Consider the following 57,671-nt stretch of genomic DNA (forward strand, 5'->3'; position numbering starts at 1 on the left):
ATGATATTTACAATCCCAGCGCATATGGCTCAAACTTTGGTACTCCTTCATCTTTGACTCCTCGTTTCGTGGTTGGGACGAGAACGTTACGACGACTGCCGTAACGTCAAACCTTCGGGAGTCCCCCAGCTGAGCCCGGGGGTTACCTGTTATTAATTATAATGCTGACTTCGAAAGAGATAGAAGAGCGATATGACATTGAGTTTGAGCAGATAGATTGCGACAAAGACCACGTACATATACTTCGTACTGCACATCCAAAGATTGCACCGGGTCAGATTGTTAGGGTGTTCAAAAGCATAACAGTACGGAAATTGTTTAAGAGGAAGCCGGATTTGAAACGAGATCTGTGGGACGGTGAGTTTTGGATGAATGGCTATTATGTTGCAACTGTAGAGGAAAGAGCTGTTTGGGGTGTAGTTGAGCGGTATGTAAAGAACCAAGGCAAGCTAAAAGAAGAACTGCATCAACTTAAGCTTTTCTAATACCCCGTAGTCTTGCCACGGGGTTGTTTATTTAACGCTTCTATATTCTCTACTGGCTAATTTCTAAGCAATTTTTATTATTTCATACGAAGTCTTTGTCACCAGCAACATACAATAAGTAAGACAAACTTTTAGATGATCAAAACTGAGATACCCGAATCATTCAATTTCACTGTTATCTTTCCATTTCCAGCGTAACCATACTCGCAGCTGCCTGAATTCTTCCGCATCAATGCCATCGGGCAGTATCACTACACTGCGCACAAAGAATTTCCCCACAGGCTTCAGATTCAATACTATTAGGTAAGGCGCAACAAAGGTATTGCCTAATAGATGGCAGATGATTGACTCGCCCGAGCGAGTGGTGAGTGTACAGTGCATTTCATTGGAGAGTACAAAAGCGATCACCGCATTGTTTGCACTGAGCAAGGCATCTTGCCGCATATAGTGAACCAGGCTGATGGCCAGCGCGACCATGATCATCGCCTTAATGCCCCAAGGCAGCGCCAACGGCCATAATAAACCGGCTGCAGCACTATGTGCCAGACTGAGTAACGCCGCAAGTCGCAATGAAAGTGTGCGCTGAATGGATAAAACGGCCATATCAAAATGGGGAGTAAGGGATATATGGTCAAGCAAACAATTTCGACCACACTATTTAAATAAGGTGATAGAGTTTCTAGATTAACATAACCAGTTAGGTCAAGTTTGACGAATATTTATTGTAATGAAATTGATTTAAAAAAGGCCACTTAAACTAAGCAGCCTCTGAAAAAACGCAAAAAATGATAAGGGTAAATTTAATATCTATTTTTAAATAGAGGAGTAATTGTAACGCTGAGTAGAACCACGTTGAGAAGTGTAAAATCTACACGATTACATCCAATGAGGGAAGAAATCCAGACTCACCAACCATTTGAATTTGGAGATCTGAACCACTTATAACATCAGCAGTAAATATTCCAGTGCTTGAGTTATAAAACATTTGACTAGAAGCAAAAGCTTGATTCTCTGCTAGAGAAAGATTTGCATCAATAGTTGATAAACCATTTTATCTAGCTATATGGACCATCGAGAAGAAGTAGACTATTGTTTTACTAATACTTGCGTTAATTTACACTATTCTCCTGTTTAAAGACGAATGTGTTTATCCGAAGTTTTATTATTGCTCTTAAAAATCAAGGAGGTAATTATGTTTGATGATTATCCAACATTAGCGCATTTGGTTATGATCTCAATACTGAAAAGGCTGCGACTCGCTTATATTTTAGTGTTACTACTAGGTGGTTTAGGCGCTCAAGGTAATGCAATTGCCGAAGCTGGGCCAGGTGGTATCGTTCAAGGCGTGATTGATCTCGTCGATACACACTATGAACCAGGAATTTCCGATGTCGAAGTTTACGTTGTCAATAATTCGACTTTCCGCGAGTCAGTTCGGGTTTTCACGGATAGCAAAGGCGCCTTTGTGATACCGAATCAGCCAGCAGGCCAATATATTCTGTGCTGGTCTGATAGCTACCCAGGTATCGTGGCAGGCTGCAATTCTACAAACCCTTTTGAGATTATTGATCGAGTTTCAGTACGCTATATAGCGGCTCAACCTACACTTGATCCGACGTTCGCGTTGATAACGGGTCGTGTTAATTCACAGTCTGTACTACCAAACGATAGCGCAGAGGTATCTTGTTTACATAGTGATCCTTTTTTCGATATTGACAAAACTGCAATCATAGAGATTGTAGATGCTAATAATCTATTAGTGGCAAAGACGCGAGCAAACACTGACGGAAAATTTCTGATTGGTGTTCAAAATCCCCTACCAGGTGGGGGTTATAAGCTGCGTGCTAGCTGCAGCCTAAGAAAAACTGAGATACCACTCAATTTAGGTCCAGTGGGTTCTGTGGCAGCACAGAATCTGGAGTTGCCGGTCAATCATAAACCAGTGATTACGGGAATGGTTGCGCGATTAGCAGGGCAAGCTGTGGCTGGAGTCCCGTTGGGAACAACAGTTAATGTACGTGTTACTGCCAGCGATAAGGATGGTGATGTTTTCTTTTATCGCTGGCGATCGACAGCGGGTACGGTTCAAAATACTAATACACCCAACGTGTCGTGGACCCTTCCTTCTACAGGTAAAGGCTTACACTTTCTCTATGTTGACGTATCAGATCAAAAAGGAGGGCATGCCTCACGGCGGGTCGCAATCTCGACCGATGGTGGGATAGTTGCAGCTACTCCTATAGCGACACCACAACTGTTAGCATCAGATGTGTTTCCAGAGGCTGATCGGTTTTTGACTTATCGCGGTTTAGATACTCGTAAAAGTGCGTGCCAGTACTACTTAGCTCTGAAGGCCGTGACAGGTTGCGACGCAAGCGGCAATCCAATCGGATCAAAACTAACATTTGCACAATGGCGTGCACGCAACAGCATCGGTGGGCCTAAGGGACCAGCGCAACCAGGCGAAATTCAAGCTTCGTTTCGTAACGTTGCCGATCTCGACTTAGTGCGTAATCATCACGCCCGCAAAGTGAATGCATCACGTATCTCATACTACGTTTGTAACCATGGTAAAGCGACTGGTGCTGTGCCTGATATTAATCTTGTCGCGTGTGTGGCCATGGAGTATTCGATCATTCCTGGCGTGAACAACAATAAACCATTTGTTCAGTTCTATACCTTTGGTCCGACTGGTGAACTTTATTTGTCTGTAAATCTTGATGGCCGTGGTGAAAAATTCATACCTGGCAATTGTGTTGTATGTCATGGTGGAGACGGATATTTCCATCATTTTCCTGAAAGCGGTGTTACTGCACGTGATGCTAATATCGGTGCATATATGTTGCCCTTTGACCTTGATAACTATGAATATGATAAGGCACCAAATCGTACTCGAGCTGCACAGGAAGATGCTGTGCGGCGATTAAACTTGCTGATCAAAGAGACTTCACCAACGCCAGTTGCACGGCAACTTATCAATGGTTGGTATCCTGGTGGAGTTGGTAAACAACGTAGTAATTTCGTACCACCAGGTTGGGATGAAACTTTAGATAGAACATTGCCTGCGAAAAGCCGCGGCGATGCTTTTGATGCCAGCGAACTATATCTTAAGGTGGTAAAACACAGTTGCCGGTTATGTCATGTTGCCATGGGTACCAAACTTGGACTTGACTTTAATCGTTATTCTCAACTAGTGAAGCGTGACGGCGCAGGAAATCCAATACTTGATCCGATCACTGGTGAGCCGGTACCGCTTGATGATCCAACGACAGCTCCTGATGATCGAGCAGGTGATTTTGTAGCTGGCCACTCGGGTGACATTTTTGGTGAGTTTAATCAGATTGGACAAAACAATGCTCTACATACATATAGCACTGTATGTGATAAGGATGGTAACGGACCGCCAACTTGGAATATATTCGACAATATTAACGAGTCAGGCAAGACGATGCCAAATGCTTTACAAACATTCAATCGTTTTTGGCAGGATCCAGAGCAGACTGCATTAATACAATTATTTCTGGAACGAGAGGAAGGAATTACAAGTGGTAGTGATCCCAATAATGACTGTGATCCAATATTTCGCCCGCCATGGGCAGCGCAACCTTGATGATTAATAGTGCGCATTGAGATTGCTATGTAAAGCGGTTAGTTTGATTTCATCGCCGCAATATTTTTTTATTTAGATAGTGTAGTCATGAGATATTTGTCCAGAGAGCAATGCATCTGACTTGTACGTCAGCGAGGAAAGAGGCGGTGTTTCTGGCGTATCTTGTGACGATACCACACCATCTCTTGAGATGAAGGAAAGCATTCTAGACATGTAGATGAACTACTGTCCCCGGTTCATTGAGTACGCTAGCATAGAGATCTGTTTTTTCTGATATTCGTGTAGTTTGAGAAGGAGTTGTTGAACCATCTTTTGCCTTGTTGAAACGCGGGGCGAGGAGATCATCGTAATTAGTTGTTACGCAAGAGCATCCAATATCATTATTTAGTTCGGTCAAAGGCTACTTGATAAGAAACACTAGCTTCCACGGAAGTGTGGTCAAAATTGTTCGATCAATGGTTTATCGATCATTAACATTTCAGAAGATGAAGGCCAATTTCTTGAGATTGGTTCTTGATTTTACCCAGACGGGATATCGTATAATCACGCTTACTCATTATTCTCTTTCTATGCATGAATCCAGTCTGGCAAACCTATCTGCGTAACTGTCACGCCATTATTGAAAACAATTGCGTGATGCATTTTGGTGATAGCGCAGCAGAACGTACCAATGCGCACACCGAAACCATTATGGCCGATCTTTCCCATTATGGCTTGATCCGTTTCTCCGGCAATGATGCGCAAACTTTTTTACAAAACCAGCTCAGTTGCGATGTCCGGGAAGTCAATCTGCAACAGGCACAATATGGCAGTTATTGCACACCCAAAGGCCGGGTACTGGCCAACTTTTTACTATGGCAACAAGGCGATGACTATTTAATGCAATTGCCCGCCAGTTTAATTGCTTCGATGCAAAAGCGTTTAGCGCTCTATGTATTGCGTGCCAAAGTACAATTAACCGACGCAAGCAACGATCTAGTTCGAATCGGCATTGCAGGTCCGAATGCCGCTCTGTTGATTAAAGAAATTACACGATCATCACACGGTTCGAATCAATCTCTGCAAGTCACGCATCACGAAAAAATCAGTATTCTTTACCTTTCACAACAGCGTATGGAATTGATTACACCGATCGAGAATGCCCCCATGCTCTGGGAGCACCTCAATCAGAACGCCACGCCTGTTGGTGCCGATTGCTGGGACTGGCTGACTATTCAAGCCGCGATTCCTACCATTCTGCCTGAGACTCAGGAAGCATTTCTGCCCCAAATGATCAATCTGGATGCAATTGGCGGCATCAGCTTTAAAAAAGGCTGCTATCCCGGTCAGGAAATTGTGGCACGCACCCAGTATCTTGGCAAACTCAAACGGCGCATGTTTCTGGCTCATATCGCCACAACCGAAACAATCAGCACCGGTGATGCCTTATTCAGCATGGATATGGATGATCAATCCAGCGGCAACATCGTCAATGCTGCACTGTCCCCCCATGGCGGCTTTGATGTTTTGGCGGTCATCCAGCAAAGCAGCGTTGATACCTGCGATATCCATTGGCAATCATTGCAAGGTCCAGTACTGAAAATTAAGCCACTTCCCTATTTGCTATCTGCATAAAAATGCAATGATGCAACACTTGATTCCGATGCTTATTGTTTCTCAGGTGCCTGCTCCTGCTGTTTCTGTTTGTTAGTGAAATTCAAACTTTCGGGTGCATTGGTACCGCCCGTCACAACAAACGTCATGGCTTCTTCGGTGGTCCAATCCGTTAGAATGACATTCTCTATTGGCAGGATTTCGATATAACCGGATGTAGGATTGGGCGAGGTCGGCACGTAGACAGCAGCTAATTCTCTCCCACTATCCTTGTCTTGTATGATTTTTGTGATAAAACCGACAGCCTTCATTTCCGACGATGGAAAACTGATCAAAACGACGCGCTGTCCGGCAACAGGCGGCTGACTGATAGTATGCAGAAAGCGTTTAGTGGCACCATAAATTGTCTGTACTAGTGGCAATCTGGCCAGTATATTTTCATAAAGACTAATCACCTTTTTTCCAATGACAAAAGATGCCAACAATCCAATGCCGTACAGACTGGCTATGGTCAACAATGCAGCAACCGCATGCTGAAAATTCGAATCCAGCAACCAACTGGCTGTCGTATCTGAAAACGGGCGTACTGCACGCGCCATTCCTTTTAATAAAGGATCTCCGATACGCGCCAATAAATTTAATAAAAAATCAAATACCAACCAGGTAACCCACAACGGTGCCACTGTGAGACAACCAATGAGTATATAGCGACCTACGTGAACGAAATGCGTTGTGTGTTGCTCATGATTATTTTCTATCGTCATCTCTAAAATTGTCTCCAACAAAATGGCCTATTTATCTTAACTTTTTTTATGATTGTGCAATCAACATTGCACTGCTTCAAATTACAGATCACAATCACCCGATGTGCAACAGGGATAGTGCTACTATTTTACGCAAATACCGCATGAATATTAGAAATATCATTTACTAGCAAGGTAGCATGGTTCTTGGTAGAATTCCCGGGCTGGTTTCTTTAATTTTTAACATAAATAGTACAGGGCTGAATGTGTTATACCAAACAATGACGCGATACCTGTTTCTTTTGATTCAAAAAAGTTTTGGTGAATACACCTTCCTTTTTTATAAAGAGGCCAAATAACTTTTTGAAAAACAGCATCAATTCATGCAAGCAGCGTTAACAAACAAACCAAAAATATCACCCGTACAGTATCTTGTTCAGGGTGCACTTTTATGAGAATGAAAAGGAACTGTTATGTCACATAGTTCAACACAAATCAATAAGTATCTGAAAAATCTACAGAAACATCTTACCGACGAGCACCCCGATAATCCGACTCTGGCCAATGCGGTAAAAAGTTTTAGAAAAATGGATTATGTAGGTCATAGCATGGGACTAATTAATAAGGATGAATCCTATGCGACTTGTGTAACGTGGTGGCCCATGATCGCCGTATTGGGTACTTTTTCTGCTGGCAAATCAACCTATATTAACTCTTACTTGGACTTACCACTTCAACGTACAGGCAACCAGGCCGTCGATGACAAATTCACAGTGATTTGCTACAGCCACCATAATGAAGCAAAGACGCTGCCAGGCATTGCACTGGATGCAGATCCACGTTTTCCATTTTTTCAGATAAGCCGCAGTATTGAAGAAATTTCCGAAGCCGGACAAGAACGTATTGATGCTTACTTGCAACTAAAAACATGTCCATCTGAAAACGTACGCGGAAAAATTCTAATAGACTCTCCCGGCTTTGATGCCGATAACCAACGTGCATCGACATTACGCTTGACTCAACACATCATTAATTTATCTGACCTTGTATTAGTGTTCTTTGATGCGCGCCATCCTGAACCTAAAGCTATGCAAGACACATTGGCGTATTTAGTATCAGCCAGCGTGAATCGCGCCGATGCTAATAAATTTCTTTATATCCTGAATCAAATTGATGTCACGGCGCAAGAAGACAATCCTGAGGAAGTCGTCTCAGCTTGGCAACGCTCATTGGCTGAAGTTGGCTTGGTTACGGGGCGATTCTATCGGATTTATAACCCAAGTGCCGCCGTCCCGATTGCGAATCCTCACATTAAAGAGCGTTTTGAAAAAAAACGTGAAGAGGATATGGCCGATATCAATGCACGCATGCGCCAAATCGAAGTAGAGCGTTCCTATCGCATCGTTGGCAAGCTGGAACAAACAGCAAAAGGCATTAAGAATCAAGTTGTCAACAAACTCTCTGATATGTTGAAGAAATGGAAAAGCAAAGTTATGCTGTTTGATGGTTTGGTTTTTAGTACATTAGCGATATTAGCGGGTATTGCACTTACCCTGAGCGAATCTTGGAGCCTTGTCAAAACGCTCCCGGCTGAATTTATGCAAGGCGAAACATCCGCGCTGGCCATAGCCTTAGTGCTGGTAACCGGCGTTATTTATATTCATTTTTCTATCCGTCGTGCGGTTGCCAATAGGTTGCTGAAAAAATTGGCGGATGAAATCAAGGATCATGAAACATACAAGCAGTACATGCAGGCATTCAATAAAAGCACTGCTGCTCATCGTCCAATGTTCCTGCAAGGTCCGGCTGGTTGGAATGAAGTAACGCAGCAAACCATTGATGAAATCATTAACGAAGCCAATGATTACATTCAAGCATTGAATGATCAGTTTACCAACCCATCAGGGCATGGCGGCGAAAACTCACAAGTTTAACTCTGTTGATAGCAAACCTATACTATAACTTGGATAACAAAAAGAATTACTGATGCACAACCACTCACGGTATTGATTCTTTTGCTATCCAAGTTTATTTAGCCATTCCGAAATTCGCTCCTCAGTACATACAGTTCCAACGTACGACTTACAAAAATCTAAAAAACTTATCAATACATATCATCAAAGCAATCCTTATTTTCTAACCCCGATCATTTTTAATCATTCCACACACCGATCTGATTTGGACAAGAACAATATTAAAGAGTAAAATTCCGGCTTTTCTTTACACTGGTAATTAATTGGAGAAATCATTTATGTCAGTCACAATCGACCAAAAAGCACAGGTAGTGCGCGACTATCAAAGAGCCGACGGAGATACTGGCTCTCCAGAAGTTCAAGTTGCTCTTTTGACAACTCGGATCAACGATCTGATCGGGCATTTCAAAACACATGTCAAGGATCATCATTCGCGCAGAGGTCTGCTACGTATGGTAAGTCGCCGTCGTAAGCTATTGGACTATCTTAAACATCGTAATGCTGATACGTATCGAACACTGATTGAACGCCTTGGTTTACGCAAATAAATGCTCTCCACAAACCCTGTCAACGGCAAATTAAGTAGATCATTTTCCGCTACAATTGCCTTACAACCAGTAACCTGGTTTGATGGCAATTTAAAATTTTGGAAAATTCATCAGAATCAAGAAAGGATTGTTAATTGAAACCTATCAAGAAGAGTATTACCTATGGACGTCATCAGCTTACGCTGGAAACGGGAGAGATAGCAAGACAAGCACATGGCGCTGTAGTGGTTACAATGGACGATACAGTTGTACTTGTTACCGTAGTTGGTGCAAAAAATATAAAACCTGGTCAGGATTTCTTTCCACTCACCGTGGATTATCAGGAAAAATTTTATGCTGCAGGCAGGATACCTGGTAGTTTCTTTAAACGGGAAGGTCGCCCATCAGAAAAAGAAACTCTCACTTCCAGACTCATTGACCGCCCTATTCGCCCACTATTTCCTGAAGGTTTCTATAATGAAGTGCAAATCGTCGCCACTGTTATGTCATCTGACAGTGAAGTGGATGCAGATATTCCTTCTATCATCGGGACCTCAGCAGCACTCGTCCTTTCCGGCATACCATTTGATGGCCCTCTTGGCGCAGCTCGCGTCGGCTACATCAATAATGAATATGTACTCAATCCAACCATTTCAGAACTTAAGGATACTCAACTGAATTTAGTGGTTGCAGGGACGCAACAAGCCGTTCTGATGGTCGAATCCGAAGCGATGGAATTACCTGAAGAAGTGATGCTTGGCGCTGTTGTGTATGGTCACGAGCAAATGCAAGCAGTTATCAATGCAATCAATGAGTTTGCTGATGAAGCAGGTGTAACTGCCTGGGATTGGACACCACCTGCAAAAGATACTGCATTTGAAGAAAAAATCGCCGGGATGGCAGAAACCGACTTGCGACAAGCCTTTAAGATAAAACAGAAACAAGCGCGCTCTGAAGCTATTGAAGCAATCAGTCAACGCATATCCACAGAAATAGGCGTTGATACCGAAGGTGGTCCCGATTTGCAAACCTTCAAGGAAGCTTTTTTTACACTGGAATCCAAAATCGTACGCAATCAAATCTTAGATGGAGAACCTCGCATTGATGGCCGTGGTACACGCACCGTCAGAGCCATCACCATTCGGAACGGCGTATTGCCCCGCACACATGGATCAGCGCTATTCACACGTGGCGAAACTCAAGCATTAGCGGTAGCAACACTGGGTACAGCACGCGATGAGCAAAAGATCGACTCACTTCAGGGCGATTACAGCGATCGTTTCATGTTGCATTACAACATGCCCCCCTACGCCACAGGGGAAATAGGCCGTGTTGGCACTCCCAAACGCCGAGAAATTGGTCACGGACGCCTTGCAAAGCGTGCCTTAGTGGCCGTTTTACCTTCTCCAGAAGAATTTGGTTATTCGTTACGCGTCGTATCTGAAATTACCGAATCCAATGGCTCCAGTTCAATGGCATCGGTTTGTGGTGGTTGCCTTGCGCTCATGGATGCAGGTGTGCCACTCAAAGCTCATGTTGCCGGCATTGCCATGGGACTGATTAAAGAAGGAAATCGCTTCGCTGTGCTCACTGATATTCTTGGCGATGAAGATCATCTGGGCGATATGGATTTTAAAGTAGCGGGTACTGAAAAAGGCATTACTGCACTGCAGATGGATATCAAGATTCAAGGTATTACCAAAGAAATCATGCATGCCGCACTAATACAAGCGCATGAAGGACGCATGCACATCCTGCAAATCATGAAGCAAGCGCTGCCTTCGACTCGCGAGGATATCTCAGTTCACGCACCGCGCATCATCAAACTCAAAATCAATCCAGAAAAGATTCGTGATGTGATTGGCAAGGGCGGCGCCGTTATACGTGCACTTACGGAGGAAACCGGTACTACAATTGACATTACCGATGATGGTCAAGTAACGATCGCCTGTGTTAACGCTGAAGGCGGTGAACTGGCTAAAAAACGTATTGAAGATATTACCGCTGAAGTTGAGGATGGAAAAATTTATGACGGTGTAGTTTTAAAATTACTTGATTTTGGCGCTATTGTCAGCGTTCTACCTGGAAAAGACGGTCTATTACATATCTCACAAATTGCCAACGAACGTGTTAACAATGTTTCTGATCACCTGAATGAGGGCCAGCAAGTGCGCGTCAAGGTTCTTGAAGCCGATGATAAAGGAAGATTACGATTAAGCATGAAAGCCGCGTCTGTTGATGAAAATAATTCCGACTCTGCCACAGAAGAAGAATCCTAAAATAAGATTCTGCTGTCTTTACTTATTAAATATAAAAAAACCCTGTGATATCCACAGGGTTTTTTATTATTACTCCTCTTCATACACCTATTTAGCTATTTGCTTCTCACGCATTTCATCCAATGTTTTGCAATCAATGCAAAGTGTTGCAGTCGGTCGAGCTTCAAGCCGCTTTAGTCCAATCTCTATTCCACAGCTCTCACAATAACCATAATCCTCAGAGTCTATTTTTCCAATTATCTCATCGATCTTCTTGATAAGTTTACGTTCACGATCACGGTTGCGTAATTCAAGTGTCATATCAGATTCCTGGCTAGCACGATCGTTAGGGTCGGCAAACACTGTAGCATCATCTTGCATGGTATGAACCGCACGATCAATATCCTGACCCAATTCAATTTTCATACTTTCCAATATCTTGCGAAAATGTGTGAGCTGGGCAGGACTCATATAATCCTCACCTGCTTTTGGTTCATAGGGCGTTACTTGTTTACTCTGTAGCTCTTTTGGCATCTCTTTAAGGTTCCTTAATTCCGGTAGCGTACAAAAACCGTATACTATTATCAGAAAACACATTAGATCACAAGTTATTTATCCAGCTCATTACTATTTCACTTAAAAATAGTATAAAAATTCAGAGCTCATCTGTGACATTATTCGTACAATACAAACATTTCTAAATTCCTATACTTGCATTGGAAGATAGAATTCTTATCTTCGCATACGAAGAAATTGACGTTTCCAACCTAAGAAGGTATAGTGACGCCTTTTCCGGGGTGTAGCGTAGCCTGGTAGCGCGCCTGGTTTGGGACCAGGATGTCGGGAGTTCAAATCTCTCCACCCCGACCAATTTTAGCCCTAATATTTAGAGCAGCCCGATTTGGTGCCCGTAGCTCAATCGGATAGAGCACCAGCCTTCTAAGCTGGGGGTTACAGGTTCGATTCCTGTCGGGCACGCCATGAATATTCTTCAGCATGTAGACTGAATTGCTCAACTCAGTTTGTGCAAATAAACTACATTGCTTTTTCTTATGGTGGCTGTAGCTCAGCTGGTAGAGTCCCGGATTGTGATTCCGGTTGTCGTGGGTTCGAGTCCCATCAGCCACCCCATATCATTAGCTAAATAGCATATACCTGCATTTTTATAAGACAACATTGAATAAGGCCACAAGTGTTTGATATTATTGAAATTATTTTTTATTCAATCATCGCATTGGTTGTTGGATTTGTTGCCGCTCAAATAATCACTAATAAGTTTTTTAAATAAAACACCTTTACAGGAATCTCGGGACAGGAAATTAAACCCGAAAAAGATCAGCATCGATTTAAATCATCAAAATTGGCCAGTGATTCTATGTCCAGCTTCACGTCGTAGTTGAGAGTTTTTCTATTCACCTCGCCACCTACGATAATGGCATTACAAGTGGTTATCTGATTCGAGAGTTTTCTCTCATCCAATCTGCGGCGGAAGCTGCGGGCTTCTTCTCGGTTTAAGTAACCTACAGTTCGGTTGTTGATATCCACTCGCACAGCACCGCTGTCGTAGGGATTGTCATTATCCGGTATCAGGTGGGTTTGCAAAATATATGCTTTAGAACCTGAACCTGCCTTAGAGTTAGTGACATTCTCCTGTATTAATTGCTTGATTACCTCCTGATACTGTTCTCCTGCGACGGTAAAAGCAAATTGCCCCAGCTCTGGCCAAGCATAATAATCTTTTGCCGTACTGAGATCTTGCTGTGCGCCATCCGACTGAGTCACATTTTCACCAGCAGCAATTTTGTTTCTATTGAGTAGGAGAACAACAGCAGAAACAAACGCTATTGGCAAAATATGCGATTTATCGACCCCAGCGCCAGCAATTAGTCCTAGGAATAAGGAAAGTATCAGGATTGATAGAACGCTTATTTTCGACTCTTGCTTGTGAGTCTGGCCTGGAGACGAATATGGTTGTTTTTTCATCAATTTATTGCTGCAGAGCCTGTTCAATGGCTGTCGTCACAGTCGGATCAAGGGGTTTTGTGTGTGGACTGAATTGCGCAATGAACTTGCCGTCACGACCGATCAGGTATTTATGGAAATTCCACGTTGGGTAGGTGCCGGATAGCTCGGCCAATTGTGCATAGAGGGGATGAGCATGTTCTTTTTTCACGAGTGTTTTCTCAAACATGGGAAACTTAACATCATAGGTAAGGCGGCAGAAATCCTGAATTTCTGCTTCGGTTCCCGGTTCCTGACCCATAAAATCATTCGATGGAAAACCCAGTACAACCAGCCCCTGCTGCTCATATGTTTCGTGCAATTTTTCCAGGCCTTCATACTGTGGCGTATAGCCACACTTACTCGCAGTGTTGACGATAAGCAGCACTTTGCCAGAGTAGGTCTCACATAAATTCACCGTTTCCGGTGCTGCAAGTTTGCGAAAATTCTGATCCAGCAGCGTACTGTTACAACCGAAAACAGGGCTAGCCAGAAAAGTCATGATCAAAACAAAAAAAGTGCGCATGCTCACCTCCTCAATTAAATGCTGATATCTCAAGAAAGTTGTTTCGAGTTCATTCTAACTCACTTTCTTACAACTGAATTTCGCTTGAAGCAGTTTTCCAAATTGCCAATCTATGAGAATTCTTGTCCCGATACAAGTGCAAGTGGGATTGCTCACCAATGACGTAATGCTCCGGAAGTGCATTACCCCTTTTGTATAATCCTTATCGCATCATTTGCAACTCCGGATAAAACTTATGCTTGATCCGGTTTACATAGTTGATCAGATTATCTTTGGATAAGCCATATTCCTTCAACGGTGACTCAATCGGGCAGCCGATGATATTGATCAGCAGACCAAACGCCGAAGTATCCAGCGTGGTAGGCCGATCACCTAAAAAATATTGCTGATCACCAAGGCTTGCGGATAATGCTTCAATATCCTGTTTACCCAGCGCGAAAATTTCTTCCGCTTGATGCCTGCCAGTGCCGTGACCGTGGATCTGCCGCTTAATTTTTTGACGCCAGCGGCTCGCGACAATATCCCGAATAATGGGAGGTAGCCCTCCAAAAATGGCTTGCTTGTTGGTTTTCCAGTTTTCGTCGGTATATTGCCAGCGTGAATATAGCGCAGCCCAAAACAAATGCTCCTCAAGCAAACGCTGCATAGCCAACGATATTGCCAACTCTGTATCATTTAACCCTTGATCCAGATCTTTATAGGCCGACTTAAGATGAGCGATGATAAAGCGCGAATCACCCAATGCTTTGCCGCCATCCTCAATATAAGGCAATTTGCCTTTCGGCGCGTTCAACGGAAGTGTTGATTTAATTTCATAACCGATATCCGCCATGCGCAAGTACGTTTCGATTTTACAGCAGAAAGGACTTAAATTCGGAATGCCCCAGGTGCGTTCAAATTGATACAGTTTCAACATATCAGTAATCCTCATTGTTATTCATACAATCTTAATACCGGCTTGTATAATGCAAGTAACTTTATCCCACAAACTTGTTAATTGCAAGTAAATGTATTACAGTGCTACTGTAATCGTTTATCCGCTGAATAAGGTGCATGAGTTGATGAATAATAATCTGGATAAGCCCACTTTTGAGCGCTCATGCTGTCCGATTGCCTGCGCATTGGATCAGCTTGGCGACAAATGGACATTGCTGATTATTCGCGACCTATTATTGGGAAAAAAGCGCTATCAGGAATTGATTACATCGCCCGAACGCATTGCCACAAACATTCTGGCTGATCGGCTGAAAAAACTGGAAACTTCCGGGATTGTCGCTCAACAAGCCTACCAGCAAAAACCGTTACGCTATGAATACCGTCTAACAAGAAAGGGAGAAGACTTGCGCCCCATACTGGAGGCGCTAGTCGAATGGGGAAAAATCTATTATCCGGGCAGTGTCGTTTTTAAGTCGCATGAGCACCGCTCATCCGACGAAAGTTAAATCTAAGACTGCACAATGATGAATCAGCAAGTAGTTCCATTGTATCTTTACGCCAGCGTCATTTCTTGTACACTATGTCTCCGCAGAATTTCCAGTTTATCGAAGATACTTGCATTCATAGAAAGGAACCATTCATGATTTTCTGGCGCGTAAAATCACTAGATGCCATTCTGGCCACAGCAGAAAAGAAAAGTTTGCAGCGCACCTTAGGGGCGTGGCAATTAACGCTCTTGGGCGTCGGTGCGATCATCGGCACCGGTATTTTTGTATTGACGGCGGAAGCTGCGCAGAAAGCTGGCCCTGGCATGATGCTCTCTTTCGTCATTGCCAGTTTTGTCTGTATCGTAGCAGCCTTGTGTTATTCTGAATTGTCTTCCATGGTGCCTGTCTCCGGCTCCGCGTATACCTATTCCTATGCCGTGCTGGGTGAGTTGGTGGCCTGGTTGGTGGGATGGGCATTGATGCTCGAATATTCCGTTGCAGCGAGCGCGGTCGCGGTCGGATGGTCAGGCTATTTCGTCGGTCTTCTTTATAATACCTTGGGAATCGAAATACCCTTTGCATTGGCGAATGGTCCTTTCGCCGGTGGTATTATTAATTTACCAGCGGTTTTTGTCTGCATACTGGTCGTCTGGCTGCTGGTTATTGGCACAAGAGAAAGCGCCCAATTTAATGCGGTGCTTGTTGCGATCAAAATTGCTGCTTTAACACTTTTTATTGCGCTCACGATACCTGTCGCTGATATTGAGAATTTCCAGCCTTTTTTGCCGTTGGGTGAAGTGGGCGTGGTCGCGGCGGCATCTTCTATTTTCTTTGCTTATGTGGGATTCGATGCGGTTTCGACCGCTGCAGAGGAAACCAAGAATCCACAACGCAATGTACCGATCGGACTCATCAGCTCGCTGGGGATCTGTACCGTCTTTTACCTGCTGATTTCGATGGGCGCGATTGGAGCCATCGGTGCTCAGCCGGTGTTGGATGCAGCTGGCAAAGGCTTGGCACCCGGTTCATTGGCATTAGCCGAGCAATGTCAATCGCTTGTCGCCGCCGGACAACAGCCGTTAGTTTGTTCGCGTGAAGCACTGGCGCTGGTTCTGCGGGAAATCGGGTGGGAGAAAATCGGCAATCTGCTCGGGCTGACCGCTTTTCTGGCACTGCCATCGGTGGTGCTGATGATGTTATTTGGTCAGACGCGCATCTTTTTCGTCATGTCACGCGATGGCCTACTGCCGGAAGTATTGAGTCGCATCCATCCACGTTTCAAAACGCCGCATATTGTTACGTATGTAACAGGTCTCGGTGTGACCATCGCTGCGGCCTTTTTTCCGGTCGGCAAGCTGGCGGACATTTCCAATTCCGGTACGCTGTTTGCATTCATGGTCGTGGCATTTGCGGTGATGATACTGCGCATCAAGGATAAAAATCGCGTGCGGCCTTTTAGAGCACCTGGAATCTGGCTGGTGGGACCGCTTGCCGTGATGGGTTGTATCACGCTTTTTATGTTCCTGCCAACCGATGCCAAATTGGTGTTTCCGATCTGGTCCGGAATTGGATTAATTTTCTATTTTCTGTATGGTTACCACAAGAGCCATGTTGCCCGGGGCATCGACATCACAGCCGGCGACGAAGACACCATCGGTCAGGTTCGACCACCGGTGGATCGCCATCATGACAACAGTCCGCCAAAAAATAAGGATTAAGCGTTAGCAGGCCTTTGAAAAACGTTTTCGAGGCAACTGATGTAAGGCAAAAACAAGCGAAAAAGCGCAGTTTATGCGTGATAAATAAGCATTTTAAGCCTGTTTTTAACACCATAGCAGCAACGCAACTAGTTTTTCAACGGCTTTGCTAGACCTGTTTGCCTGAAACACGCTAAAATGACCCATTTTAAGGTTTCCCGGCCATGCACACTTGGCGACGGTCATATCAATGCGCTAAGACACCGGTTGCACTCACCATTGGTAATTTCGATGGCGTTCATTTAGGCCATCAAGCCATGCTGGCGCGCCTGAAAGACACTGCCAATAAACTTGGGCTTCCTGCTTGTGTGATGATTTTCGAACCGCATCCGCGCGAATTCTTCGCTCCGGATCAGGCGCCTGCCCGCTTGACCAGTCTACGGGAAAAACTGAAATTATTAGTTCAGGCAGAAATCGATTGCATTCATATCTGCCGCTTCGATGATGACTTTGCCGGAATCAACCCGGAAGCATTTATCACACGCATTCTGAACCAAGCGCTTTCTGTCCGCTGGCTGCTGGTGGGAGATGATTTCCGTTTCGGAGCACGACGTGCCGGTGATTCTGCTATGCTGCAGGCCCTCTCAACGGCAAATGGCTTTGCGGTGGAAATCATGCCCAGTGTGATCATGAATGGCCAGCGTGTTTCCAGTACCGCTATCCGGCAAGCGCTCGCTCATGGCGACCTGAATGTAGCGCAACAACTACTGGGAAGACCGTACAGCATCAGCGGGCGGGTGATTGACGGTGATAAACTAGGCAGGCAGATCGGATTTCCAACTGCGAATATCCAGTTGAAACATAATCGTCCAGCGCTGTCAGGTATCTTTGTTGTCGCGGTGCATGGTGCCATTCGATCGTCACCTGCTACACCACTACCCGGTGTCGCCAGCCTGGGTGTACGGCCGACAGTGCATGAAAATGGCAAACCGGTACTGGAAGTGCATTTGTTCGACTTTAACCGGGAAATATATGGACAGCATTTGCAGGTTGATTTTCTGCACAAACTACGCGATGAAGAAAAATATGCGGATATCGACACGCTCATCCGGCAAATTGAAAAAGATGTCACGCAGGCAAAAGACTTTTTCATAGCAACTCCAATCCATGCAAGTAGCTTATGCAACACCCTTTAACCCATTCATTTTTAGTTCTTTAGTTCATGACTGATTATAAGAAAACCCTTAATTTACTCGACACACCATTTCCGATGCGTGGCAATCTCGCCAGCCGCGAACCCGGCATGCTGAAAGCCTGGCAAGAAAAAAATCTATATCAGAAAATCCGCTCTGCCAGCAAAGGACGCCCCAAATTCATCTTGCATGACGGCCCACCTTATGCCAATGGCGACATCCATATCGGTCACGCGGTCAACAAAATTCTCAAAGATATCATCATCAAAAGCAAAACACTTGCGGGTTTCGATGCACCATATGTCCCGGGCTGGGATTGCCATGGTTTACCCATCGAGCATCAGATCGAGAAAAAACACGGCAAACATTTACCTGCCGATAAAGTGCGCGAGCTTTGCCGAGCTTTTGCCAAAGAGCAGGTAGAACGCCAGAAAGCTGATTTTATTCGCCTGGGTGTGCTGGGCGACTGGGATAATTCTTATCTCACGATGGATTTCAAAACAGAAGCCGGCATTATCCGTGCTCTGGGAAAAATTTATCAGAATGGCTATCTGTATCAGGGTCAGAAGCCGGTCAACTGGTGTATTGACTGCGGCTCAGCACTGGCTGAAGCGGAAGTGGAATATGAAGACAAAACTTCGCCCGCCATTGATGTCGGTTTTACCGTGCAATCGTCCGAATACCAATCGCTCAGCGATGCCTTTGGTGTCGTCATCCCTGCAAATATTCCAACCTATGCGATTATTTGGACTACTACGCCATGGACCTTGCCCGCCAACCAAGCAGTCAGCGTTCATCCGGATTTTGATTATGAACTGATAAAAACAACACGCGGCTGGCTGATCCTCGCCGCCGAACTGAAACAAGCCTGTTTGGAACGCTACGACTTAACGGGTGAAACACTGGCGACATGCAAAGGCCAAGCGTTGGAACACTTGCTGTTGCAGCATCCATTTGAACCACGCACGGTCAAAATCATCTGCGGCAAACATGTCACGCTGGAAGCCGGTACAGGTCTTGTGCATACGGCGCCAGCGCATGGTCTGGATGACTATTTTGTCGGGCAGCAGTATGGTTTGCCGAGCGAAAGCCCGGTGGATGGCAATGGTAAATTTACTGCCAATACGCCTTTGGTTGGCGGGCTTTCCGTGTGGAAAGCCAACGATGTGGTCATTGACACACTCAAAACCGGCGGACATCTGTTTTGTCTAAAAAAAATCGATCATAGCTACCCGCATTGCTGGCGGCACAAAACACCGATTATTTTTCGCGCCACGCCGCAGTGGTTCATCGGCATGAATCTACATAACACAACTGCAACAACGACACAGAAAAAGAACCTGCGCGACTTAGCCATGCAAGCTGTCGAATCCACCGCATTTTACCCGGCATGGGGTAGAGCCCGCCTGGAAGCGATGATCAACAATCGCCCGGATTGGTGCGTTTCACGCCAACGCAACTGGGGTGTGCCGATGGCGCTTTTTGTGCATAAAGAAACCCATGCACCGCATCCACGATCGCTTGAATTGCTCGAGCAAGTCGCGCAAAAAGTAGAGCAGCAAGGCATCGAAGCTTGGTTTGCACTGGATGCCGCAGAAATGCTCGGCGCAGAAGCCAGCGATTATAAAAAGCTGACCGATACGCTGGATGTCTGGTTTGACTCCGGCACCACGCACGACACCGTGGTCAAAGCGGATGCGCAGCTCAAATTCCCGGCCGATCTGTATCTGGAAGGTTCCGATCAGCATCGCGGCTGGTTCCAATCTTCACTGCTAACCGGTTGCGCCATCGATGGTCGCGCACCCTACGATGCACTGCTTACACATGGATTTGTCGTCGATGGTACCGGCCATAAAATGAGTAAATCCAAGGGCAACGTCATCGCGCCGCAAAAAGTGATGGATACCTCCGGCGCCGATATTTTGCGTTTGTGGGTCGCTTCAACCGATTATTCCGGCGAACTCTCCATTTCCGAAGAAATCCTTAAGCGCGTGGTCGAAAGTTATCGCCGCATCCGCAATACGCTGCGTTTCTTACTGGCCAATCTGATGGATTTTAATCCGCAAACAGACCTGGTTAACGTCACCGACCTGCTAGAAATCGATCGCTACATGCTGGCATTTACTGCAACATTCCAGCAAGATTTAATCCAAAGCTATCAGCGTTATGAGTTCCATCAAGTAGTGCATCAATTGCATAATTACTGCTCTGAAGATTTAGGCGGCTTCTATCTGGACATTCTCAAAGATCGTCTGTACACAGCGGCAGCCAAAGGTTTACCGCGTCGCTCGGCACAAACTGTGCTATATCATATTGCGCACAGTCTGGTGCGCCTGTTTGCGCCGATCTTGAGCTTTACTTCGGAAGAAGTCTGGGAGCATCTGACTGGTGATACCGAAAGTAGCGTATTACTCCATCAATGGCATACCTTCCCATCGCAACCGAATACCGGGTTATTGCAACAACGCTGGGCAAAAATACGTACGTTGCGCTCACACGTGCTGAAAAAACTGGAAGAATCCCGAGCGCAGGGGGAAATCGGCTCATCACTGGCGGCAGCGGTCGAAATACGCACCAATAGCGATGACTTTACCCTGCTCAATGCGCTGGGTGATGATTTACGTTTTGTGCTGATTGTCTCTGCAGTCACGCTGATTCAAGTCAGCGATCCGCAGCAGGAAGGTATTTCCGTGACATCCAGCACACACGCAAAATGCGAACGCTGCTGGCATTACCGCCAAGATGTTGGGCATCATGCGGAACACGCCACGTTGTGTGAACGCTGCGTCACCAATCTTTATGGTCGTGGTGAAGTGCGACACTATGCGTAACACTCGACTATCATTTACCGGAAACTTTTCACTATGAAGCTTTACATCAGCCTGAGCATTGCTTTGATTGTTCTGACATTAGACCTTGCCAGCAAGTACTGGGTGGAATCCGCATTGGAATTCGGCCAAAAAATCCCGTTGACCGGTTTCTTTAACCTCGTGCTGACTTACAATCCCGGCGCCGCGTTTAGTTTTCTGAGTGAGGAATCCGGTTGGCAGCGCTGGTTCCTGAGCGGCATTGCAGGCAGTGCCGCTGTGCTGATTATCTATCTGCTCAATAAATACCGACATGAAAAACTATTCTGTTTCTCATTAAGTTTCATTTTGGGCGGTGCGTTGGGCAATTTATACGACCGCATCACACTGGGTCATGTGGTCGATTTTCTGGACTTCTACATCGGCGATAGTCATTGGCCAGCGTTCAATATTGCCGATTCCGCCATTTTTATCGGCGCTGCACTGATGATTTACGACAGTTTCCAGCGCAAGGAAGAACCACAGCATTCCGGGAAAAAAAACAAATAATTTGCAATTACAGTCAAACCAGGATGCTTACTTGCTTGATTTCTTTTTATCTGCTTCCTTAGTGATCGGATTTTGTAGCGTATAGCCTTCTTTTTTCATTTGATATCCACCATAAGCACCCGCCCCGGCAGCCGCCAGCATCCAACAACCGGACAGCGAGGGCAGTATCGTCAGCAAAGTAACCGCACCCGCTATCTGTTTTCTCCTCATAGTCGATCCCTGTACAAAATAATCGTTAAATACTTTGTGCGCGTTTGCGGCGTGCGACAAAACCCAGCAATCCCAGTCCGACTAACAGCATCGCGTAGCTCTCAGGTTCGGGGACGGCGGCGGTGAAGGTGAAGTGGTCATAGGCAAATCCAGATGCGGTCGAAGAATCATCCAAGTAGATACTCGTCACATGCGAAAATGCGGTCAGATCAACCAGACCATTGGCAGAATTACCAACCGTACCCAGTAACACAGCACCGTTATACACATTGACGTCAAAGTGATCACCGTCATCCCGACCGGATGCCACAAACTGGAGGCCATTGACTGCAGTGGTAAAATCAACTTTCATGTCTGCTTGACAAGTGAATCCGCCGGACAACGCACAAATCTCATGGTCGATATTCGCGGCACCTACGAAGATGTCGGCACCAAAGGATGTTATCGTCGCTTGCGGTAGTACCAGAACAGTATTGTTTTGGGTTCCCGGTGAAAGTACGCTGAAGTCAAGCGTGTCTGCTGATGCGCTTGCTGATGCCAGTACCAAGCCGACCGCTGCGATCGTTGTGGATTTATTTTCTAATGCGCTACATATCATTTTTCTCATCTTATTCTATGCTCCCAAAAATATTCATATCTTCGCGTTATCAATCAATAACGATCCATCGTAATTGGATACTAATCGACAATACGGTGCTTTTTTAAATCATACCAACACAAATACAGCTATATAATCAATTATTTGCTACTGCCAAATAAAGTCAGAGACTTTTCCAAACATTTACTCAAATCCCATCAATAACCAATGATTGTACGGTACACCGCATAGTAAGAAAATAATATAGGAGAATTCTCTTTATCATGAGAAATATCTACCAGTACATTCATCCTTGTTGTCAATAGCCATTGCCACAACCGTCAGCAATGCGGTTACTAAAGCGCATGGGTTAGAAACAAAGCACCCACCGAGAAGTTTCTGTCATACCTCTAGCAGCCGTTGAAAAACTATCTGCTAAGAGTACACGCCGGCGTATAGTATTTTCCGAGCGTTCTTTCTCAATGAGCAGCTTCAAGCACGCCCGCATAGTGCGGCATACCATTTTCATCTAATTTTGCACGATGAATCTTCCAGGTAATTTGCATATCCGCAGAAAAAACCAATTCCAAGACCCATCCCGCCGTTGCATCACCTTCTTCAAAACCATTAAAAATAAAATTACCCAAGCTATAAAATATAGGCTTACCTTTGTACCATTCGATGTTCTGCGTCACGTGCGGATGACCTCCCACAATGGCATCTGCGCCGGCATCGATCATCCGACGAGCCAATTTGCTTTGACGCGAAGATGCCATTTTTTCATACTCCCAGCCCCAATGTGGGTAAACAATGACAATATCGGCCTTGTATTTAGTCCTGGCACGCTGAATATCATACGACACGTAATCATCATCACTCCATGCAATCCCGGCGCGATCATCCAATGCTTCAAAACTTCTAGGAAAAATTTCGCTATAACCGAGAATTGCAATTCTCCTGCCTTTGATTTCGATCAGCAGCGGCTCATGGGCTGATCGGATATCGCGACCACCGCCGAAATAAGCAACGCCACCACGATCCAACAAATCCAGCATATCCGAGAAAGCCAGCGGCCCGTAGTCGCCGCTGTGATTATTGGCCAGTGACACCGCACTAAAATATTTTCTCAGCAACGGGATCACTCTGGGGTGTGCTCTGAATGTGTATGACTTTGCCTCCGGTACGCCTTGCTCGCTGATCACACACTCGAGATTGCCAATTTTAATATCTGCGCTTTCAAATAGCTCATCAAATGCAGCCAACGGATCATGTCCTTTCCTGATCATCTCTCCCGGCATTTCACCCAGCATCACATCACCGACAAAAAGCATTCGAATCGCTCGTTCTTCCGAATGAGCAGGACTGCTAAACAGTACTAGCAATAAACAAATATACAATGTTCTTATCAACATAAGTCCCCTTTCAGCGACAAACTGATCGACATTGGTACAAGAGCTCGCGCTCCACTTTGGCAGAATAAACTTTATTTAACCCAAATCCTTGCTCATATTGACCACACGTGGTCTTATCCACACGATATTCTGCTGCGTGTAATAAAACATATCGATCTTTGGCGTAATGATAAACAAAAGTTTTCAATTTATTTGCGCCCAGTAAATAATGCGCTGAGAACCTGAAATTTCCCGGCAAATCAATCTTGGCTGTCTCATAGGGATCAAAACTGGCGGCTGGTTTCAGCGATGTGACTGCACTTGCATATTCAACTTCGCAAATCAGATCAATCGCATAAACCACCGTGGGAAAAACACATAAAAGTACCGCAACGATGATATTCATCATGAGAATTCGTTATCCTAGTGTTGTACTAGCAAGCTAAGTTGAAAAACACAATTAACAGCCGTGTATTACTAATATACACCGCATATCATCCGCGCTTCAGGCACTTTTTCCAGTGCTACAATTATGCTATAACCATGACAGGAGATGCTCATATGAATCGTAACCCCGTTGGATGGTTTGAAATTTACGTGCAAGACATAGATCGGGCCAAGCGTTTTTATGAATCGGTTTTCCAGGTTAAGCTCGAACGCCTAAACAGCCCCACAGAAATGAACATAGAATTGTGGAGTTTTCCGATGATCAAGGATCAAATGGGCGCATCTGGCGCATTGGTCAAGATGGCGGATGGCCCATCCGGCGGAAATGCTGTATTGGTGTACTTTACCTGTGCAGATTGCGCTGTCGAGGCAGCTCGCGCCACGGCTTCCGGCGGGCAGATAGTGCGGACAAAATGTCCATTGGACAATATGGCTTTATCGCTTTGCTCCGAGATACTGAAGACAATATGGTTGGTCTGCACTCCATGCGATAGTACGAAGTCGTATAAAAGCAACCCCCGCTGCACGTAAATGAGATATTAAGTTTATTATAACCTGCTGATTTGTTAAAAACCCTGCCACGGCTGCATTCAGGCACTTTAGCAATTGCTTTGGTATCCATTTGATCCACATCGGCAAACGCAGCCTGCCCTCCAATGATGCGAATAAACTTCGTGATGTGTAAAAAACCTACGGCGTTGATTCTTAAGATCCCTCATCATATTCGAAATGACAAATGAGGTTATTCAGAGACTTCATTGGGTATCGGACACATCCTGTAAAGAAAAAATCATCCCCGCCAGCGGCGGCAGCGTAATCGTCATCGAATCGGCAAACCCCATCCAGGGTATGTGCACGCTGGTAATATTGCCTAAATTGCCGACATTACTGCCACCGTAGTAGGTTGAATCACTGTTGAACAGCTCATGATAAGTCCCCGCAACTGGAACGCCGATGCGGTAACCAATGCGCGGCACCGGGGTGAAGTTGAGAACCGCCAGCACAAAAGAACCATCTTTGGCGCGCCGCACGTAGCTGATCACCGAATGATCGACATCCTGACAGTCGATCCAGTGAAATCCTTCCGATACAAAGTCGAGTTGATGCAAGGCCGGGATATGCTTGTAGTAATGATTCAAATCACGGTGTGCAGCCTCGATCCCGGAATGCTGTTTTTGTCCGAGCAAGTACCAGTCCAGCTCGTGGTTGATGCGCCACTCCCGCTGCTGGGCAAATTCATTGCCCATGAAGTTGAGCTTCTTGCCCGGCCACGTCATCTGATATACCAGCAGCAGGCGCACATTGGCAAATTTCTGCCACGCATCGCCGGGCATTTTGTTCCAAAGCGAGCCTTTACCATGCACCACTTCGTCATGTGAAAACGGCAGCACAAAGTTTTCGCTATACGCATAGAGCTGGCTGAATGTCAGTTGATCCTGGTGATAACGCCGATGCACGGGGTCTTGCCGCATATAGGTCAGGGTGTCGTGCATCCAACCCATGTTCCATTTCATCGAAAATCCCAGACCGCCGACATAGGTCGGGCGCGATACGCCCGGCCAGGCGGTGGATTCTTCGGCCAGTGTCAGTGCGCCGGGAAATTCGGCGTGCGCCATGATATTCAGCTCACGCAAGAATTCGATCGCTTCCAGATTCTCGCGTCCCCCATACTTATTGGGCAACCACTCCCCTTCCTTGCGCGAATAATCCAGATACAGCATGGAAGCCACCGCATCAACGCGCAATCCGTCCAGGTGAAACTCGGACAGCCAGTAATGCGCACTGGACAGCAGAAATGATTTCACTTCGTTGCGGCCGTAATTGAAGATGTATGTGCCCCAGTCCTGGTGAAATCCAAGACGCGGATCTTCATGTTCATACAATGCCGTGCCGTCAAAACGCGCCAAAGCAAACGTATCCTGCGGAAAATGCGCGGGCACCCAATCCAGAATCACGCCAATTCCCGCCTGATGGCAGCTATCCACAAAGAAGCGGAAATCATCGGATGAGCCGTAACGGCGGGTGACGGCAAAATAGCCGGTGGTCTGATAACCCCAGGATTCGTCCAGCGGGTGTTCCGAAATGGGCATCAATTCGATATGCGTATAGCCCATTTCCAGCACATAGGATAGCAGATGATCAGCGAGTTCCCGGTATGTGTAAAAACGCCCGTCCGGATGCCGCTTCCACGATCCGGCGTGAACTTCAAGTACATTCAACGGTGCGTGCAACCAATCCCAGTTAGCGCGACTCATCATCCACGTTGCATCGTGCCAATTATAGCGGCCACCCGCAGGCGTCAGCGCCGCCGTGTTGGGACGCAGTTCGTAGTGATTGGCATAGGGATCCGTTTTAAGCAGAATTTCCCCGCTGTTGCGGTTGCGGATTTCATATTTATACAGTGTATCCGGCGGCAATTCCGGAATGAACAGTTCCCACACGCCGCTGGCGTGGTGCACTTTCATCGGATACACTCTTCCATCCCAATGATTGAAATCACCGACGACACTGACACGCCCGGCATTTGGCGCCCATACCGAAAAACGCATGCCGTCGACACCGGCATTGTTGGCAGGTTGCGCACCCAGCATGCGATAGGCTTGCCACAACTTACCTTCATTGAACAGGTGCAAATCATGGCCAGAAATTTGCGGCGCAAAAGCATACGGGTCATACGTTTCATAGACAGTATGTCGCGTGCCTTGCTGTTCGATCCGCAATCGGTATGGCATGTCGGGCGGAGATTCTCCGCGCCATTCGAATACTCCATGCGGATGGATGCGCTGCATCGGTTCAAAACCGACAGTCGTTCTGATCCATACATGTGCATCATCGGGACGAAATACCCGCACCAAGGTTTGCCCCTGTTCCTGGTGCAAACCCAAATACGAAAATGGATCATGTAGTCGCGCATGCAGCAAAGCTTCTTGCAATGGATTGATTGTACGGATAGTAATCACATCGAATCTTGGAAATTAAAACGGTTTAAGTGGAATCGTCCGGATAACGCAACGTAGAAAGCGTAGAGATTATCACGTGAATGGTAAAAACGAAAATAAGCTCCCCAAATACTCACCCAGTTTTGCCGGATATTCGCTATCAATACACATGAAAAAACCATTAGCAAGCGTAATTAAACGTAAAGCGATCTGTAAGAAAATGCCATAATGCGATAACATGCTCACATGAATCGTGAAAGGTACAATCACTATGGATAGCAATAAAGAACCTATATATGCCAGTGAATCTGAAGCGGAACACGAAACCTGCACACGCTTTCACAGCAATATCACGCACAATACACTCGCACTGATACTGGCGGGAGGACGTGGCAGCCGTTTGCATCAATTGACGGATTGGCGCGCAAAACCGGCAGTGCCGTTTGGTGGAAAATTCCGCATTATTGATTTTCCGCTCTCCAATTGCGTCAACTCGGGTATGCGGCGTATTGGCGTTGTGACGCAATACAAGGCACAGAGTTTGATTCGTCATATCCAGCGTGGCTGGAGTTTTCTCGATGGACGTTTCAAAGAATTTGTCGAACTGCTACCCGCGCAGCAACGAACCGCCGATGAAACATGGTATCAAGGTACCGCTGATGCGGTATTCCAGAATATCGACATATTGCAGCGCCACGACGCCGAATATGTATTGATTCTGGGTGGCGATCATATTTACAAAATGGATTACAGCAAGCTGCTGGCCGAACATGTCGAGAAAGCAGCTGACATGACGGTAGCATGCCTGGAAGTTGCGGTAGAGGAAGCCGGCGCTTTTGGCGTCATGGGCGTCAATGATGCTTGGCAAATCACCAGCTTTGCCGAAAAACCGGATAACCCGATACCGATACCCGGTCAGCCGGGAAAAGCGTTAGTCAGCATGGGAATCTATGTGTTTAATGCCAAATTTCTCTATGAGCAACTCCTTCGCGACCATCTAGTCAATGATTCGTCACATGATTTTGGCAAAGATTTGATTCCTTACTTGGTACCCCACTATCGCGTATTTGCGCATCGATTCATGAATAGTTGCGTCAATATGGCTTCAGGAATACCGTATTGGCGCGATGTAGGAACCGTGGATGCCTATTGGGAAGCCAATTTAGACTTGATCAACGTGACACCGCAGCTCAATCTGTACGATGAAAATTGGCCGATCTGGACACATCAGGAGCAATTACCTCCGGCTAAATTCATTTTCGATGATGTGGATCGTCGTGGTCAGGCGCTGGATTCGTCCGTATCCGGAGGTTGCATTATCAGTGGCGCCACCGTGCGTGGTTCGCTGCTGTTTTCCAATGTAAAAGTCAACAGCTATAGCACTGTGGACGATTCGGTCATATTGCCCAATGTCGTGATTGGCAGGCGTGCGCGCCTACGACGCGTGGTGGTGGAAAAACAATGCGTGATCCCTGAGGGATTGGTAGTGGGCTATGATGCAGCAGCGGATCGCAAACGATTCTATGTAACTGAAAAAGGCATCACATTGATTACACCGGAAATGTTAGGGCATAGCATTCACCGTGTTGCGCGTTAACAATAAAAATTTTTATAAGTAGTATCATTTTGAAATGAAGCAATTAAATCTTATTTTACTGTGGCATATGCATCAACCGGATTACCGCGATTATGTCACGAAGGAATTTGTACTGCCGTGGGTGTATCTGCACGCCATCAAAGACTATACTGACATGGCTTACCACCTGGAAATGCATCCGCAGACCAAGACAGTTGTCAATTTTGTACCGATACTGCTTGATCAATTGGAAGATTTCACTGAGCAATTTTCTAGCGGACAGATACGCAACCCTTTGCTGCGTTTGTTAGCCACGCCCGATCTCGAGCACATCTCCATGCAGGATCGTACATACGTGTTCGACAGCTGCTTTCTCAGCAATCATGAAACGATGCTGCAACCGTATCCAGCCTACAAACGCCTGTATGAATTTTACCAAATCTTCAACAAACGCAGCGAATGTGAATTAGCCTACGTTTCCGGACAATATCTGGCCGATTTGCTGGTATGGTACCACTTGGCGTGGATGGGTGAGAGCGTGCGTCGAAACAACGAGTTCATCATGAGGCTGATGGCGCAGAGTCAGGGATTCAGCTACGAAGATCGGTTGCAACTATTCAATTTGATTGGGGATTTGATCAAACAATTAATTCCACGCTACCGCAAACTGGCTGAGTCAGGTCAGATTGAATTATCCACTACGCCCCACTACCATCCGCTCGCACCGCTACTGATCGATTTCTCTTCCGCCCGGGATAGTCAACCCGATATCACCTTACCGGAACACCATCTTTATCCCGGTGGACGCAGTCGTGTTGCGTTTCATCTCTCCTCTGCGGTCACCCATCACACGCAATATTTTAATGAAAAGCCCTGCGGTGTCTGGCCGGCTGAAGGTGCTCTGTCGACAGCATTATTAAAAATCCTAGCAGGGCAGAACTGTCAGTGGAGTGCAAGTGGTGAGGGTGTTCTGATCAATAGTTTGCGCGCCTCCCATCCTGATGCCTCATTACCGGATCGCAATCACTATTTATATCGTCCCTACAAGGTAAGCGGAGAAGCCGAGCAAGTCATATGTTTTTTTCGTGATGATCAGCTATCCGATTTGATCGGTTTTGAATATGCCCGATGGTTTGGACGCGATGCCGCAGAAAATTTCATACAATCGCTGGAACATATCTACCACAACACACCCGCTGAGGAGAGTCCAGTTGTCAGCGTCATTCTGGATGGAGAAAATGCTTGGGAATCATATCCGTATAACGGCTATTACTTTCTTGAAGATCTTTACAGCTTACTCGACAATCATCCGTTTATTCGCACCACGACGTATCGTGACTATATCGCCGATACTGAAAATACGAATAATGTCGCAACATTACCTACGCTGGCAGCCGGTAGCTGGGTATATGGCACTTTCTCCACATGGATCGGTGATAAGGAAAAAAATTGTGCCTGGGATATGCTATGTGTAGCCAAACAGAGCTTTGATCTGGTCATGCAAAGCGACCGCTTGACCGATGAACAAAAAATTGAGGCCAGCCGGCAATTGGCATCGTGCGAGAGTTCCGACTGGTTCTGGTGGTTTGGCGATTACAATCCGGCGCATTCGGTGGCAAGTTTTGACCAGTTGTTCAGGCAAAATCTGATGAATCTGTATCATTTGCTTAAATTGCCAATACCGCCGTCAGTACTTGAACCCATCAGCAAAGGTAATGAACAAACTGAAGCGAGCGGCGCTATGCGGCGATCTTCATAATACCTAATTGATTTCAAACCGCTCATCCGTGTTTGAAATCGGGTTCTCGGTTACCCACGTTCTTAACAATTACCGGAGTCATTGAATGTCACAACGTGTTTCGCTACTTTTCGGTGTCCATGCGCATCAACCTGTCGGTAATTTTCCCGACGTACTGACGGATGCACATTTGCGTTGTTACAAACCGTTTTTGCAAGTATTGCATCGCTACCCGGATTTTCGCTTCGCCGTCCATTTCTCAGGCTGGCTGCTTGATTATCTGCTGCAACATTTCCCTGAAGACATGGTACTGCTGCGTGAGATGGTTGAGCGCAATCAAGTAGAGTTATTTGGTGCGGGTGATACCGAGCCGGTTTTGGCAGTGATTCCCAATCGGGATCGTATCGGACAGATCGAAACTTTTTCCAGAAAACTGGCAGCAAAGCTAGGACAACGCCCGCAAGGCGCATGGCTGACCGAGCGTGTATGGGAATCAACGGTCGTTCCGGCACTTGCGGATTGCGGCATCCGTTATGTCATTGTGGATGATTACCATTTTCTATGCGCCGGCAAGACACCAACAGAATTAGACGGTTATTTCACGACCGAAGAAGATAGCCACAAACTCGACTTGTTTCCGATTTCGGAATCGCTACGCTATAAAATTCCGTTCTCCCCGGTTGAGGAAACCATCGCTTATCTGGAATCATTGGCAGATCAGCACCCGTCACATACCCATACGGCAGCAGTTTATTTTGATGATATCGAAAAATTCGGTATCTGGCCGGAAACTTATCAGTGGGTGTATGAAAAAGGCTGGCTTGAGAATTTTATCCAAAGCGTGCTGGCTTCAACCAAAATTTGTACCCAACACTACAGAGAATATCACGCCAGTGAAAAAACGCGCGGCGTTGTCTACTTGCCCACGGTATCCTATATCGAGATGAATGAGTGGACGTTGCCCGCTCAATCCGCCAGTATCTACACAGATTTGGTGCAGCAAGCCAAGACGAACGACTGGTATGAACACAGGAAAGCATTCCTACGTGGCGGCATCTGGAAAAATTTCTTTTCACGTTATCCTGAATCGAATTGGATGCATAAACGCATGCTAGGACTTTCCGCACGGCTGAATTCACTCCCGAAGAAGCAGCGCACCGCCCTGATGCAGCAGAAACTCTACGAATCCCAAGCGAATGATGCCTATTGGCACGGCATGTTTGGTGGCTTGTATCTTCCCCATCTGCGGCGTGCAATCTACAACGCTCTCGTTGAATTGGAAGCACTGCTCGATGCTTGCATACCTCGAGCAACACACTTCACCCAAGACACCGACTTGGACGGCGTGGAAGAAGCGTATCTGCAAAATGGTATGCTGCAAGCAGTCGTTAAGCTAGACAGCTTTTCCGGTATTTGCGAGCTGGACGCCTATCGGTTGCATCATAACTTTGGTGACACTTTGCGCTGCCAGGTCGAGAATTATTATAAAAAAATTCAACCAGATCAAGAACACACATCAAGCCATACAGTCAGCGGCATTGCTTCAGCGCATGACCGCGTCAGTTATAAACATAAGATCGCTGGGGAGGATATCGTTGCTGACGATCACCCTCGCAGTTTATTTGTCGATTCTCTGGATGATACCTATATTGCTTATCAATCTAAAACAGCAGCGCTTGAAAACAATCATTTTGAATCCCAAAACACCGAATACCCGATCCATAAGCAATTCATACTCGACAATAACCGACTACAAGTAGTGTATCGTTTTGCCACTAAAATGCCGCAACTGTTCAGTACCGAAATTAACCTGGCTATGCCAAGCTGCGACGGCGTCGGCGGGCGTTACATCTATCAGGGAAAAATTCCTGGTGGCTTTGGTCAATTGCTTGAGTTGACGGATTTGACTGAAATAATATTGGACGATGATACGTTGGGCGGCAATGTTGTGATAAGAACTTCTTCCCCAGTCACATTGATTGGGCAACCGCACTTCTCAGTATCACAATCCGAGAGTGGATTTGAAAAAATTATGCAGGCACTAACACTGCGATTAAAATGGCCGATCACCATGCGGGAATTGATGATCACACTGGAAATCAATCAACACGGCTCTTAATATTCAGCAATAATACAAACAATATGTCATTACTCACCGAATCACCGGCTTGGCTTGCCTTACAGGCACATCAATCTGTTATGGCGCAACAGCATTTGCGTGACTTATTCCAAAAAGATCCGCAGCGCTTTGAGAAACTCTCGCTGCGGTTCAATGATATTCTGGTCGATTTTTCGAAACAACTAATCAATCATGAAACGATCGATCAATTGCTGGCACTAGCGCATCAACAAAAACTGCACGATTGGATTCCTCGCATGTTCTCTGGAGAAAAAATCAATTCCACCGAACAACGCGCCGCACTGCATATTGCGTTACGCAGCGAGCATGCCACTTATGTGGATGGCGTGGATGTCATGCCGGAAGTCAACCGCGTGTTGAAACAGATGGAGCGCTTTTCAGTTGCGATACAAAGTGGTGCACGCAAAGGATATACGGGAAAAATTTTTACTGATATCGTCAATATCGGTATCGGCGGCTCCGATCTGGGGCCGGTGATGGTCACCGAAGCGCTCAAACCTTATGGTCTACCCGCGATTACGCCACACTTTGTTTCCAACATTGATGGCGCACAATTATTTGAAACATTGCAACACCTTGACCCGGCTACGACTTTATTTATCATTGCGTCAAAAACCTTCACCACACAGGAAACGCTGACTAACGCGCACTCTGCACGGCAATGGTTTCTGTCGCACGGTGGCGAGGAAAAAGATATCGCGCATCATTTTGTCGCCGTTTCCACCAATCGCGCTGCGGTAGAAAAATTCGGCATTGATCCTGACAACATGTTTGAATTCTGGGATTGGGTGGGTGGACGCTATTCATTATGGTCAGCAATCGGTCTGCCCATCGCCTTAACCGTCGGCATGGATAATTTTTATGCCCTGCTCGCAGGCGCGCGAGACATGGACCAGCATTTCGCCACAGCGCCATTCGAAAAGAATTTGCCGGTTATGCTGGGTTTGATGGGTATTTGGCACATCAATTTTTTCAATACCTCGTCGCACGCCGTACTGCCATACGATCAATCCATGCATCGTTTCCCCGCCTATCTACAACAACTGGAAATGGAGAGCAACGGCAAACGTACCACCCGCGACGGTAAAACAGTGGATTATGCCACCGGAACGGTTGTCTGGGGAGAGTCTGGAACCAACGGCCAGCATGCTTTCTACCAATTATTACATCAAGGAACGCCAATCGTCTCAGCAGATTTCCTGGCACCTTGTCAAAGCCATTATCCGGTTGGCGATCATCATCGCATGTTATTAGCCAATTTCTTTGCCCAGACTGAAGCGTTAATGGCCGGCAAGAATGCACAGGAAGTACGTACGGAACTCAATTCACAGGACATGAACGCGGCGTCTGTGGAACAACTGTTACCGCACAAAATTTTCCCCGGAAATCGCCCCACCACTTCCATTCTGTTTAAGAAACTGGACCCCAGAACGCTGGGTTCGCTCATTGCGCTATACGAGCATAAAGTTTTTGTGCAGGGCGTAATCTGGAATATCAATTCGTTTGATCAATGGGGTGTAGAGTTAGGCAAACAGCTTGCCGGAAAAATCCTGGCCGAACTGAAACAGGATGCTCCCGTAACATCTCACGATGCATCCACCAACGGATTGATCAATTATTTCAAGGCCAACCAGTAAAAATACATCCATGGCATCATCTCAAGGGTTACGCATTCTATTTATTACCTCTGAAGTATATCCGTTATGCAAAACCGGTGGCTTGGGAGATGTCAGCGCTGCACTGCCTGCTGCGCTACGCGCACTGCAAACTGATGTACGGCTCCTGCTGCCGGGCTATCCACAGGTTCTGGCAGGTGTTAAATACAAATCCAAAGTGACCGAGTTCAACGAATTACCGCAATTTCCTCCCACCACCCTATTGTCCGGAAGACTATCGCTCAGTAAGACTGAACATATACCGGTCTTTGTGATCGACTGTCCGGGACTATATCGCCGTGAAGGCGGTCCCTACATGGATACGCTTGGACGCGACTGGCCGGATAATGCGCTACGATTTGGTTTGCTGTCAAAAATTGGCGCCATTCTAGCCAGTGATGCCAGTCCGGTTGCCTGGCGTCCGCACATTGCACATTGCAACGACTGGCAAAGCGGCCTCACCCCCGCCTACCTGCATTTTCATCCAGGCAAAAAAGCCGCGACTGTGATGACGATCCATAACCTTGCATTCCAGGGTGTTTTTTCCCCTGGTAGTGTCATTCAGTTGGGATTGCCCCCGGATAGTTTTGATGTCAATGGTGTTGAATATTACGGCAATCTGTCATTCCTCAAAGCAGGGCTTTATTATGCTGACCACATCACCACAGTCAGTCCTAGTTATGCAGAGGAAATTCAAATAGAGCCGCTGGGCTTTGGTTTGCAAGGGCTACTGGCCACACGCCGCGACCATCTCACCGGCATTATTAACGGTATAGCCACGAGCGAATGGGATCCCGCAATTGATCCCCACCTGGTAAAAAACTATACGAGTAAAAAACTATCCGATAAAGCAGTCAATAAAAGCGCGCTACAGCAGCAAATGGGATTAACCGTTGACGCCGATATCCCGTTATTCGGTGTGGTCAGCCGCCTGAATCATCAGAAAGGCACGGATCTGTTGATACAAGTGGCACCGCAACTGGTAAAAATACCCGCTCAATTGATAGTGCTCGGTAGTAATCATACGGATCTGGAGCACCAGCTCTCAACACTGGCCCAAACTTACCCCGATGCAATCGCAGTACGTATCGGCTTTAATGAAGCGCTGTCTCACTTGATCGAAGCAGGCGCAGATTGCTTCCTGATGCCTTCGCGATTTGAACCGTGCGGTTTAAATCAAATGTATAGTCAGCGCTATGGTACACCACCCGTAGTACACGCCACTGGTGGCCTGCTTGACACTGTGGTCGATTGTACGCCAACAACACTTGCAGAAGGAAGCGCCAGCGGTTTCTTGTTCTACCCAATGACCGCCGACAACTTGCTCAATACGATAAAGCGTGCAGCACAAGCCTATCATGATAAGAAAAACTGGCAACGCTTGCAGAGGAACGGCATGGCCAAAGATTTCAGCTGGCATGCAAGTGCAATAGCCTACCAGAAAATCTACGAGGCGCTGTTAGCCTGATTGTTCCAAACATGAAATATCAAACTTTTTTCTTTAAAGGAAGAAAACGGCTTACTGAGTAACATCGCCTCGTGCAGAATTCCACACGAGGGTACTTTGTAAGCTTCTATTATTTAACCTAAGCGATCTAACCAAGGTGTATGACCTTAGCCAATGAAGGCGTTCCTGCCGCATTCCAGACGAAAAGCAGATAAAAACCTGGAGGAGCACTGTTAACTGATGCCGGTGACTTTACCGTCACACTGTTACCGCTTTGTGAAATCGGCGGTAGATCAAAGAAACGCTGCTCATTATTAAATGCATGTGTAACTGCTCCGGCACGCACCAGCGTGATTCTCGCGATATTCTCAGTCGCCTCGATTGAAAACACCTGATTCCAACCAATCATGGCCGCTGGCGCATCAACGATTTCCGGCCGAGGCGCAAACTCACCGGTTCCATCCTTCTTGAATAGATAAGGTGGATAGTATACCTCGCCATTCATTTGCCGTAATGGACCAGGAACACCTCCTCCCCCGGTAAGTACCGTTCCATCTGCAAGCAATATTGCAGCCGAGTGATATAGGCGCACTGTTGAAGCACTCGCTGTTGTCGTCCATGTGTTAGTCACAGGATTCCACAATTCAGAATCTAACGCTGCACCCACTAGGTCATTACCAGTCGATGAACCGCCATTAACCCACACCCGGCCATCAGCAAGCACCGTAGCGTTGCCATATTGCCGATCCCTTGACAAACTTCCGCCTGAGGACGATGTAGGCTCACCGGTACCATTGATATCAACGACAATTGCTGTACGATTATTGCGAACAAGGAGGATGCGACCGGGAGAGAACATTGCACTGGGCAGAAGATTTCTGCCAGCGGGTATCCGTTTCTTATACAGCGTAAGTGTACCAGCACCTGCGGTGTTTAGCTTATACAGCGCGCCACCTGGGTTCACAATAAATACATTACCTTGTGGATTCACCCAGGTACGTGGATAGTACCAAGAATTACCTCCGGCCGCTCCATACGCAGCATCGCTAGATGCAGCACTCAACGAACGCCAGTTGCCGTTTAGAGCACGTACTTCCGGTATAGGCGCATATTCGGCTAAGATCCCTGTTGAGGGTCTTACATTGCGGCCACCCAGTGCCAAATGTTCACCATTAGGTAATGTCACTGCGGTTGCATACCAACGACTATAAGCCATGCTGGCCTGAGGTATTAGCGTGTCTGTAGTGGGATCGTAAACATTGACATGGTCAGTATGATATCCATAATTCGTACCTGGCATTGCATAGGATGTATCTCCACCAATAAGAAGCGCTTGGCCTGTTTCTGAAATCATTGTCTGGCCGGCACAAAAAATACTCGTGCTGGTGGTGTTCGGCAGTGTCTCAAATGCAGAGGCGCTTGTTCCCATTGCAGGATCCCAGACCGCATACTTCAGATCTTTCAGCGATTGAGGTCCAAAAGCAAATACTCGACCATCCGGCATTAGTGTCATGTGAACAGGTACGATTGGCCACGCGTGCAGAGGGCCAAACTCGCCTTTCAAATGCGCTTCCGGTCCGGCTGCAATTACGGAAGTGGTACTTCCATAACTGAAGATTAATAGTGCCAAGCTAGCCGGCACAACATACATTAAGCGCTTAATCTTTTGCACCAAGTTATTATTCTTGAATCTCATAGAGCACCTCTGAATAAACATAAATCACTGAGAATATCATCAACCGTCATGACGCGTTTCTTATGACAGCTAGAAAACCGGATACTGAAAGCAATTATCTTTTGGCTTCCAAGCGACGGCTATTAAGTATATTTACTTTCTCTCTATTAGAAAATAAGCAAAAACTTAATTTTAGCTATGAAACAGCTTAGTTTTGGCTATATTCCTTGGAATTTATCGCGGCAAACGGGCGTTTGGAAAGAAGCTTAATACGTTGAGCTCCAAAGCGTCATATTTATTTTTGTGTTTTTTATTTTTCACAGTGGAGAATTTCACCTGGACGATTTCATCACTATTTTTCGGTCAACAACATCATTGCGCAAGTGAAAGAAACTAGAAGACCTAGTAATATCGGAGCTAATGCCGCTTCATTACCAGTCACTTCAAAGAATAAATAAAGTGCCACAGAAAATACGAGAGAAGCAATCATGACAAGTTTTTTCATATCAAAGCACCTTTTCTTGATGAATAAAACACTCCGCCGCCAGCAGCAGGGTATTAACTGCGCGCCTCAATCTGCTGCTTTTCAATCAGCTTTCGGAAAGTTGAACCCGTAGAGATTTAAATTGTACGCCCAACTGGCAAGCGCTGAGAAACTATCTGCGTTGCCGCCACGGTGTTAAAAATAGGTTCTGATGTTCATTTGTCACGCATAAACTGCACTTTCTTGCCTGTTTTTACCTTGTTATTACGGCTGCCTCGAAAGCATTTCTCAATGCCTCTTAATTGAATAGCCTTTTCATGTTTCCAATAATGGACTCATCGGATATTCCAGTGCTTCTTTCATCGCCACCAATGACAGTACCGCTTCCCGACCGTCAATGATGCGATGATCATACGACAAAGCCAGATAATTCATCGGACGGATCACGATCTGGCCGTTCTCGACCACCGGTCGTTCTTTGGTGGCGTGGATACCCAGAATAGCACTTTGCGGCGGATTGATGATCGGCGTCGACATCATGGAACCGAACACGCCGCCATTAGTAATCGAGAAAGTGCCGCCGCTGAGTTCCTCGATGGTCAGTTTGCCGTCTTGCGCACGCTTGGCGAAACCGGCGATTTGCAGTTCAATCTCGGCCAACGTTAAGCGGTCTGCATCACGGATAACAGGCACCACTAACCCACGCGGACTGCCAACGGCAATGCCGATGTCATAATAGTCGTGATAAATAATTTCATTGCCTTCCACCGCAGCATTGACGATCGGATATTTCTTTAACGCCGCGATAACGGCTTTGACAAAGAATGACATAAAGCCCAATTTGACGCCGTGTTCCTTTTCAAACTCAGCTTTGTAGCGTGTGCGCAGATCAATGATCGCCTGCATATTGACTTCATTAAACGTGGTCAGAATCGCCGCGGTGGATTGTGATTCTACCAAACGTTCAGCAATGCGCTGCCGCAATCGGGACATCGCCACCCTGCGTTCAATACGCGCTCCTGTTGCTGATGTATCTGTTGCAACGGGTTCAGGTACAACTTTTGAAGTCGCGTCCGACTTGCTTGCCATATACGTTTGCACGTCTTCTTTGGTAACACGCCCACCCAAACCAGTGCCTTTGATTGCAGAAGTCTCCGTTGCTTTCAGGTTATTTTCTTCCGCCAACTTACGCGCGGCGGGCATTAACATCGGTATCGCCTGATCAACTCCCTCGGTGTTGGCACTTTCAGTACTGCTGCCGGTGGCGATCACCGCCGGTTTTTCGGCGACAGACGCCGGCTGGTCGCCAGGTTTAGCGGTGACGGTGGTACCGACAGTTGCGTCGCTCGGAGTTGCATCGTTCGGTTCAGCGGTGACGGTGGCACCGGCAGTTGCTTCGGTTTCAATCATTGCAATGACTTCACCGCTGGCTACAGTCGCGCCATCCTGTTTTAAAATCTTGGCCAACACACCGGCATTGGGAGCGGGTAATTCAAGCACCACCTTGTCGGTTTCGATATCGATCAGGTTTTCCGAGCGGTTGACATAGTCGCCGGCCTTTTTGTGCCAGGATACTAACGTGGCCTCGGCTACGGATTCAGATAACACGGGTACTTTGACTTCAATTAGCATGATGCCCTCTTCTTAAATTTTATCTCTGAATGCTGCCACGATTAATTCATTCTGCGTAAACTTGTGCCGTGCCGTATAACCCACCGCCGGAGAAGCTGCAGATGTCCGCAGTGCGTAACCCAATGCCTGATCAGGGCGCATATGGCGCAACAGATAGTGCTGAATGCGATGCCATGCGCCCTGATTGCCGGGCTCTTCCTGGCACCAGATCACTTCTTTGGCATTGCTGAAGCAGTCGATTTCCGCCTGAAATTCCTCATGCGGAAAGGGATACAATTGTTCCAAACGAATGATCGCCATGTTCATTATTTGATACTCTTTGCGATAAGCCAGCAATTCGTAGTAGATTTTTCCGCTGCAAACAATAATCCGCTTGATGCTTTCCGGATTTAGATCTTCGACTTCGGGAATCACCGGATAAAAGTGCCCATGCGCCAAATCTTCCAGGCTCGACACCGATTCTTTATGACGCAGCATGCTTTTCGGACTCATGATGATTAATGGTTTGCGCAGCGGACGGATGATTTGCCGTCGTAGCATGTGAAACATCTGTGCTGGCGTGGAAGGCACGCAGACTTGGATATTGTAATCCGCGCATAACTGCAGATAGCGCTCCAGTCGCGCGGAAGAGTGCTCAGGACCCTGCCCCTCATAGCCATGCGGCAACATCATCACCAAACCGCATATGCGCCCCCACTTGGCCTCGCCGGAAGCAATAAACTGATCGATCACTACCTGCGCGCCATTGGCAAAATCACCAAACTGTGCTTCCCAGATAACCAATTCGTTGGGTTGTGTGGTGGTATAACCATATTCAAACCCCAACACCGCCTCTTCAGATAACATCGAATCAATCACGACAAAATCCGGCTGTTCGGGATACAGGTGACGGAGCGGAATATAAATCCGCTCATTCTGATCCGCCGCGACCTGATCATGCAACACGGCATGACGATGAAAGAACGTGCCGCGCCCTGAATCTTGTCCCGATAATCTTACCGGATAACCTTCTTTCAGCAGGGTTGCATAGGCCAGATTCTCCGCCATTCCCCAATCCAAAGGTAACTCGCCATTTCCCATCAAACGCCGGTCGGCAATAATTTTCTCAACCCGCTGATGCAACTTGAAGCCTTCGGGAATTTCTGTCAACCGTATCGCAAGCTGTTTCAACGTTTGCAACGCCACGCCGGTTTTAACTTTCTTGTTCCATTTGAACGGCTTGAGAAACGGTTCCCAATTGATGGTATAGGGAGACTTATAGTCGTAGCTAACGCTCTTGTTTGGGTTGACACCTTCATCCATGGCATCACGGTAGGTCTGAATCAGATTGTCCGCATCTTCCTGTTTAATGACGCCCTCGGCGACGAGTTTATCCGCGTAGCGCTTACGGGTGCCGGGATGTTTGTTGATGATCTGATACATTTTCGGTTGAGTCACCATCGGTTCGTCCTGCTCGTTGTGACCCAGGCGACGGAAACACACCATATCAATCACGACATCTTTATGGAAGCGCATACGAAAATCAAACGCCAGCTCAGCCACCATCACCACCGCTTCCGGATCATCACCATTGACGTGGAAAATGGGCGCCTCGATCATTTTGGCAACATCAGTGCAATACAAGGTCGAACGACTATCGCGCGGATCGGATGTGGTGAAGCCGATTTGATTATTGATGATGATATGCACCGTGCCGCCGGTGCCGTAACCGCGAGTTTGCGACAAATTGAGCGTTTCCATGACCACACCCTGCCCAGCAAAAGCAGCATCGCCGTGAATCAGTACCGGCAACACCCGGTCGCCGAGTTTGTCGTTCAACAAATGCTGGCGCGCGCGCACCGAGCCTTCGACCACCGGATTGACAATCTCCAGGTGCGAAGGATTAAATGCCAGCGCCAGTCTTACGATGCCTTCGGCTGTCTTGATTGCGGATGAAAAACCTTGGTGATATTTGACATCACCGGACGGCAGATCCTGCGGCTGCTCTCCTTCAAACTCGCGAAACAAATCGGCAGGCATTTTCCCCAGCGTATTGACCAGGACATTGAGCCTGGCACGGTGCGCCATGCCCATTACGATCTGCTGAACACCAGCCTTCCCGGCCCGATGAATCAAGCAATCCAACAATGGAATGAGGCTCTCGTTGCCTTCTCCGGAGAAACGTTTCTGCCCGACATAGCGGGTATGCAAATACTTTTCCAATCCTTCTGCCGCATTAAGCCGCTCAAGAATGTGGCGTTTATAGTCATCCGAATAATTCGGATTGGAGCGTTGACCTTCTAGACGCGCTTGTATCCAGCGTTTTTGTTCCACCACAGAAATGTACATATACTCGGCGCCGATGGAACCGCAGTAAGTTTCTCGCAGAATTTGCAAAATTTCACGCAGGGTAGCATGTTCAGGCCCGACCAGTGAACCGGTATTAAATACCTTATCCATATCCGCTTCGGAAAATCCGAAGTGCGCAGGGTTCAACTCGGGTACATCCGCTTGTTGTTTGAGTCCGAGAGGATCCAGTTTCGCTTGACCCAGGCCAAGATAGCGATACATGTTGATGAGCTGCAAAACCGCAACTTGTTTTCGATCATCCGAATCGGCGACTACCGCATCCGGCAGCGCAATCTGACTTTCCGTCCCGGAAGATTGCAGAGCCGCAGTTACAGCCACGCGGCTTACCGAGTGTTTATCTACGACATCCGACTGCTTGGTCAGTTTATCGAAATATTCACGCCAGGCTAATGCAACCGAGTTAGGGTTATGCAGATATTCTTCATAAACCGCTTCAATAAACGAAGCATTTGCGCCGGATAACAGGGAATCATCAAACAATGATTTACTCATACGATAGGCAGCCCTTAATATCAAAGAATGCTATTTTCTTGAATACGAACTGGGGATATCCCGCATCGTGGTACCGGTATACAATTGGCGCGGCCGCCCGATTTTATAAGCCGGATCGGAAACCATTTCGCTCCATTGCGCCACCCATCCGACTGTTCTTGCCATGGCGAAAATAGCAGTAAACATGCTGGTGGGTATCCCTAAGGCACGCTGCACGATACCGGAATAAAAATCGACATTCGGATAGAGTTTCCGGGAAATGAAATAGTCGTCTTCCAAAGCAATCTTTTCAAGCTGTAGCGCCAGTTTAAACAAGCGATCATTGTGCAATCCCAATTCATTTAAAACCTCATGACAGGTTTCGCGCATCAGTTTTGCCCGAGGATCAAAATTCTTATAGACCCGGTGACCAAAACCCATTAATCGATAATTATCATTCTTATCTTTGGCACGTTTAATAAACTCATCGATACGGGTAACATCGCCGATTTCTTCCAGCATTTTCAAACAAGCCTCATTGGCGCCGCCGTGTGCAGGTCCCCATAGACATGAAATTCCCGCCGAAACGCAAGCGAACGGATTCGCACCGCTGGAACCAACCAGACGTACCGTTGACGTAGAAGCGTTTTGTTCATGATCGGCATGTAAAATCAAAATCCGATCCAATGCGCGGACAATCACCGGATTTGCTTGATACTCTTCAGTCGGTACCGCAAACATCATGTGCAGGAAATTTTCTGCATAACCTAATCGATTCTGCGGATAGATAAAAGGTTGGCCGATATTGTATTTATACGCCATCGCAGCAATCGTAGGCAGTTTTGCAATGAGCCGGTACGCGGATTGCTCCCGATACGCCGGATCGGAAATATCCAACGCTTCATGATAAAACGCCGATAATGCACCGACCACACCCACCATGACCGCCATCGGATGCGCATCACGCCGGAATCCACTATAAAATTTGACCAGTTGTTCGTGCAACATCGAATGATTTTTGATGGCACGGTTAAACTCGGATTTCTGCGCAGTATCGGGTAACTCACCTTTCATCAACAAATAGCAGACATCGATAAAATCGCAGTGCGTAGCAAGTTGTTCGATGGGATAGCCACGATATAACAAGATTCCTTCGTCACCGTCAATGTATGTGATGTTGGAACTATTGCTGGCTGTCGATAGATAGCCCGGATCATAAGTAAATAAGCCACTCTTTGCGTGCAGTGCGCGAATATCGATCACATCGGGACCCATCGTTCCCGACAAAATAGGTAATTCGATGGGCGCACTGCCATCATTGAGATTTAAAGTTGCCATGCCTTTTTGTGCCATATTACTTCTCCACTTGTTGCGTACGATTGACTAGTATGCACGATTAGAAAGCTTCAGAACCGCAGAATGCCCTCTAGAATCTAACTCTTTTGTAGCAATTCCACGATCTGTTGCAAGTTATCATCTGTCGTGACCTGCCGTGCCGTGATCAAATCCCACAAATCATTGTCCGGGAGGGACAGCAATCGTTCAAATTGTTCCAGCCCATGCTGATCCAACTGCCTGTAATACTGATCCATAAAACGTTGCAAAACAATATCCAATTCAAGCAGACCGCGCCGACATCGCCAGCGTGCACGCTCAAATTCCTTCATACCATCCTTTTCACCATCATGTCCTTGATTTTGCCGATTGCCTGGGTAGGATTCAAGCCTTTAGGGCACGCGTCAACACAATTCATAATGGAATGACAGCGAAACAAGCGATAGGGGTCTTCCAGATTGTCCAATCTCTCAGCGGTCGCCTGATCGCGACTATCTGCCAGAAAACGATAAGCTTGCAATAACCCCGCGGGACCCACAAACTTATCCGGATTCCACCAAAATGAAGGACAGGATGTCGTACAGCAAGCGCATAGAATACATTCATAGACGCCGTCCAGCGCAGCCCGCTCCTCCGGCGATTGCAGTCGTTCCGTTTCCGGTGGCGGATCATTATTGATCAAATAAGGTTTAATGGAATGATACTGTTGGTAGAATTGCGTCATATCGACAATCAGGTCGCGAATCACTGGCAATCCCGGCAATGGACGTATTTCTACCGGCTCCTTCAAACTACTGATCGGCGTAATACACGCCAATCCATTGCGCCCATTGATATTCATCGCATCCGAACCGCATACGCCTTCACGGCACGATCGGCGCAGACTCAAACTGTCGTCAATCGATTTAATACGCAACAATACATCCAGCAGCATCTTATCGGTCGCCGCCAACTGCACATCGTAATCGCGCATGTAAGGTTGTTCATCTTTATCGGGATCATAGCGGTAAATAGAAAATTTCATTACTGGCTCCGGACGATTTGAATACTGCCTATAGTCGACAAAAACAACTCAGAATATTGCGAAGTATACAGACTCAAAGCCAGATTAGCATAGTTTGACTTGTCTTTCTAATCCAACAAGCCAAGTTGCTCATGGCGCTTGGGGAAGCAGACCTTACAGCTTTATGCACATACAATGCATGGGCGCAGTGTCAATGCGTCATGCATGTGCTGAAGCATGGCAAAAATACAAAGACCGTGAGGATTCAGGTAGAATTGGAACGTTAGGTTCGTGTGGCCGAACCAGCGCCAACTGATTGAGAAATCGGACATAGCCATCAAGCCATAGTCAATATTTTATAAAGGAAAATTTTAGATGAATTTTAAATATAGCGTCGTTTGTATGATTGGCCTTAGTTTCGCTCTAATCGGTTGCGACGGAGTTCCCGAAGCAAATTCGGTGAATTGTTCGGGCAGAGGATTGGAGTCATCACTGTCAACTTTCAGGAACGACGAAGTTGCACGGCAAGCATTTGTCGATAAGTGCGATGAATTGAAAAAAGGAAATTAAGCGTACAATAGGAATTCGACAAACCCCAGGAATGGTTTCTAGAACGCTATGGCCTGGGGTTGATGTCACTTAACGAGCGATGATTCCGGCTTGCGCAGATTTGAGTGCCAATCCATACGGTTGACATGAGCAGATTGAAAAGAAGTAAAGAGCATGCCAAATGTACAAGCCCGGCACCAAAACTACACAGCTTTAACAGGCCATTGAAAAACTATCTGCGTTGTCGCTACGGTGTTAAAAACAAGCTCAAAATGCTCACTTATTACGCATAAACTGCGCTTTCTCGCCTGTTTTTGCCTTGTATCGGCAGCCTCGAAAACGTTTTTCAACGGCCTGTTAAATCCCATCATAATCAAACCCTAAAGCAACAAGCGGAAAAGGATCGCACGCCATCGACCGGGTAAGTTTTACCGGAAATGATTTGGAAAGACGATAAATCCAATTGGATATCCTGAACTGGGAGCGTATCCGCTGCCAGTAATTCGCTCGCAATATCCGTAGGAGTCAAATCGCATCGGATGCCGCGGATCAATCCGATTAACTTCAACGGATCCAGACCAAAAGATTCCAAGCTTAATGATTCAAAGTAAACCTTTTTCCCTTTTGAATCGATTTGACAAAAGTGATCGTTCAGGCCGCACATCATCCGTATCTCTTTTTCGTAACGCCAGCTGGAAAACTTGGTTGAAATGAGTTTATTTAAATCGGATTCAGAAAAACCGCCGCACTGAATAATGGCATCGACATCCAAGCGCAAGCGCTCAGGCTGATAATCAATAGAGATCACTTGGTCATCGGGAATTTCAAACACCAACGCAACACCGCGGTGACCATCGGCATAATGACTCCACAGCACCGGATCATGATAGTGCTCTGAAAAACAAATGACACCATACTGCTCGTTCACTTGATTCTTGAATGTTTCCAGCTTAGCTTTGGTATCACTATGGGAAAAATCGGCAGCACAAAATTCAAATGGATCATTCAGCTCATTAATGCGCGAAATTTTCAGACGGCGATCACGCAATGCTTTCAGGGCGAATTCGGAAGGAGTGAAGTGATATACAATCATTGGCGGTTTGCTTTAAATAATCGTTTCACACTTTGTTTGGCTCAATTAGCATTGCATCTTACCGCATGTAGAGATTATTCTTATAAAACCACTTCACACTGCTCGTCAATATACGTCTTGATCGCCTGTACATCGGCATCCTTAACCACAAACCGCTGCGGTAAATCTTCCAGATTCTCAAACCCCGCCGGACGTTGCGGTTCTTGCCCAATGGCTTCCTGAATGCTCTCAGAAAATTTGACGGGTAATGCGGTTTCCAGGCAAATTAGCGGCACGCCTGCTTCACGGTGCGCTTGCCCGACCTTTAGGCCGTCTGCGGTATGTGTATCGACAAGCACATGATAGCGCCGATAGATGTCGTGAATCATCGCAATCCGGCTCGCATGATTACTGCTGCCGGAGACAAAGCCGTAATCCTTGATTTTGGCAAATAGCGGTGTGGTCGATAAATCAAAGGCTTGACCTTTGTCGACTTGCGACCATAATTCGGCAACTTGCTTGGCGTTTCTGCCGGTCAGGTCGAAAATGAAGCGCTCGAAGTTGGAGGCTTTGGAAATATCCATCGACGGGCTGCTAGTGTGTTGGGTTTCCGTGGTAGTACGCGGACGGTATACGCCGGTTGTAAAAAACTCATCCAGCACGTCATTTTCATTGGTCGCCAGAATCAAGTGCTTGATCGGCAATCCCATCATGCGTGCCACGTGGCCGGCGCAAATGTTGCCGAAGTTGCCGGACGGCACGGCAAATGAAACCTGCTCATCATTGCTTTTCGTCGCGGCAAAATAGCCTTTGAAGTAATACACCACTTGCGCGACGATGCGTGCCCAATTGATCGAGTTGACCGTGCCGATGCGGCGTGCCTGCTTGAAAGCGTGATCATTACTGACCGCCTTGACGATATCCTGGCAATCGTCGAACACGCCGCGAATGGCGATGTTAAAAATATTTTTGTCTTGCAGCGAAAACATTTGCGCGGTTTGAAAACGGCTCATCTTTCCCAGCGGCGACAGCATAAAAACACGGATACCTTGCTTGCCGCGCATGGCATATTCGGCACTCGAACCGGTATCGCCCGATGTCGCACCGAGAATGTTCAACTCGTCGCCGGTTTTCGTCAATTGATATTGGAACAAATTACCGAGCAATTGCATGGCGATATCCTTGAACGCCAAGGTCGGTCCATTCGACAAACTCAGAATATGCAAACCCGGCTCCAATGTTTTAAGCGGCGTAATATCCCTACTGCCAAACACTTCGGCGGTATATGTCTGAAGGATCAGATTGCGCAAATCATTGGCAGGAATATCATCGACAAAGCGCGACAGGATCTCGAATGCAAGCGCCGGGTAACTCAAGCCACGCCACGCATTCAATTCCGCTGCTGTGATTTGAGGATACGCTTCGGGTATCGCCAATCCACCATCGGGAGACAGGCCACTTAACAGGATTTCAGAAAACGGTTTGGGCGGCATTCCACCGCGGGTTGAAATATAACGCATGCTTATTTTTAATGGATTGAGTTTGAATAAAGGCTATTGCATCACACAATAGCGTTAAAAAACAGGGGAAATTTCTGAAAAATGAATGCAATGCTCATCATTGCACCCATTCCGATGATTCAATTCCTAGTTATTTAATTCTTCGATGCGAATACGAATGACTTTATTCGTCACCACCGGCAGCGATTCAATACGGGCAATGGCCGCGTTGATATTTCTCTCCACCGTCAAGTGCGTCAACATAATGATATTGACGCGGTCGGAATCACTACTGGGTTCCTTTTGAATCAGGGCGCTAATGGAAATATCATTATCCGCCACGATGCGGGTGATTTCCGCCATCACACCGGGTTTATCGATCACCTGCATGCGCAGATAGTACGAAGTTTCCACGTCTTCCATCGAAATCACTGGCGTATCCGACAACAAATCCGGCTGGAATGACAGCGTTGGAACACGATGCATCGGATCAGCCGTTTGCATACGCGTGACGTCCACCAAATCCGCAATCACCGAACTGGCCGTCGGCTCAGCGCCCGCACCTGCACCGTAGTATAGCGTTGCGCCCACCGCATCGCCTCTGACGACAACAGCATTCATCACGCCCTCGACATTGGCAATTAATCGCCGCTCAGGAATGAGCGTAGGATGCACGCGCAACTCGATACCTTTTTCAACACGTTTAGTAATCCCCAGCAGTTTAATGCGATAACCTAATTCTTCAGCGTAACGGATATCCTCTCCGGTCAATTGGGTAATACCTTCGGTATACACTTTGCTGAATTGCACCGGAATACCGAACGCGATTGCTGACATCAACGTGATTTTGTGTGCGGCATCAATCCCTTCAATATCATAGGTAGGATCGGCTTCGGCATAACCAAGTTTTTGCGCTTGTGCTAACACTTCTGCAAAAGATAATCCCTTTTCGCGCATTTCCGACAAAATAAAATTCGCCGTACCATTGATAATGCCGGCAATCCAAGTAATGCGATTGGCGGTCAATCCTTCGCGCAATGCTTTGATAATCGGAATACCGCCAGCAACTGCGGCTTCAAACGCAACGATCACACCCTTGGCGCGCGCCACCGCAAAAATTTCCGTACCATGATTGGCCAATAAAGCTTTATTTGCCGTCACGACATGTTTGCCATGTGCGATTGCTTCCAGTATCAGGTCTTTGGCAATGGTTTGGCCACCAATTAACTCAACCACGATATCGATATCCGGATGGGTGGTAATCTCATGCGCATTATCAGTGACCATTACTCCCGGATCCGCCATTTTGCGCGCTTTTTCCAGATCCTTATCCGCAATCATGGTGATGACAATATCACGTCCCGCACGACGGGCAATTTCCTCATGGTTACGTTTAAGAACAGTATATGTGCCGCCACCAACGGTACCAACACCTAACAGGCCAATATGAATGGGTTTCATAAATTAAAGATAAAATAGATTAATAAAATTAGACGGATTGGATTATATACGAGCAGAAAGGTAAGGAATATGAAGTTATTGCAAATTACTGACATTGTCACCTTTACTGCCCAAATCCTTAGACATGCACGCATTGCATGCTCAAAAGATCTTTAATTACTACTGCACTATGAAACTTAGCTTTTATTATTAAATTTTTTGAGTTAGAATTGAATCCAAATTCTAGAAAAATGCTATATCCATCTGATAATTATGGATAATATACCTTTATACTAAAAGGGTCTTTTACTGTCTATCAAGGAGGAATAGCGCATTATGGCCGAGTATTTAACCAAATCAGCTGCCCGCAATATTTTCTATGGCGGTTCTATTTTTTTTCTGGCAGCTTTCACGGTTCTAACCATTCATAGTCACTTTTACATGAAAACCACTGCGACCGATGAGTCCACGTTGACAGAATCGGTTGTCCGGGGTAAGCATGTGTGGGAACGTCATTCCTGCATCAATTGCCATTCACTGCTTGGGGAAGGCGCTTATTTTGCTCCTGAGTTAGGCAATGTTTGGATTCGTTACGGTGGCAAGCAAAGTCCGGAAGGTGCCAGGGCGGGACTCAAGGCCTGGATGCGCGCGCAACCGACCCGTATCGAAGGGCGGCGGCAGATGCCTCAATTTAATTTAACCGAGCAAGAACTGGACGACTTGGTGGATTTTCTGGAGTGGACAAGCCGTATCAATACCCTTGGCTGGCCTCCCGGCATATCGGGCTAATCCTCTCAATTTTTCAACCACATTTATTTATCAAGACGTCTTCATGGAGGCATAGCAATGAAATATCATTCGCAGGGGCTTGCTTTTCCCTATTTTGTCGCTGCTTTGGCATTGTTTCTGGTTCAAGTTCTGGCCGGTCTGCTGGCAGGCACTGTTTATGTGTTTCCTAATTTTCTCTCTGAAGCGGTGCCTTTCCATATTTTCCGGATGATACACACGAATGCGTTGCTGGTTTGGTTGTTGCTGGGTTATTTTGGCGCCAGCTATTTCTTAATTCCGGAAGAAAGCGAACGGGAAATTCACAGCCCAAAACTCGCATGGCTGCAATTGGGCATTTTTGTCTTTGCCGCATTGGCTGCGGTCGGCAGTTACCTTTCAGGCGTACATGAAGGGCGAGAATTTCTGGAGCAGCCTTTTTGGGTCAAAATCTTGATGGTCATCGCTTTCCTGATATTTATTTACAATGTCACCATGACTGTGCTCAAAGGGCGCAAAACTGTGGTATCGATCGTGTTGCTGCTAGGTTTGTGGGGTGCGGCTATCTTCTTCATGTTCGCCTTTTACAATCCTGACAATCTCGCCGTCGATAAATTGTATTGGTGGTGGGTGGTGCATGTATGGGTGGAAGGTGTGTGGGAATTGATTATGGCAGCCATGCTGGCATTCCTGCTAATCAAACTAACCGGCGTCGATCGCGAAGTGATTGAGAAATGGCTGTATGTGATTGTCGGTTTTTCATTGTTCAGTGGTTTACTTGGAACGGGCCATCATTACTACTGGATTGGCGCACCAGAATATTGGCACTGGATCGGTCTCATATTTTCTTTTCTGGAAGTTGTTCCATTTTTTGCCATGATGCTGTGGGCTTTTTACCTGGTCAAGAAAAGCGGCCGGGATCACCCCAACAAAGCAGCCATTCTCTGGAGTCTGGGTTGCCCGGTCATGGCCTTCATCGGCGCCGGATTGCTCGGCCTGATGCACAGCTTTCCGTCGATTAATTTCTATACGCATGGTACGCAACTAACAGCTGCTCATGGTCACTTGGCATTTTACGGCGCTTATGTCATGCTGAATCTGGCGTTCTTTACTTATGCACTACCGGCATTGCGTAAACTGCAGCCTTACAATCAAACTTTGAATATCTGGAGTTTCTGGCTCATGAATACCGCCATGATCGGCATTACGTTTGCGCTGATATTCGCAGGTATTCTGCAAACGCATCTGCAACGCGTGCTGGAAATGGGGTACATGCATGTACAATCACAAATTGAATTATTTTACTGGCTGCGCCTTGGTGCCGGAGTATTTTTCATTATTGGTGCATTAATGTTCATCTATGCGGCATTCGGGCCGGCACGCGAGCGGGCCTTAACGTCAAAGCACGCACATTAACACCCGATGATCGATCACAACATCGCTCCGAAGGCTATCTGTGCAAGTACATGATCCACAAGTTACCGAATTCATTCCATTTTACCGGCCAACTGGTAATGAATGCGCACTGTTTGAAACTGCCTATCGTGAAGGCCTGCCGCTGCTGATCAAAGGGCCTACCGGTTGTGGCAAAACCCGGTTTGTTACACACATGGCCGCTCGTCTAGGGCGGCCGTTGCACACGGTCTCCTGTCACGATGATTTGACAGCGGCAGATTTGACCGGGCGTTACTTGTTGCAAGGCGGCGAAACAAAGTGGGTTGATGGGCCGCTAACTCGTGCCGTGCGCGAAGGCGGTATCTGTTATCTGGATGAAGTCGTTGAAGCACGCAAGGATGTAACAGTCGTCCTGCACCCCTTGACCGATGACCGGCGGATGCTGCCACTGGAGCGCACCGGAGAATTACTGAAAGCTTCCCACCAATTCATGTTGGTAGTGTCCTACAATCCAGGCTATCAGAATATTCTCAAATCCCTGAAGCCCAGCACACGCCAACGCTTCGTTTCCATCAGCTTTGATTTTCCTCCGCCTGCTATTGAAGCTCAAATCATTGCCGCCGAAAGCGGTTTACCCGAATCACAGTGCATCACCCTCGCCACACTAGCACAACGGCTGCGAGCATTGAAAGACATTGATCTGGAAGAAGTGGTGTCTACACGCTTGCTGATCTACTGCGCCACGTTAATGAAGAATGGTTATGAGCCCTATCAGGCTGCTGAAGCGGCACTGGTGGAACCGTTATGTGACGATCCGGAAGTCAAGCAGGGATTGCTCGAACTGATTAGCGCAACTTTCGGCCAACCATGAACTGGCTTGAATTGACCGAGTTGGAAGAACAAACCGGTCGCTTGTGGCACCAGATGATTGGCAAATCCCCCAGTTATCGGCATTATCCGGAGGCAGCGGTATCACTGAATAGTGTGCGCACTGCGCTCGGTATTTTTTTTCGCGGTCTAGGCGGTGCGCCGGGCGTGGCTATCATTGCAGGAACGCCACAAGCGTCGGCACATCGTCTGACATTGCGGCAACGTCTCGGTTTGATGCAAGAATCGCTGGATCCGATTGAATGCAACACGGAACGCATGTTACTTCCGGAAGCACTGGACTATTTCCCCGAAAGCGATCTGAACCGGCAGCATTATTTCTGGCTCGCCGCATTCTTCGCCACAGTGAATAACTACAACTATTCGTCGTCGCTAAAACGCCACGATCCTCTACAAGCCGATCTTGCATTTTTGCATCAGGCTTACTGGACAAGCATCCATACTAGTCAGCGTTATCCGGGTCTGGCGCAGAATTACCGCAGGCTTTGCGCAGCCATCCGGGAACAGCGACCACATCGACCATTGACGGCGCAAGAGCAAGCCATCGAAAGCGTGATTCAGGTAATGCTGGGAGCACAACTGTGTACGCATGCATCGGGAGATGATTTTTTGCAAGCCGTCCAGCAACCGGTTCCCGACTTTACGTCATGGCACGCTGCTAAGAATTATCGCGCTTTTCTGCCAGTGCCACTGTGGGGCAAAATAAATACCCATCAAAAATCCATGAATGCCAGACCTGATGCACTGGATGATAGTGCTGGCCAAAGTACCGAAGCCGATGAGAAACAGCGCAAAAAGAAAAGTCGCCGGGAAAAACAAGATCAAAGCACGCGCGATGACCCGTTGTTATTGAACCGCTTCGAAAAGATGCTGAGCTGGTCGGAAATGGTCAATGTCAACCGAGCAGTGCAGGACGATGAAGAGAGTGCCGCTAAGGATGCCGCTGAAGCACTGGAAGAAATTACGCTCAGTCCTAATGAGCAACGTGCTGCCACCCGGTTGAAGTTTGATCTGGATCTCTCGCCGGACGACGTCAATCCGGCAATATTGATTTCCGAACTTGTTTATCCGGAATGGGATTTCAGACGCAAACAGTATCACTCCCAGCAATGCAGAATTATTTTTCAGCACGCGACCGAAGGTATTCAACACTGGGAACCCGATCTTCAGGCGAGAAAGCGTTTTCGTAAAATCCGCCGTCAATTCGAGGCGCTACAGCCAAAGCGTGAAAAACTTCATCGTCAACTGGACGGAGCTGAACTCGATATGGATGCTTTAGTACGTGCAAGATGCGATCTGCATGCAACCGGCAATAGTTCGGACCGAATTTATCTCAATACACGGCAACAATCTCGTGATTTGAGTGTCGCCATTCTGATGGATGTCTCCTTGTCCACGGATAGCTGGATTAGCGGAAGACGCATCCTGGATATCGAGAAAGAAGCATTAATCACCCTCGCAACAGGACTCGCCACCTGCCGAGACACATTTGCCATATACACGTTTACGTCACGCAAGCGGGATTATGTGCGTGTCACCGAAGTGAAAGACTTTGATGAAGCGTTTGATACCCGTACACTTCGGCGTATCGCGGCATTACACCCCGGGTACTACACTCGTATGGGTGCGGCGTTGCGTCATACCAGCAAGCTTCTAGCGCATCGTACCGAGCGCCATCGTCTGCTCTTGCTGCTGACCGATGGTAAACCGAACGATCTCGATTATTACGAAGGTCGTTACGGTGTCGAAGATACCCGACAGGCTATCATTGAGGCCCGCCATGCGGGTTTGTCCGTATTTGGAATCACGATAGACCACAAAGCGCAGGATTACTTTCCCTATCTATTCGGTAAAGGAGGCTACACCATTGTAGCCCGGCCAGATCGACTCTCCCATATATTGCCCGTAATTTATCAGCACTTAATTCAATAACCGATATAAAAATACAAGTTACAGATTAGCAAATGACGTACCGCGACACGACACTTTATGCATGCATCAGTTAGTGCCATGACGTTTGCGATAGCGCTGTAGAAAATGCGCAATGCGACCGACGGCTTCGGTCAAATCATCAACATTGGGTAGAAACACGACACGAAAATGATCGGGTTGGCGCCAATTAAAACCACTACCCTGTACCAACAAGACTTTCTCTTCCAACAGAAGATCCAGTACAAACTGTTGATCATTTTTAATCGGATAGACCTCAGGATCCAGACGCGGAAACAAATACAACGCCGCCTGCGGTTTGAAACAGCTTACGCCGGGAATATCCGTCAGCATTGTCCAAGCGACATCGCGTTGTCGCATCAGCCGACCGGTTGGCAGCGTCAAATCATAAATACTCTGATAACCACCCAACGCCGTCTGAATGCCGAATTGCGACGGCACATTGGCGCATAATCGCATCGAAGCAAGCATATTCAGCCCGGCAATGTAGTCACGGGCATGACTCTTTTCACCCGAAACCACCGCCCAGCCCGAGCGAAAGCCCGCTGCGCGGTAATTTTTGGATAACCCATTAAATGTCACAAACAGCACGTCATCGGCCAATGAAGCAATCGACGTATGCGTCGCATCCCCATACAAAATCTTGTCGTAAATCTCGTCGGCATAAATAATCAATTGATGCTGGCGGGCAATTTCAATGATTTCGAGCAATAATTCCTTCGAATACAACGCGCCCGTAGGATTATTCGGATTGATGATGACAATGGCGCGTGTTCTTGAATTGATTTTGGCGCGAATATCATCCAGATCCGGCGACCAATCCGATGCTTCGTCACACACATAATGTCTCGCCACACCGCCGGAAAGCACCACCGCAGCCGTCCATAACGGATAATCCGGCATCGGAATCAGCACCTCATCGCCATTATCCAACAGCGCTTGCATCGTCAACACCACCAGCTCGGATACGCCATTGCCAATAAAAATATCATCCAGCTGCACATTCTTGATCTGCTTTTCCTGGGTGTAGTGCATGATCGCCTTGCGCGCGGCAAACAAGCCTTTGGAATCGCAATACCCGGAAGCATCGGATAAATTGCGAATGACATCCTGCAAAATCTCCTCCGGCACATCAAAACCAAACGTCGCCGGATTGCCGATATTCAACTTGATAATATGATGACCTTCCTCCTCCATCTGCTTGGCACGCTCCATCACCGGACCGCGAATGTCGTAGCACACATTGGTAAGCTTGCTGGATTTTAATATTGGGCGCATGGTGGTAAGCGTTTTACAGAAATGGAATAAGATTTAAAGCCTGAAAGGCACAAGTTCTCTGATAATGAACGAGTTGTCATTATATACGCAATCACTGACATCCCGTTAATGGAGTATTAAGAAACCTGATTCCGTTATAACGGATATCAAATTTTTTTCATTGCCTTCACCTTCTACCAACAAATACCAAAACATCCAATTATTGGGATGAAGTTTATCACCTATCTTATTATTTTATATGATTATTTGCATTGACTTTCAATTACTCGGCAAGCTACCATACGCGCCGAGTGGGTAATAACACTCGCTCTTATTACGGAGAATAAAAAAATGGCAATAATCAATGGAACAAGCAGCAGCGAGACTGTGAATGGAACAACCAGCGATGACACCATCAATGGTTTGGGTGGTAGCGATACATTGATCGGCGATTTGGGTGATGATACGTATGAGTATTCGGGTATTTTCTCAACCACAACCTTATACCCTTACACCGATATAGTTACAGAGTTAGCAGGTAGTGGAAGTGACACGATACACATTTTAACAGGTAGCAATCCCGGTGATATTCCTGCCTCTGCCGTACGCGTACAAGGCGGCAGTGCCAGTGATCCCAATGCGCTTTGGATTATTGCCGATGGCTATGGAAAAATTTATCTAGGTAATCAGTTGACTGCAGCTAACGTTGAGTCACTGAAAATCGGAAACAATGCCCCAATCTCACTTACGAGTGGAATCAATATGACCGGCAGCTCCAGTGGCGAAACAATCAATGGATCTGCATTTAACGACACCATTAACGGTATGGGTGGTAGCGATACATTGATCGGCGGTTTGGGTGATGATACGTATGAGTATTCGGGTATTTTCTCAACCACAACCTTATACCCTTACACCGATATAGTTACAGAGTTAGCAGGTAGTGGAAGTGACACGATACACATTTTAACAGGTAGCAATCCCGGTGATATTCCTGCCTCTGCCGTACGCGTACAAGGCGGCAGTACCAGTGATCCCAATTCACTTTGGATTATTGCCGATGGTTATGGAAAAATTTATCTAGGCAATCAGTTGACTGCAGCCAATGTCGAGTCACTGAAAATCGGAAACAATGCTCCAATTTCACTTGAGTGGCTACAAATTGCTACTGGCACTTCGATTTCGCTTACGAGCGGATTACCTATGACAGGCAATATCAATATTCAAACGATCAGCGGATCTGCGTATAACGACATTATCAACGGTAAAGGAGGCAACGATACGCTGATTGGTAACTTGGGAAATGATACCTACATTATTGGCAATGCCGGTGTCACAATCACTGAAAAATTAAATGAAGGCACGGATACCGTCAAAAGTAGTATCAGCTACATTCTACCGGCCAACGTAGAGAATCTCACGCTGACAGGTACATTGGCTATTAATGGGACAGGAAATGGCTCAAACAATAAGTTGACAGGCAATTCAGCAGCCAATCAATTGAAAGGGAATGGCGGTAACGATACGCTCGATGGAAAAGCGGGCAACAACACACTTACTGGCGGGGCAGGTCAGGATACCTTCAAACTGACTAGCGCAGGCCACATCGATGCGATTACTGATTTTATCGCAGCTGATGATACTATCCAATTGGAGAATGCTGTATTTACCGCATTAACCACTCCGGGTACATTAGCGGCAGGCCAACTCAAAATCGGCACACAAGCGCTGGATGCCAATGATTTTGTGGTATACAACAATGTAACGGGGGCATTGTTGTACGATGCGGATGCAAGTGGCGCGGCTGCGGCAGTGCAAATTGCTACATTGAGCGCCGGTTTGGCCTTGACCAATGCAGATTTTGTAGTGATTTAAGTTGTAATCCGGCAATAACCTAGACAATCATCCCTGAAAAACAGGCTTTCAGGGATGATCACTTCAGAATTCATTGTATACGAATCAAGCCCTAAACCGCACTTGCACTTCACGAATATAAATCAACGATGAAACAGCTTTTTTAAGTTCCAGTACCAGATGCTTTGCCTCATTGATGTCCTGCAGAATTTCGATCGGCAAATCCAGTTCCACATCAATTTCACCGGACAGGTAATGCAGCGTCACAGTTTCAATTGTCGCCGCCGGCAACTGGAACCAGCGCTGCTTTAATTCGTCGATGACTTTCTCACGCGCAGGCAACTCGTTACAGGGTGAACCGGTTTCATCATTTTCCGGATCGATATGCACCGTTACATCCGTCACCTCATCCACGTGTTCCATCAAGCACCGCCGCACGGCATCGCCGATCTGATGACCTTCCGATACGCTTAAACGAGGATCGACCTGGATATGCACATCAACAAAAGCATCTCCCGCGCTTTTGCGGGTTCTGAGCGTGTGAATT

The 57,671-nt window shown here is 46.8% G+C and carries 45 protein-coding genes, 3 tRNA genes and 1 pseudogene (1 of these 49 running past the window's edge); 25 read left to right on the forward strand and 24 right to left on the reverse strand.

The features are described 5' to 3' along the window. The first annotated feature begins 161 nt into the window (after nucleotides 1-161). Entirely contained in the window at nucleotides 162-485 is a 324-nt protein-coding gene (gene tnpA, locus C8R34_RS05755; protein WP_258364376.1) for an IS200/IS605 family transposase, read from the forward strand. 159 nt (nucleotides 486-644) lie between these two features. Here the strand turns inward: tnpA and C8R34_RS05760 are convergent, their stop codons facing one another. Then, nucleotides 645-1,088, reverse strand: a complete 444-nt coding sequence (locus tag C8R34_RS05760; RefSeq protein WP_110338726.1) for a protein YgfX — start codon at nucleotides 1,086-1,088, stop codon at nucleotides 645-647. Between the two features lie 589 nt (nucleotides 1,089-1,677). Between C8R34_RS05760 and C8R34_RS05765 the strand changes: the two genes are divergently transcribed. Beyond that, nucleotides 1,678-4,095 (forward strand): hypothetical protein, encoded by a 2,418-nt coding sequence (locus C8R34_RS05765; RefSeq protein WP_110338728.1) that lies wholly within the window; start codon nucleotides 1,678-1,680, stop codon nucleotides 4,093-4,095. Between the two features lie 85 nt (nucleotides 4,096-4,180). Here the strand turns inward: C8R34_RS05765 and C8R34_RS05770 are convergent. Then, a pseudogene (locus C8R34_RS05770) lies at nucleotides 4,181-4,300 on the reverse strand (IS5/IS1182 family transposase); the annotation flags it as partial. 368 nt (nucleotides 4,301-4,668) lie between these two features. Here C8R34_RS05770 and C8R34_RS05775 point away from each other — a divergent pair. Further along, complete coding sequence (locus C8R34_RS05775; protein ID WP_110338730.1) at nucleotides 4,669-5,709, forward strand: folate-binding protein YgfZ; 1,041 nt, start codon at nucleotides 4,669-4,671, stop codon at nucleotides 5,707-5,709. 32 nt (nucleotides 5,710-5,741) lie between these two features. Here C8R34_RS05775 and C8R34_RS05780 read toward each other — a convergent pair whose 3' ends face one another. Next, complete coding sequence (locus C8R34_RS05780; protein WP_110338732.1) at nucleotides 5,742-6,452, reverse strand: DUF502 domain-containing protein; 711 nt, start codon at nucleotides 6,450-6,452, stop codon at nucleotides 5,742-5,744. A 452-nt stretch (nucleotides 6,453-6,904) separates the two neighbouring features. Here C8R34_RS05780 and C8R34_RS05785 point away from each other — a divergent pair, with 452 nt between their 5' ends. The 3 genes from C8R34_RS05785 (at nucleotide 6,905) to pnp (ending at nucleotide 11,210) form a co-directional block, all read left to right on the forward strand. Next, entirely contained in the window at nucleotides 6,905-8,365 is a 1,461-nt protein-coding gene (locus C8R34_RS05785; protein WP_110338734.1) for a dynamin family protein, read from the forward strand. Nucleotides 8,366-8,682: 317 nt separating this feature from the next. Then, nucleotides 8,683-8,952: a 30S ribosomal protein S15 gene (gene rpsO / locus C8R34_RS05790; protein WP_110338736.1), complete on the forward strand. Its 270-nt coding sequence runs from the start codon at nucleotides 8,683-8,685 to the stop codon at nucleotides 8,950-8,952. Between the two features lie 134 nt (nucleotides 8,953-9,086). Continuing rightward, nucleotides 9,087-11,210 carry a polyribonucleotide nucleotidyltransferase gene (pnp, locus tag C8R34_RS05795; protein WP_110338738.1) on the forward strand — a complete coding sequence of 708 codons (2,124 nt, stop codon included), beginning with the start codon at nucleotides 9,087-9,089 and terminating at the stop codon, nucleotides 11,208-11,210. Nucleotides 11,211-11,297: 87 nt separating this feature from the next. Here pnp and dksA read toward each other — a convergent pair whose 3' ends face one another. Beyond that, entirely contained in the window at nucleotides 11,298-11,723 is a 426-nt protein-coding gene (gene dksA / locus C8R34_RS05800) for an RNA polymerase-binding protein DksA (RefSeq protein ID WP_110338740.1), read from the reverse strand. 259 nt (nucleotides 11,724-11,982) lie between these two features. Between dksA and C8R34_RS05805 the strand changes: the two genes are divergently transcribed. The 3 genes from C8R34_RS05805 (at nucleotide 11,983) to C8R34_RS05815 (ending at nucleotide 12,320) form a co-directional block, all read left to right on the forward strand. After that, a tRNA-Pro gene (locus C8R34_RS05805) sits at nucleotides 11,983-12,059 on the forward strand. Nucleotides 12,060-12,093: 34 nt separating this feature from the next. Continuing rightward, nucleotides 12,094-12,170, forward strand: a tRNA-Arg gene (locus tag C8R34_RS05810). 74 nt (nucleotides 12,171-12,244) lie between these two features. After that, nucleotides 12,245-12,320: transfer RNA gene (locus C8R34_RS05815), tRNA-His, on the forward strand. A gap of 204 nt (nucleotides 12,321-12,524) precedes the next feature. Here C8R34_RS05815 and C8R34_RS05820 read toward each other — a convergent pair. The 3 genes from C8R34_RS05820 to C8R34_RS05830 all read right to left on the reverse strand — a co-directional run bounded on the left by C8R34_RS05820 (nucleotide 12,525) and on the right by C8R34_RS05830 (nucleotide 14,632). Continuing rightward, nucleotides 12,525-13,172: an HIRAN domain-containing protein gene (locus C8R34_RS05820; RefSeq protein ID WP_110338742.1), complete on the reverse strand. Its 648-nt coding sequence runs from the start codon at nucleotides 13,170-13,172 to the stop codon at nucleotides 12,525-12,527. 4 nt (nucleotides 13,173-13,176) lie between these two features. After that, nucleotides 13,177-13,716, reverse strand: coding sequence for a glutathione peroxidase (locus tag C8R34_RS05825; protein WP_110338744.1), 540 nt, complete (start codon nucleotides 13,714-13,716; stop codon nucleotides 13,177-13,179). Between the two features lie 202 nt (nucleotides 13,717-13,918). Continuing rightward, complete coding sequence (locus C8R34_RS05830) at nucleotides 13,919-14,632, reverse strand: glutathione S-transferase family protein (protein ID WP_110338746.1); 714 nt, start codon at nucleotides 14,630-14,632, stop codon at nucleotides 13,919-13,921. A 145-nt stretch (nucleotides 14,633-14,777) separates the two neighbouring features. Here C8R34_RS05830 and C8R34_RS05835 point away from each other — a divergent pair, with 145 nt between their 5' ends. From C8R34_RS05835 to lspA, 5 genes are all read left to right on the forward strand, one after another. Beyond that, nucleotides 14,778-15,158, forward strand: coding sequence for a helix-turn-helix domain-containing protein (locus tag C8R34_RS05835; protein ID WP_110338858.1), 381 nt, complete (start codon nucleotides 14,778-14,780; stop codon nucleotides 15,156-15,158). A 134-nt stretch (nucleotides 15,159-15,292) separates the two neighbouring features. Continuing rightward, nucleotides 15,293-16,858, forward strand: coding sequence for an amino acid permease (locus tag C8R34_RS05840; RefSeq protein ID WP_110338748.1), 1,566 nt, complete (start codon nucleotides 15,293-15,295; stop codon nucleotides 16,856-16,858). Nucleotides 16,859-17,061: 203 nt separating this feature from the next. Further along, nucleotides 17,062-18,033 carry a bifunctional riboflavin kinase/FAD synthetase gene (locus C8R34_RS05845; RefSeq protein ID WP_110338750.1) on the forward strand — a complete coding sequence of 324 codons (972 nt, stop codon included), beginning with the start codon at nucleotides 17,062-17,064 and terminating at the stop codon, nucleotides 18,031-18,033. 26 nt (nucleotides 18,034-18,059) lie between these two features. Continuing rightward, complete coding sequence (gene ileS / locus C8R34_RS05850; RefSeq protein WP_110338752.1) at nucleotides 18,060-20,861, forward strand: isoleucine--tRNA ligase; 2,802 nt, start codon at nucleotides 18,060-18,062, stop codon at nucleotides 20,859-20,861. Nucleotides 20,862-20,894: 33 nt separating this feature from the next. Continuing rightward, on the forward strand, nucleotides 20,895-21,386 hold the full coding sequence (lspA, locus tag C8R34_RS05855) for a signal peptidase II (protein ID WP_110338754.1): 492 nt from the start codon (nucleotides 20,895-20,897) through the stop codon (nucleotides 21,384-21,386). Between the two features lie 27 nt (nucleotides 21,387-21,413). Here the strand turns inward: lspA and C8R34_RS05860 are convergent, their stop codons facing one another. From C8R34_RS05860 to C8R34_RS05875, 4 genes are all read right to left on the reverse strand, one after another. Then, nucleotides 21,414-21,596 carry a hypothetical protein gene (locus C8R34_RS05860; protein WP_110338756.1) on the reverse strand — a complete coding sequence of 61 codons (183 nt, stop codon included), beginning with the start codon at nucleotides 21,594-21,596 and terminating at the stop codon, nucleotides 21,414-21,416. A gap of 25 nt (nucleotides 21,597-21,621) precedes the next feature. Further along, nucleotides 21,622-22,203 (reverse strand): PEP-CTERM sorting domain-containing protein, encoded by a 582-nt coding sequence (locus C8R34_RS05865; RefSeq protein ID WP_258364377.1) that lies wholly within the window; start codon nucleotides 22,201-22,203, stop codon nucleotides 21,622-21,624. 449 nt (nucleotides 22,204-22,652) lie between these two features. Beyond that, a complete protein-coding gene (locus tag C8R34_RS05870; protein WP_165872534.1) occupies nucleotides 22,653-23,585 on the reverse strand; it encodes a CapA family protein in 933 nt (310 codons plus the stop codon). 10 nt (nucleotides 23,586-23,595) lie between these two features. Continuing rightward, nucleotides 23,596-23,973: a hypothetical protein gene (locus C8R34_RS05875; RefSeq protein ID WP_110338760.1), complete on the reverse strand. Its 378-nt coding sequence runs from the start codon at nucleotides 23,971-23,973 to the stop codon at nucleotides 23,596-23,598. Nucleotides 23,974-24,125: 152 nt separating this feature from the next. Here C8R34_RS05875 and C8R34_RS05880 point away from each other — a divergent pair, with 152 nt between their 5' ends. Continuing rightward, nucleotides 24,126-24,542, forward strand: a complete 417-nt coding sequence (locus tag C8R34_RS05880; protein ID WP_258364378.1) for a VOC family protein — start codon at nucleotides 24,126-24,128, stop codon at nucleotides 24,540-24,542. Nucleotides 24,543-24,766: 224 nt separating this feature from the next. On the opposite strand, the gene glgB is transcribed toward C8R34_RS05880, so the two are convergent. Further along, nucleotides 24,767-26,971, reverse strand: coding sequence for a 1,4-alpha-glucan branching protein GlgB (gene glgB / locus C8R34_RS05885; protein WP_110338762.1), 2,205 nt, complete (start codon nucleotides 26,969-26,971; stop codon nucleotides 24,767-24,769). 250 nt (nucleotides 26,972-27,221) lie between these two features. Between glgB and glgC the strand changes: the two genes are divergently transcribed. From glgC to glgA, 5 genes are all read left to right on the forward strand, one after another. Further along, nucleotides 27,222-28,547, forward strand: coding sequence for a glucose-1-phosphate adenylyltransferase (gene glgC / locus C8R34_RS05890; RefSeq protein WP_110338764.1), 1,326 nt, complete (start codon nucleotides 27,222-27,224; stop codon nucleotides 28,545-28,547). A 34-nt stretch (nucleotides 28,548-28,581) separates the two neighbouring features. After that, nucleotides 28,582-30,285, forward strand: coding sequence for a glycoside hydrolase family 57 protein (locus C8R34_RS05895; RefSeq protein WP_110338766.1), 1,704 nt, complete (start codon nucleotides 28,582-28,584; stop codon nucleotides 30,283-30,285). An 85-nt stretch (nucleotides 30,286-30,370) separates the two neighbouring features. Next, complete coding sequence (locus C8R34_RS05900) at nucleotides 30,371-32,383, forward strand: alpha-amylase/4-alpha-glucanotransferase domain-containing protein (RefSeq protein WP_110338768.1); 2,013 nt, start codon at nucleotides 30,371-30,373, stop codon at nucleotides 32,381-32,383. A gap of 23 nt (nucleotides 32,384-32,406) precedes the next feature. Continuing rightward, complete coding sequence (gene pgi / locus C8R34_RS05905) at nucleotides 32,407-34,041, forward strand: glucose-6-phosphate isomerase (RefSeq protein ID WP_110338861.1); 1,635 nt, start codon at nucleotides 32,407-32,409, stop codon at nucleotides 34,039-34,041. 10 nt (nucleotides 34,042-34,051) lie between these two features. Continuing rightward, nucleotides 34,052-35,527: a glycogen synthase GlgA gene (glgA, locus tag C8R34_RS05910; protein ID WP_110338770.1), complete on the forward strand. Its 1,476-nt coding sequence runs from the start codon at nucleotides 34,052-34,054 to the stop codon at nucleotides 35,525-35,527. Between the two features lie 127 nt (nucleotides 35,528-35,654). On the opposite strand, the gene C8R34_RS05915 is transcribed toward glgA, so the two are convergent. The 10 genes from C8R34_RS05915 to C8R34_RS05960 all read right to left on the reverse strand — a co-directional run bounded on the left by C8R34_RS05915 (nucleotide 35,655) and on the right by C8R34_RS05960 (nucleotide 49,036). Continuing rightward, nucleotides 35,655-37,202, reverse strand: a complete 1,548-nt coding sequence (locus C8R34_RS05915; protein WP_110338772.1) for a galactose oxidase early set domain-containing protein — start codon at nucleotides 37,200-37,202, stop codon at nucleotides 35,655-35,657. 331 nt (nucleotides 37,203-37,533) lie between these two features. After that, on the reverse strand, nucleotides 37,534-37,686 hold the full coding sequence (locus tag C8R34_RS16430) for a hypothetical protein (protein WP_165872535.1): 153 nt from the start codon (nucleotides 37,684-37,686) through the stop codon (nucleotides 37,534-37,536). A gap of 294 nt (nucleotides 37,687-37,980) precedes the next feature. Continuing rightward, nucleotides 37,981-39,297 (reverse strand): 2-oxoglutarate dehydrogenase complex dihydrolipoyllysine-residue succinyltransferase, encoded by a 1,317-nt coding sequence (gene odhB, locus C8R34_RS05920; protein ID WP_110338774.1) that lies wholly within the window; start codon nucleotides 39,295-39,297, stop codon nucleotides 37,981-37,983. Between the two features lie 12 nt (nucleotides 39,298-39,309). Continuing rightward, on the reverse strand, nucleotides 39,310-42,138 hold the full coding sequence (locus C8R34_RS05925; protein ID WP_110338776.1) for a 2-oxoglutarate dehydrogenase E1 component: 2,829 nt from the start codon (nucleotides 42,136-42,138) through the stop codon (nucleotides 39,310-39,312). A gap of 30 nt (nucleotides 42,139-42,168) precedes the next feature. After that, nucleotides 42,169-43,470 (reverse strand): citrate synthase, encoded by a 1,302-nt coding sequence (gene gltA / locus C8R34_RS05930; RefSeq protein WP_110338778.1) that lies wholly within the window; start codon nucleotides 43,468-43,470, stop codon nucleotides 42,169-42,171. Between the two features lie 80 nt (nucleotides 43,471-43,550). Continuing rightward, nucleotides 43,551-43,784, reverse strand: a complete 234-nt coding sequence (locus C8R34_RS05935) for a succinate dehydrogenase assembly factor 2 (protein ID WP_110338780.1) — start codon at nucleotides 43,782-43,784, stop codon at nucleotides 43,551-43,553. Next, a complete protein-coding gene (locus C8R34_RS05940; protein WP_110338782.1) occupies nucleotides 43,781-44,476 on the reverse strand; it encodes a succinate dehydrogenase iron-sulfur subunit in 696 nt (231 codons plus the stop codon). Before C8R34_RS05940 ends, C8R34_RS05935 begins: the two co-directional genes overlap by 4 nt. A gap of 901 nt (nucleotides 44,477-45,377) precedes the next feature. Beyond that, on the reverse strand, nucleotides 45,378-46,097 hold the full coding sequence (locus C8R34_RS05950; protein ID WP_110338786.1) for a DUF2971 domain-containing protein: 720 nt from the start codon (nucleotides 46,095-46,097) through the stop codon (nucleotides 45,378-45,380). Nucleotides 46,098-46,177: 80 nt separating this feature from the next. After that, nucleotides 46,178-47,596 carry a threonine synthase gene (gene thrC / locus C8R34_RS05955; RefSeq protein WP_110338788.1) on the reverse strand — a complete coding sequence of 473 codons (1,419 nt, stop codon included), beginning with the start codon at nucleotides 47,594-47,596 and terminating at the stop codon, nucleotides 46,178-46,180. Between the two features lie 126 nt (nucleotides 47,597-47,722). Next, nucleotides 47,723-49,036 (reverse strand): homoserine dehydrogenase, encoded by a 1,314-nt coding sequence (locus tag C8R34_RS05960; protein ID WP_110338790.1) that lies wholly within the window; start codon nucleotides 49,034-49,036, stop codon nucleotides 47,723-47,725. Between the two features lie 315 nt (nucleotides 49,037-49,351). On the opposite strand from C8R34_RS05960, the gene C8R34_RS05965 reads away from it, so the two are divergent. Genes C8R34_RS05965 through C8R34_RS05980 form a run of 4 tightly spaced genes read left to right on the forward strand, consistent with a single transcriptional unit; the run spans nucleotide 49,352 to nucleotide 53,995 of the window. Continuing rightward, entirely contained in the window at nucleotides 49,352-49,804 is a 453-nt protein-coding gene (locus tag C8R34_RS05965; RefSeq protein ID WP_110338792.1) for a cytochrome c, read from the forward strand. 57 nt (nucleotides 49,805-49,861) lie between these two features. Further along, nucleotides 49,862-51,196: a cbb3-type cytochrome c oxidase subunit I gene (locus C8R34_RS05970; RefSeq protein ID WP_110338794.1), complete on the forward strand. Its 1,335-nt coding sequence runs from the start codon at nucleotides 49,862-49,864 to the stop codon at nucleotides 51,194-51,196. Between the two features lie 40 nt (nucleotides 51,197-51,236). Then, the gene (locus C8R34_RS05975) at nucleotides 51,237-52,046 is read left to right on the forward strand and encodes a CbbQ/NirQ/NorQ/GpvN family protein (RefSeq protein WP_110338796.1); all 810 of its coding nucleotides are present in this window, start codon (nucleotides 51,237-51,239) and stop codon (nucleotides 52,044-52,046) included. Then, nucleotides 52,043-53,995, forward strand: a complete 1,953-nt coding sequence (locus C8R34_RS05980) for a nitric oxide reductase activation protein NorD (RefSeq protein ID WP_110338798.1) — start codon at nucleotides 52,043-52,045, stop codon at nucleotides 53,993-53,995. Before C8R34_RS05975 ends, C8R34_RS05980 begins: the two co-directional genes overlap by 4 nt. A 66-nt stretch (nucleotides 53,996-54,061) precedes the next feature. On the opposite strand, the gene C8R34_RS05985 is transcribed toward C8R34_RS05980, so the two are convergent. Next, the gene (locus C8R34_RS05985) at nucleotides 54,062-55,291 is read right to left on the reverse strand and encodes a pyridoxal phosphate-dependent aminotransferase (RefSeq protein WP_110338800.1); all 1,230 of its coding nucleotides are present in this window, start codon (nucleotides 55,289-55,291) and stop codon (nucleotides 54,062-54,064) included. A 330-nt stretch (nucleotides 55,292-55,621) separates the two neighbouring features. On the opposite strand from C8R34_RS05985, the gene C8R34_RS05990 reads away from it, so the two are divergent. After that, nucleotides 55,622-57,145, forward strand: a complete 1,524-nt coding sequence (locus C8R34_RS05990; protein WP_110338802.1) for a calcium-binding protein — start codon at nucleotides 55,622-55,624, stop codon at nucleotides 57,143-57,145. 84 nt (nucleotides 57,146-57,229) lie between these two features. Here the strand turns inward: C8R34_RS05990 and C8R34_RS05995 are convergent, their stop codons facing one another. Beyond that, nucleotides 57,230-57,671: the 3' portion of a cation diffusion facilitator family transporter gene (locus C8R34_RS05995; protein ID WP_110338804.1), read on the reverse strand. Its footprint extends 716 nt past the window's final position; 442 of the gene's 1,158 nt are visible here — the last part of the coding sequence; its start codon lies beyond the right edge, outside the window — the gene reads right to left on this strand; the stop codon is at nucleotides 57,230-57,232.

It is taken from the genome of Nitrosomonas sp. Nm84 (genome assembly GCF_003201565.1).
Classification (GTDB): domain Bacteria; phylum Pseudomonadota; class Gammaproteobacteria; order Burkholderiales; family Nitrosomonadaceae; genus Nitrosomonas.

Coding starts and splice junctions, on each gene's coding strand:
- tnpA (WP_258364376.1), top strand. CDS start 162: ATGCTGACTTCGAAAGAGATAGAAGAGCGATATGACATTGAGTTTGAG.
- C8R34_RS05760 (WP_110338726.1), bottom strand. CDS start 1,088: ATGGCCGTTTTATCCATTCAGCGCACACTTTCATTGCGACTTGCGGCG.
- C8R34_RS05765 (WP_110338728.1), top strand. CDS start 1,678: ATGTTTGATGATTATCCAACATTAGCGCATTTGGTTATGATCTCAATA.
- C8R34_RS05775 (WP_110338730.1), top strand. CDS start 4,669: ATGAATCCAGTCTGGCAAACCTATCTGCGTAACTGTCACGCCATTATT.
- C8R34_RS05780 (WP_110338732.1), bottom strand. CDS start 6,452: ATGACGATAGAAAATAATCATGAGCAACACACAACGCATTTCGTTCAC.
- C8R34_RS05785 (WP_110338734.1), top strand. CDS start 6,905: ATGTCACATAGTTCAACACAAATCAATAAGTATCTGAAAAATCTACAG.
- rpsO (WP_110338736.1), top strand. CDS start 8,683: ATGTCAGTCACAATCGACCAAAAAGCACAGGTAGTGCGCGACTATCAA.
- dksA (WP_110338740.1), bottom strand. CDS start 11,723: ATGCCAAAAGAGCTACAGAGTAAACAAGTAACGCCCTATGAACCAAAA.
- C8R34_RS05820 (WP_110338742.1), bottom strand. CDS start 13,172: ATGAAAAAACAACCATATTCGTCTCCAGGCCAGACTCACAAGCAAGAG.
- C8R34_RS05825 (WP_110338744.1), bottom strand. CDS start 13,716: ATGCGCACTTTTTTTGTTTTGATCATGACTTTTCTGGCTAGCCCTGTT.
- C8R34_RS05830 (WP_110338746.1), bottom strand. CDS start 14,632: ATGTTGAAACTGTATCAATTTGAACGCACCTGGGGCATTCCGAATTTA.
- C8R34_RS05835 (WP_110338858.1), top strand. CDS start 14,778: ATGAATAATAATCTGGATAAGCCCACTTTTGAGCGCTCATGCTGTCCG.
- C8R34_RS05840 (WP_110338748.1), top strand. CDS start 15,293: ATGATTTTCTGGCGCGTAAAATCACTAGATGCCATTCTGGCCACAGCA.
- C8R34_RS05845 (WP_110338750.1), top strand. CDS start 17,062: ATGCACACTTGGCGACGGTCATATCAATGCGCTAAGACACCGGTTGCA.
- ileS (WP_110338752.1), top strand. CDS start 18,060: ATGACTGATTATAAGAAAACCCTTAATTTACTCGACACACCATTTCCG.
- lspA (WP_110338754.1), top strand. CDS start 20,895: ATGAAGCTTTACATCAGCCTGAGCATTGCTTTGATTGTTCTGACATTA.
- C8R34_RS05860 (WP_110338756.1), bottom strand. CDS start 21,596: ATGAGGAGAAAACAGATAGCGGGTGCGGTTACTTTGCTGACGATACTG.
- C8R34_RS05865 (WP_258364377.1), bottom strand. CDS start 22,203: ATGAGAAAAATGATATGTAGCGCATTAGAAAATAAATCCACAACGATC.
- C8R34_RS05870 (WP_165872534.1), bottom strand. CDS start 23,585: ATGTTGATAAGAACATTGTATATTTGTTTATTGCTAGTACTGTTTAGC.
- C8R34_RS05875 (WP_110338760.1), bottom strand. CDS start 23,973: ATGATGAATATCATCGTTGCGGTACTTTTATGTGTTTTTCCCACGGTG.
- C8R34_RS05880 (WP_258364378.1), top strand. CDS start 24,126: ATGAATCGTAACCCCGTTGGATGGTTTGAAATTTACGTGCAAGACATA.
- glgC (WP_110338764.1), top strand. CDS start 27,222: ATGGATAGCAATAAAGAACCTATATATGCCAGTGAATCTGAAGCGGAA.
- C8R34_RS05895 (WP_110338766.1), top strand. CDS start 28,582: ATGAAGCAATTAAATCTTATTTTACTGTGGCATATGCATCAACCGGAT.
- C8R34_RS05900 (WP_110338768.1), top strand. CDS start 30,371: ATGTCACAACGTGTTTCGCTACTTTTCGGTGTCCATGCGCATCAACCT.
- pgi (WP_110338861.1), top strand. CDS start 32,407: ATGTCATTACTCACCGAATCACCGGCTTGGCTTGCCTTACAGGCACAT.
- glgA (WP_110338770.1), top strand. CDS start 34,052: ATGGCATCATCTCAAGGGTTACGCATTCTATTTATTACCTCTGAAGTA.
- C8R34_RS05915 (WP_110338772.1), bottom strand. CDS start 37,202: ATGAGATTCAAGAATAATAACTTGGTGCAAAAGATTAAGCGCTTAATG.
- C8R34_RS16430 (WP_165872535.1), bottom strand. CDS start 37,686: ATGAAAAAACTTGTCATGATTGCTTCTCTCGTATTTTCTGTGGCACTT.
- odhB (WP_110338774.1), bottom strand. CDS start 39,297: ATGCTAATTGAAGTCAAAGTACCCGTGTTATCTGAATCCGTAGCCGAG.
- C8R34_RS05925 (WP_110338776.1), bottom strand. CDS start 42,138: ATGAGTAAATCATTGTTTGATGATTCCCTGTTATCCGGCGCAAATGCT.
- gltA (WP_110338778.1), bottom strand. CDS start 43,470: ATGGCACAAAAAGGCATGGCAACTTTAAATCTCAATGATGGCAGTGCG.
- C8R34_RS05935 (WP_110338780.1), bottom strand. CDS start 43,784: ATGAAGGAATTTGAGCGTGCACGCTGGCGATGTCGGCGCGGTCTGCTT.
- C8R34_RS05940 (WP_110338782.1), bottom strand. CDS start 44,476: ATGAAATTTTCTATTTACCGCTATGATCCCGATAAAGATGAACAACCT.
- C8R34_RS05950 (WP_110338786.1), bottom strand. CDS start 46,097: ATGATTGTATATCACTTCACTCCTTCCGAATTCGCCCTGAAAGCATTG.
- thrC (WP_110338788.1), bottom strand. CDS start 47,596: ATGCGTTATATTTCAACCCGCGGTGGAATGCCGCCCAAACCGTTTTCT.
- C8R34_RS05960 (WP_110338790.1), bottom strand. CDS start 49,036: ATGAAACCCATTCATATTGGCCTGTTAGGTGTTGGTACCGTTGGTGGC.
- C8R34_RS05965 (WP_110338792.1), top strand. CDS start 49,352: ATGGCCGAGTATTTAACCAAATCAGCTGCCCGCAATATTTTCTATGGC.
- C8R34_RS05970 (WP_110338794.1), top strand. CDS start 49,862: ATGAAATATCATTCGCAGGGGCTTGCTTTTCCCTATTTTGTCGCTGCT.
- C8R34_RS05980 (WP_110338798.1), top strand. CDS start 52,043: ATGAACTGGCTTGAATTGACCGAGTTGGAAGAACAAACCGGTCGCTTG.
- C8R34_RS05985 (WP_110338800.1), bottom strand. CDS start 55,291: ATGCGCCCAATATTAAAATCCAGCAAGCTTACCAATGTGTGCTACGAC.
- C8R34_RS05990 (WP_110338802.1), top strand. CDS start 55,622: ATGGCAATAATCAATGGAACAAGCAGCAGCGAGACTGTGAATGGAACA.